We start from the raw sequence: 57,671 nt of genomic DNA on the forward strand, positions 1-57,671 counted from the left end.
AAACGTTTCCAAGCGTTAGAAGACCGTTGGAGTTACTGGCGTAATAACAGCCAAATTTATCAACTTGATATTGCCTCTGGTGTGATTCGACAGCTCACAGACAATAAAATCTCAAGCAATTTTGCTGACAATAATAGCAAAAATAATACCTTACTGTTTACACGCCACCCAGTTGACTATGCTCAACCAGCACATGGCTTAACTCAGTTATTTGAGCTGAATATCAACACCCTAACTGAAACCTTAATGGGTGAGTTCAGAACCTTCAGTGGGGTAAAGTATGCTGATGACGGCATGTATATTGTTGCAGGGCCTCGTTTTATGGATGGCTTAGGCATGCAAAACCCTGACATTGAAGTTAACGATTACGATGGCCAGCTATATTGGCGTGACAATAAGGGCAATATCAGCGCATTAAGTAAAGATTTTGACCCTTCAATTGGTAGCATTACTAAGCTTGATAACGATGATTTAATTGTCAAGGTTACAGAAGGTGACCGTGCACCAGTGTATCTATTTGATAAAAGTAAAAAACGCTTTAAAAAGCTTGATACTAATATGGATATGACTACTCATATTGGCGCTGCAACGGCTAAATCTAACCCTATGTTAGTGTTTGCTGGCACCTCAGCAACTGTGCCGCAAAAAGCCTATAAAATGAAGTTAAACGGTAGCCCAAAAGTTATTTTTGATAGCCAAAAGCAAAGCTATGCCAATACCCGTTTAGGCAAAATTGAAGACTTTGACTTTACCAACAAGCATGGTCATAACATTGATGGTAGGGTGTATTTACCAGCCGATTTTGATGCCACTAAAAAGTACCCCGCACTCGTATATTATTATGGTGGTACTTCACCTGTAGGACGTCATTTCACGGGGCGTTGGCCATTTAACCTATGGGCTGCACAAGGCTATGTGGTGTATGTACTTCAACCCAATGGTGCAACTGGTTACGGGCAAGCATTTAGTGGTCGCCATGTAAATGCATGGGGTAAATACAGTGCTGAAGATATTATTGAAGGTACCCAAGCATTTTTAAAACAGTATGACTTTGTTGACCCTAAACGTGTGGGTAATATGGGGGCATCATATGGTGGTTTTATGACCATGTACTTGGCGACTCAAACCGATATTTTTGCCGCTTCAATGTCCCATGCTGGGATCAGTAATTTGTCTTCTTATTGGGGACATGGCTGGTGGGGTTATGGTTACTCTGGTGTGGCAAGTCGTGGCAGTTTCCCATGGAATAACCCAGAACTTTATGTCGACCAAAGCCCGTTATATCAAGCTGACAAAATCACAACGCCATTATTACTGATTCATGGCAATGCTGACACGAATGTTCCAGTAGGTGAAAGCCATTATATGTACACGGCATTGAAGTTGTTAGATAAAGAGGTCGAGCTGGTAGAGTTTAACGACCAAGACCACCATATTAATGGCCACAATGCGCGTTTTGACTGGTGGGACACCACCATTGCATGGTTCGATTTACATTTAAAAGACCAACCACAGTGGTGGAATAGCCTTTACCCTGAAACCAAAAAATAAACCGAGTTAGTCAGCTTAGTTACTCATAAAAACAGCCTCAATAGAGGCTGTTTTTTGTAACAGAGTTATTTGTTGTATTTTATAAATAAAAGCGACTTTTAACTCACTAGCCTTAACTTACTCTAATTTGATGTTTTAGCCTCAACAATAAACTCGTTGATCACTTCAATTAAAGGCTTTTTGATTTTTGCGACTTGTTTCGAGTGCGGACTCCATAATGCCAAAGGTATTTTTATCGCTTGTTGCATTTGTTCGACTTTAAGTTCAGTTAAATGAGTGCTGACGTAATCAGAGTTGACCATCATTCTGGGTAAAAAAGACCAGCCTAAATCTAACTGGACAAATTTCATCATTAATGCAAGTTGGTCAATGACTTCATGGTCTGAACAAAAAATTACTTTTTCGCCCATATCATCTTCAATTAACGAGCTTAATACAAACTGTTTTGACGCCTGTAATTCTTTAAGTACTTTAGATTTAGGTAGGGTAGCTATATGGCTATTTTTGCTGACAAAGGGGGCAAATGACATATAGTCTAGAAAGGTAAAGTCAATACTATTCAGTCCTTTGCTATCATGCACATTCACAATGCCAAAGTGAATGCTACCATCTTGTATGCCGGTTTTAATTTGACTTTTGGTACGAATAAAACAATTTACCCGCATATTGGGAAACTCTTGTTTTAATCGTGTTCTAATCGCGCCTAAAACCTGATGTGGGATAAAGCTACAATAGGCTAGGTTAATGGATTCTAACTCCCCAAAAGACAAACTTAATGCCACTTTGTCGAACGTCTTAGCTTGCTCTAGAGCTTGCTTTGCATAGTGATATAATAGTTCGCCTTCTTCGGTTGGTTCAACTGAGCGACCTACTCTTTCAAATAAAATAACCGCTAACTGATCTTCTAGATTATTAATCACTTGACCAATAGTGGTGCGGTGTTTATCTAATTTCACTGCGGCTTTACTAAACGCTCCTTGTTCATAAACTGTCACAAATGCCAACAATTGCTCGAGACTAAAATTCATATCAATAAACCCTTTTATAGCAAAGCGATAGTGCAGATTAATAATTTTTATTATGACATATGCCTGTGGCGTTTTGTAGTTTTGATGGGTTATATCCATCAAACACGATTCTGAAATGGCAATATTTCTCGGTATATTTCAGCTAATTCGTAAATTAACTCAATTTAAGAGAGAAAACCATGTTAACCATGCCACATGAAATAGCGATAGGCGATCTCTATTTTCCACCACTATTGCTGGTGGTAATTTTCTCATACCTTGTTTCTACCGGTATTATTTTTATTGCTGGAAAGCTTGGTCTATTGCGTTACGTTGCGGTACCAGTATTAGTTGAATTGAGCTTAGTGGTGCTGATATCCGGCTTAATTAGTCAATTTATTCATTTTGTTTAAGGGAACCACCATGAAATATTTTATTACTGCTTTTTTTGTGGTGTGTGCCGTTGCTGTAGGCTATCACCAGTATCAAACTTATCAACAGGCGCCTTGGACTCGTGATGGTCAAGTTCGCGCGCACATTATTCAAATTACCCCGCGTGTTACGGGGCAAATTGTGGAAATGAATGTAGATGATGATTGCCGAGTTGAGCAAGGTGATGTGTTATTTCAAATTGACTCAAAACCTTATGAAGCCGATTTGAAAAAAGCTCAAGCGGGAGAGCGTCAAGCTGCAGCAATGGTTGAGAAAGCTAAAAATGAATATAAGCGTCAGTCTAATTTAGAAAGAGCGACACCTGGTGCAGTGCCTGAACTAACCTTAAACAACTTAGCTAATGCCGTGGATATGGCTAAAGCCGATTTAGCATTGGCGCAGGCACAAGTTGATACGGCTGAAATGAACTTGTCTTACACCACCGTTATAGCACCAACAAGTGGCTTTATTACTAACTTAAACTACCGTATTGGTTCACAGGTTGTGGCAAACGCACCTGTTGTGGCATTAATTGATGAAAGTAGCTTTTGGATTGAAGGTTTTTTCAAAGAAACTGATTTAAACGGTGTTGATGTAGATGATGAAGTGACTGTTCAATTGATGAAAGCAGATCAGCCGTTATCAGGCACTGTAACTAGCATTGGTTTTGGTATTTCAAAAAGTGATGGCAGCACAGGTAACGCTTTATTACCTAATGTAAACCCAAGTTTTGAGTGGATTCGTTTGGCGCAGCGTATACCGGTAAAAGTGAAATTAGACAATGTGCCGGCAGGTTTGCAGTTACGTGTAGGCATGACAGCATCTGTGCAAGTATTCAAATAAATACAGGGTTATAGATAACACCTATTCAGCCTGAGGCGACACTATGTTTGATTACAAGCTAAAAAATGCCATTAAAGTGGCCATTACAGTCAGTATTTCATTGTTCTTGGCGTTATGGTTTCAATGGGATAAACCCTATTGGGCAGCCATTACCGCCATCGTATTGTGCGCTAACGGGGTTTATGGTCAAGCATTAAGGCAAGGGCGAAATCGCGTGTTAGGTACTCTTGGCGGTGTAGCTTATGCGTTGTTTTTGGTGAGCTTTTTTTCACAATCAATGACCTTGTTTATCTTGTTTTTACTGCTGTTTTTGTCAGTGTGTGTTTATTTTGCAAGTGATACAGAATATGGGTATGCCTTTAATATCGCGGCGGTAGTGTGCGCCATTGTGTCAGCTATCGGTGGTTTTGATGGCGAAACAACCTTTCATTTATTAACCATGCGCATTCAAGAAACTGCGCTAGGTGTGGTGGTGTATTCGGTTGTGTTTGGACTTGTTTGGCCGGTCACGACTGAGCAAGCATTTTTTGAGGTGGTTGATAATACTTTTGAGGCTTTTGAAACCTCCATTAGTAAGGTTTTTAAAGCGCTAGAAAACAACAACCCTTATAGTATTGAGTGGAATACGTTAAACCAACGTGCCGCTATTACGCAGATGAACGACTTATTGGCAATGCCTCATTCGGGCAGTGCAAACTTGCAGCATCAGGCAAAATATTGGCAATTAGTTGTTAGTAGCTTTACTTTATTGCAGCAGCAAGTGGATGAGCTTAAGCAAAAACTACAAGCGGATTCAGCAAGTGATGAGCAAGGTATTAATTATCATCAAGATATTTCCCCAATATTAGAGACTTTAGCGGCGTTAAAAATGGCAATTAACGCGCCGAAACAGGAACAAGCTGCAAGCAAAGCAAAGTTATTGCTACTGTGTGAGTCAATAAAGCCTGAGCCAATAGTCGAGCGCAGCACAATTCGTAATATGAAGTTTAAGCGTGTTTTTCGTATGTTAGCAATAATTTCAACTTGTTTTGCTATGTGGATTTACTTACCCATTCCTAGCCATGGCATGTTCCCAATGCTAGCGACTATTTTTGCCTGTGTATTGGTGAACTTGCCTGACAACATGGCAAAACATGGGCTATGGGGCGTGATGATATGGGGACCAATATTTATTGCGCAATATACATTAATCATGCCTCACTTTACCGAGCTATGGCAGCTATTGAGCTTATATGCGGTAAATATTGTGATTATTTGGACTTTATTTAGTAATGCTCGAATGGGGATTCAACGGATTTTAGGGGGTAACTTAATGATGGTATTAACCATGAATGCCCTAAAACCTGCCCCTGTTTTTGATGTGTCATTGTCGCTGAATATGCTGGCTTGGGTGATAGTTTGTATTGGTGTGGTGCAAATTTACACTCAATTTTTCAATCAGGTGTTTGCAGAAAAATAAATAATGGGGTCAGAGTTAATTTTTGAAATCCCTCTTAAATAATGCTTCGTTGCTGGCAATATGGTGCTGCCACTTTCTGAAAGTGCGGTCTAGAAGATCATTGGCCGCTTTTTCAAATTCAGGGTGCTGGTTAACGCCATAGTAGATGGGAGAAGTGAAGATGAATACTTCTATTGCTACGTAACTTAAATTTAAAGTTGATAATGAACTTTCAAAAACGGCATATTGTTGCTCGGTTGAAAAACCACCGTCTAGGTACATAAATAGTAAACATAACTGTTGGTCTACTCTAGGGTAATGACAGTTTTTCAAGTAGCTTTTAATATGAGAGTTAAGAGCCACAGCATAGCTTTTATCTCCTTGCTGTTTTTTTATCGCAGCATATAAAAAAGGATCAATATCAAGCTCAATTAATGCTTGTTTAACCTTTTGTTTGAATTCATGGGCATCTACGTCAGCTAAGTCATTTAGCTGTTGGTATTTTTCTGGTTTGCCTAACAATAAACCCTGATATGCCACGGTACTTGTGCGAATTTCATCGCTAAGCGGTAATTGTTGTAACTTGCTTAATTGTTGTTTATTTAAGGCTTGTTGATTTTTAAAACGCTCCATTAACAGCAGAAAATTATAGCTATACTTTGCTATTTCAGGTGAATGGACTAAGCCATTTTCTAAAGAGTCTAACGCTTTATCTATGTCACCATATAGAAGGTTCAACTCTGCTTTAATGAGGAAACTGTAATCTGGCGGGCTAGACTTGTGATTGAAACTGTTCGCATAAGCTGCGCTTGTGGGAAGATCATGTTGGAGGCCGTATAAAATATCTAATTGATAATACAATCCTGTACTTGCATGTTCTGGGAACGTTTTTATATATAGAGTTATAAGGTTTTCTGATGCCTGAAAAGAGCCTTGTGAGGTATATAAGGTTATCAAGTTTACGTAATTAATTTCACTTTTAGGGTTCGTTTTTAATATCTTCTCCCTCTCTTTAATCACTTGTTGGGTATTTTCCACGCTCAGCAAATATAAGTTCTGTATCAATGGTTCATTGGGGGCTCCTTGGTAAGCTTTCAGGTAAAGCTTTTTGGCATTAGATTTATTGTTAAGCTCTGCATGACTCGCCATAACCATAAATTTAAAAGGGAAATTGGGGGCAATTAACAATTCCCAAAATAAGCGCTCCCTTTCCGCTTGCTGTTCATCTAAAGAGAATCCTCCTCGGCTATTGGCTAGGGCGTACACCATATAAAGCTGTGCTTTAGCTAAATAAAACTGATCATCTAATGTGATGGCTTGTTGCAATAATTCTGCAGCTTGTTGGATTGACTCAGGAGTGCGCTGATATGATAACTCACGTCCTTCTAAAAATAATTCATAGGCTTCAGAATTAGTCGTCATACCTGCTTCATGGTTAACTTGCTCTGGTAGCAAATTGAGTTTTAAGGCTTGAGTAATGGCATAAGTCAATTCATCTTGTACGGTAAAAATACCGTCTAAGGTGCGATCATAGGTTTGTGACCATATATGCTTGCCAGACTCAACCTCAATTAGCTGGGCGGTAATGCGTAATTGGTCTTTATCTTTGCGAACACTGCCTTCAAGCACATAGTTAACATCCAGTATTCGGCCTATTTCACGAATATCTGTTTTAGAGCCTTTAAAACTAAATGAAGAGGTACGGGCAATGACCACCAGTTGGTTTAAACGTGCTAGTGAGTTCAAGATTTCCTCTGATATGCCATCTCCAAAATAGCCTTGCGACTTATCTGAGCTCATATCTTCAAAGGGCAGTACGGCAATAGAGCGCTCTAAATTGTCATTAGCACTGGCAACAAACCATTTCTCATAGGATATAAAGCTAAGCGCGAATAGCAGCGCAATGGCCAAAAAATAATTGATTTTAGTGCCTGTATGGTGGCGAATAGACTCTGTTTCATCTACTTCATGGGAGTATTTTAGCCCATCAGGGGTTAATTCAAACGCCCAAGCAAATATGCAGGCAACAGGAAAACCCATCACCAGTACTACGGTGAAAATTGTGCTAAATAAGGTGGGTAGGTGAAGTGCAGGGGAAATAACCGCAACAACTTGTAAGATGATCCAACTGGTCACCAGATAAACGCTTGCCACTTTAAAGACATTACGCCGTTTTAGCTCGCTAAAAAATGACATGCATCCAGCTCGTTACTCCTATATGTATTAACCATAGTCAAAGAGCTTGGTTTGCGCAATTTTTAGGCGAAGTGTGTTGTTATAGCGTGCCTAGTTGGAGAGGCCATATTTAAAAATTAACTCTGACCCCATTTATTGTTATCGCTCTCATGGCTGTTGGTATATATCTGCAATGTATCATGTCCTGTAAAGCACTTTCACCACATGCCAGCCAAATTTGGTTTTAACTAAATGCGGGGTGATTAATTCGCCAGTAAAGCAGACTTTGTCGAACTGAGGCACCATTTGGCCTTTCTTGAATTCTCCTAAACTGCCGCCTTTTTTACCTGATGGACAGCTTGAGTGCTTTTTAGCAAGCACATCAAATTTCGCGCCTTTATTAAGTTGCGCAATAATGTCTTCGGCTAACTCTTTATGTTTAACAAGAATGTGTAATGCAGAGGCGGTTTTAGCCATAACTGAAGTCTCTATGATTTGCGGTAAATAAACGTCATTATATCAATTCGCATTGGTCAGTGACCAATGAATTTTGGCTCAGGTTTATCATGCTTTAACGATAATAATTTAAGTGAGATTTATGAAAACGATTATCGAGTACTTTCGACTCATTTTATTTGTTTGTGGCGTCCTTATTGGAGTGCAGTTTCCGGCGTTTATTGATCAATATGGTCAACGTTTAGAGGCGCATTTATTGGAGTCTCAATTAAGTTTGCAAGCTTTTCAACGTGACGCAGATAAGTTTTTTGCTGGTGATATTCATCGACTTATTAGCCATTATCAACGCAGTGTTGATGAAGTGGTGCAGGCTGGCGGTAATAACATTCAAACGATTTATGATAGAACCGAGCAACTGCAGGCGGCTCTTCAGCAGTTTAAGCAATCTGAGTTATCGAGTATTCAGCATGTACTGATAACTCCGGTGGATAATATTCGAACTGAAACTTGGCAAGGTTTTACCCATATGGTGGTGTTAGATACATATGCCATTTTGATGGGACTGGTATTAGGGTTATTTATCGCCCTATTAACTGAATCTTGTTTAGTGTGTGTGGGGCGAGGGTGTCGTTACTGTTTTCACTTAGGAAAAAAACCACATAAACCCGCCTAATAACCTTGTTGCTTATCGGTATTTAAATGGCTTAAATCAAGTTATGCTGGGCTTCAACTTTATTCATTATTTAAGGATTTATCATGTTCAAGCAAGGACAAAATCTACCTGCAGGGACACTGAGCCAACTCACTAAAGACGGCATGGTTAATCATAATGTGGCGGAGCTGTTTGCCGGAAAAAAAGTGGTGCTATTTGCCGTACCCGGTGCTTTTACACCCACCTGTTCAGAAGCGCATTTACCAGGGTTTGTGGTGCAAGCTGATGAGCTAAAAGCAAAAGGTGTAGACATGATTGCGTGTGTGTCAGTAAACGATGCTTTTGTAATGAAAGCATGGGGTGAGGCGCAAAATGCTAGCGAGTTATTAATGTTAGCCGATGGTGATGCCAGCTTCACTAAAGCGTTGGGGCTAGAAATGGACACTGCTGGTTTTGGTGGTTTGCGCTCACAACGTTATGCGATGGTGATTGATAATGGTGTGGTAACGGTGTTGAATGTTGAGGCGCCAAAATCATTTGAGGTGAGTACTGCAGAAGCCATTTTAGCGGCGTTATAATTCATTTGATTTAACCTGCTTGCCTTATTGGAAGGCTACTTGGCATCCATTGTTAAGGTAAGCAGGTGTTATAAATGAGCAGGTTACTTTTTAGGTAACATCACTTTTGCAATTAAGCCCCCCTGCGGGCGGTTGGTTAATTTAACCCGCCCGTGGTGTCTATCAATAATACGTTTAATAATCGCAAGTCCTAAGCCTGAGCCTACACTGCCTCGTGCGCTATCGCCTTGAGTAAAGGGCTCAAACAAACTCTCAATATCCGCTTCATTTATTCCTGGGCCGTTGTCTTCTACTGTAAAGCCGACAAAATGACCTTGTTGAAACGAACTGATTTTGACCCAGCCATTACCGTATCGGAAAGCATTTTCTACTAGGTTACTCAGCACTCGCTTTATGGCGACAGGATGAATGGGGATCTGTGGGCACTCAGTTAGAGCAAGCTCAAGCTTATCGCTACGATGACTTTCCTGTTGGCTGAGATCTTGAATCAATTGATTGAGTTGGAATAGCTCTCGTTCAACATCTTCATCATTGCGAATATAAGCAATAAATTGGTTGATGATAGCATCCATGTCTTCAATATCACTGACAATGCCTTCTTTAAGATATTGATCATCTTCTACCATCATTTCAGATGCTAACCGAATGCGGGTGAGTGGGGTACGTAAATCGTGTGATATTCCCGCCATTAATAGAGCTCTGTCTTGTTCAAGCTGTTTCATACTCTGTGCCATCTGATTAAAGGCGTGAGTTACTTCAACAATTTCAGTTGAGCCACTAAGGGGTAAAGGGTCAGGAAACTTCCCTTTTGAAACCGAAACAGCGGCTTTCTGTAATCTTTTTAATGGCTTGTTTTGTTTACGAGCAAATAACCAACCGCCAGCGACACTGAGGGCACCAATAACCAGTAGATATAACGTCAGCGGAGAAAGGTCTGATTCATTAATGCCATTTAAAGGGACTTTTATCCATAAAGAAGGTGCTTGTGGTGGGCTTATCCACACATCGAGGGTTTCGCCTTGTGAAAATCTTACCTCTGCATCACCACCTAAGTACTCTGACATTTGATCAGATAAAAACCCATAATAGGTAGCCGTATCTAGCCCAGCTTCACGGGCTTGTTTTAAGTTATAAATGGTCATGCCATTGTGGCTAACTTTAGCGTTTAGGGCATCAACCATTGATAAATGTTCGCGGCCAACGTCAACACCATCAACAAACAAAATATTAATTTGTCGTGCGATCAGTTGATTGATTTGTTCATAACTGGGCTTAATAAAATAAACCGCCACCGACCAATATGACACCAATTGATTAATCAGCAGTAAACTACCAATTAATACAACGGTTTGGCTAAAGGCGTTTCGTGGTAGCAAATGTTGCCACCATTTAAGCTTTAATTTTGCAGGCTTTGACACAGGTTATTTTCTTGCCGAACCATCAGGCACAAACACATAACCTAGGCCCCAAACAGTTTGGATATACCTTGGGTTGGCGGCATCGTTTTCAATTAAGCGGCGAAGTCGTGATACTTGTACGTCAATTGAACGCTCTAATGCTGAGTAGTCACGCCCTCTGGCAAGGTTCATTAGCTTGTCGCGTGATAACGGCTCTCTTGGGTGTGTGACTAATACTTTTAATACGGCAAACTCGCCACTGGTTAATGCAATACTCTCATCACCATGAAACATTTCACGAGTGGCTAAATTAAGGGCGAAATCACCAAATTCAATTAACTCTTCTTGTTGTGCTGGCGCGCCTGGTACTTCCGCAGTTTGTCGGCGCATAACCGCTTTAATTCGGGCAAGCAGTTCTCTGGGGTTAAACGGCTTAGGCAGGTAATCATCAGCGCCAAGCTCTAGGCCAATAATACGGTCAACTTCGTCGCCTTTTGCGGTTAGCATAACAATGGGTATGGCATTTTCTTGTTGGCGTAATCGGCGGCAAATTGATAAGCCATCTTCACCTGGCAGCATTAAATCGAGTACTAATAAATGAAAGTTCTCACGCTCAAGTAATCTGTCCATTTGTTCAGCATTTGCGGCACTGCGAACTTGATAACCTTGTTCCATTAAATAGCGCTCTAGCAGCGAACGCAGTCGCATGTCATCATCAACAACGATAATTTTTGATGTTTCTTGGCCCATGAGAATGTCCTTCACTATTAACAAGTTGGTTTGGCGATATGACTCAATATAACCAGTTTATGCGTTAGCTAATAGAGTCTGAAATGTAAGTTTAGTCAGCCCTTCTGATTATAAGACAGAATATGAGTTTAATGATATTGATTTTACAAGGTTTTCAGCTTTGTATCTGGGATGATGTAAATTGTAACAATTCGCGTTGATAAATGATTTGCAACACTTTTTCATTTTATATTGGCGGATAGGTTAGCCTGCAGGTGAGTGATAAATCATGTTTTTTGGGGTTGTTTTAGTCAGGTTAGCGCTGTAAACCGTGGTATATTGTGGCCATTATCTTTTGACCAATAATGCATTCAATATTCAGTATGAAAACGGCAATTGTTACCCGCGAAGGGTTTGAAAAACTTAAACAAGAACTTGATTTTTTATGGCGTACAGAACGTCCTGAAATTACTAAAAAAGTCGCTTGGGCGGCAAGTTTGGGTGATAGAAGTGAAAATGCTGATTATCAATATAATAAACGGCGTTTGCGTGAAATTGATCGCAGAGTACGTTATTTACGCAAGTCGATTGAAAATGTAAAAGTTGTCGATTATTCGCCTGAGCAAGAGGGCAAGGTATTTTTTGGTGCCTGGGTAGAAATAGAAAATGAAGATGGCCAACAATTGACCTTTAGAATAGTGGGCTACGATGAAATTTTTGGCCGTAAAGATTACATTTCTATCGATTCTCCTATGGCGCGAGCTTTATTGAAAAAACAAGTGGATGATGAGGCGGTTGTGGGTACCCCTGAAGGTGAAAAGGTGTGGTATATCAATGATATTTTTTACCATAAAAAGGCTTGATTAAGCACTGTAGGCGTTAATTGAAGCTTGTTGGATATACTGCTCAAATATATCAATAGGCAAGGGCTTGCTATATCGATAACCCTGATAATGCTCGCAACCCATTTGAATGAGTGCGTGTTGCTGCTCTAAGGTTTCTACACCTTCTGCAATCACATTAACCCCCAAGCTATTGGCCATAGCGATAATCATTTTTACAATAGACTGATCGCTATTATTGGTGGTCAGTTCGTCCACAAAAGAACGATCTATCTTTAATTGATATAAAGGCAGTTTTTTCAAATATTGCAGTGACGAGTATCCTGTACCAAAATCATCCAGTGAAAATAGTATGCCGAGTGCATTTAGACTGTGCATTTGTTTAATAGTACCGTTGATGTCATCTAACAATAGTGATTCAGTAAGCTCCATTTTGAGCTTTTGAGGGGCAATATGATATCGATGAATGATCTCGCGGCACTGTTCAACAAATTGAGCTTGTTTAAATTGCTTTGAACTCACATTGATCGATAGTGTTAAATTTTTGGTGTGGCTATTTTTTTGCCATTGGTCCAGTTGTTCGCAAGCACTATTTAATATCCAGTAGCCTAACTCAACAATAAGTCCCGACTCTTCCATTTGGGGAATAAACTCAATAGGGGTAATTATCCCTTTTGTTGGGTGCCGCCAACGTAATAATGCTTCTGCTCCTGTGGGCTGCATTTGATGATTTATTTGCACTTGATAGAAAAGCTCAAACTGCTGCTCTTTAACTGCTTGATGTAATTCTGACTCTAGCTTCATCCTCTGGCTTATTTCAGCTTGCATTTGTGGATTAAAAAAGCGCACCGTATTGCGGCCAGCCTGTTTTGCTTGATACATGGCAATATCGGCACGTTTCATTAATTCTGATGTGGTTACGGTTTGCTCGCCAAACAAGGTAACGCCAATACTGGTCGTACATTTGAATTCAATGGCGTTTAAATGAAAAGGTGTTTGTAGCTTAAGTAATATTTGGCCACAAATGCGGTTTACCTCATCTGTAGCGGCTTGTTTGTCGGCACTGAGTCCTTCTAAAATAATAACAAATTCATCACCACCAATGCGAGCAAGGGTATCTTCTTTTCTCACGCAACTTTCTAGTCGCTCAGCCATTGAAGTAAGTAGTAAATCGCCCATATCATGCCCGTGGGTATCGTTTAGCATTTTAAAATGATCAATGTCTAAAAACAGCAAAGCATTATTAAGATACTGGTGGTTACTCAAGGCGATGACTCGCCTTAATCTGTCCAGCAATAACCGCCGATTAGGTAAATTGGTGAGTTGATCATAAAAGGCAAGTTGTTGGATTTTTTGCTCTGACTTTTTACGCAGGGTTATGTCATTAATGGTGATGATATAGTTGGTAATTTGATGCTCATTTTTTACCGCATCTAAATATAAATAGGCTGGAAAACAATGGCCATCTTTATGTTTTTGCCAAACTTCGCCTTCCCAAGCATCTTGGTCTGCAATATTTGGCCACACTTCACGATAAAACTGTTCGTCATAGTTTTCTGGGCATAATATTGAAGGATGCTTGCCGATTAACTCTTCAGCATCATAGCCGGTGATGTCGGTAAACGATGTATTAACTTGCAAAATATTCTCTTTGGCATCTGTGATTAAAATACCTTCTTGAGAGTCAAACACTTTAGCTGCAAGTAATAGTTTTTGCTCCACTTGCTTGCGTTCAGTAATGTTGGTAATGCCGGTAATGTAACCTGTCACATTTTTACGCTCATCAAATGAAGGCACATATTGAACCAGTAAACTTTGACCAAACAAATTAATATCATAACTAACCGTTTCGCCACTCAGAACTTTGATGATATGGGGTTTTAATTCACGGTAAACGGCTTTACCGACAATTTCTTGCACCTTGCGGCCTATAATCGCTTCTGGCGTTAAATCAAAAAGCTTTGCATAGGGTTGGCTGGCATATATATAACGTCCATTTTTATCGCAACTGGCAATGTAAAAGGGAGAGTTATCAGTAATAAATTGTAACTGTTGCTGTTGTTCAATGAGCTTAAGCTCGGTTTGTTTGTAAAGGGTAATATCTTGGGAGAAACCAGAGAGCGAGATACTGTTATCTAGCGGATTAATGATTCGTTTGCCGCGACAGTGTATCCAACGTACTTGGCCATCACTTGGGCGCGTAATGGTGTATTGAACACGATGCTCTTTTCCGGTTTTAATGCAGTTTTGTAATGATTGGTGGAATGCTTCGTGAAATTGAAGGTGCATTAATGACAACAATGTACTGAGGTTGGTTTCATCGTGCTGGTTAAGCCCATACAATTGATACATTTGTGGGTCGCAAATGGCCTCGCCTGTTTCAATGTCTAAATCCCAATAGCCGACCTCTGAAAAGGTTAATGCTTCTTCAAGTCGATGTTCACTTTTTTCTAATGCGCGGGTTATTGCATTGTTTTTACGGCTTTGCTCAATTAAATAAAGGGTGTTTTCAGCAAAAGCGGCATACAGTGACAGCGTGACATTAATGAGCTGTCTTGAGGCACCTTGAAAGTGTTGTTTTGCCTGTGCCTTTGCTTGTTCTAGTGTGGCGCCTTTTTGTAGCGCTTGAACCTGAATTGCAAGGTCAAAGTCATTTTCTAAAATATGTGCAGCCAACCAGTTGGTAAGAAAAGTAATCAGGCTTTTGAGTAGTTCATCTGTTGGCGTTGTTTCAAATTCGGCTTTTAATTGAGCCAGTTTGCTGGTGAAGCGTTGATGTTCTTTTTGGTGGCTGTCGGCATTAGTGTGATTAGGTAAAAAGGCTTGCCAAAGCTTTTCTTCGGTTTCAAAGTGATATTTTGTGTAGGCAATAAGCTCGTTTATAACGGTGATGAGTTCATTTTTATCGCAGTTTAGAATCGCCTGATTGGTAAGCTTATTTAGAATAATAACCAAATTCTGGTGCTGGAAATCGATGTCATCAATACCACAGCAAAAATTCGTGTTCCATGGGAAAATGTTAATTTGCTCACTCAACAGGCTATCCTTAATATTGCCAAACTCCGTTGTACAATATTAAGTATAGACATTTTTTTGAAAGTGCCATTTTGTTGGCGATTTTTTATTAGCACTCGCTAAACTTTGTGGGGTAATGTCACTGCCTACCCATATTTTTACTGGCTTTACGTTGCTGTTTTCTTTGTTTTTCAAGTTGTTCCATAGCCGTAAGGGTTTTGTGGGCTTTATTCACTAGTGCATTAGCGTGCTCAGAACTGTGTTGCTGTATTTCATTGGCTAAATTCACCGATAATGACAACACCAATTGCTCTGCTTGAGAAAGATCTTTGTGTTCAGCTTCTTTAACAAACAACAAGATAAAGCATTGAAATAGAGCGTCAAATGCTTGTTCGATATTGATTTTATAATCGTTATCTTGTGGCTTTTCAGGCAACTCAATCATGGCTGAAATTAAATTGCATACCGTTGCTGAGCTGGTTGCTCCAACAAAAAGTGAATTAAGCTCGGTTTGCTGTGATAAAAAAATATTAAGCTGATTGGCATACTCGGCTTTGTGCCACTGCTCATTTACAGAGCGAATAACAGTCATTTGCCTCTCCTGTTATTTAAATAATCGCATCGGCATTGGGATAACATTTAAGGTGCTAGCGAGTACGGTTTCAAAGTCTTTTGCTAACAACACTAAGCCTCTATAAAAATCTGTTTCAGCATGTTCTGCAGCCAGCTCAAGGCAGCGGCCTGACCATGGCAACATGTGTTGCTGTAATAAAATAATTAATGCTTCTTTTGCCACACTACCTTCTGGTGCATTGGTTTGTTGAGCGTCAATTATTTGTGCCAATAGCTGATCAATTACCGCATAAAATAGTGCAATGTGGTCAACTGGCTGGTTGTATTTTAAGTCAAAACTCACTCCGATGCTTTTATAAAACTGCATCAAGGTAATGGTCGATTCATCATTTAAAATACCTTGCTCGCCTAAATAAACTGAGCCCCAAGGCATAGCTTTAGGTTCGCCTGGTCCAAAAAATAACTGACCATAGTCGAGTTTAAGATTAGTAAGCTGTTCCGTGTCCCATTGAGCGATGAACTGGGTTAAATACTGTTTTCCTTGTTGGTTTGCTGCTGAGTCGGTAAATGCCGGCCAGTTTTGAGCAAGGTCGTTTTCAATAAACAGAGCAAGGGTGTCAGCCGTTGGGTAATTAACCAAGCTATGGTGCAATATTCTCGCTGCTGCTTGTAATTCACTCAGGTCAATTGCTGTATTTAAATGGGTCATGGAATGTTCCTATGAGAAAAAGGGCGCCTCAGTAAAGGCGCCTTTAACAATTATACTTCTGCGTAATTTAAGATTTCACCTTGACGACCACCATGCTTATTCGCTTTGATGATCAAGTTTGGAGAAGTAATGCTTTCTGACGGTAGTGGCGCAATATGACCATCACCATTGCCGTACTTCTCTCTAAGGTTATCCATTGTGTCAAAGTCGAGTGCACGAAGTGGGCACGAACCAACACAAATAGGCAGTTTGCCTTCAGCTAAACGGTCGAAACAGCCGTCACATTTGGTCATTACCTTACGTTGAGTATCTAATTGTGGCGCGTCATAAGGACAGGCTTTAGCACAGCTGCTACAACCAATACATAGATCAGTTGCCACATGAACAAGGCCATCTTCACGACGTTTGTGCATTGCACCTGTTGGACAGGCTTTAACACATACTGGCTCATTACAATGGTTACAGCCAATTGAAGCGTAGTAGGTAAACACGCTTTGCTCAAAGCTGCCATCACCATTGGTAGACCAGGTTCCGCCACCGTATTCATACACACGACGCCAGTTTACACCTTCAATTTGAGGTACGCCTTGCTCTACCGAGTCGTTACCTTTGCGAATCACTTCGCCTTGTCTGTCTTTACATGAAACATGACACGCTTTACAACCAGTGCACTTGGTGGTGTCTAAATAAAAACCATATTGGGTTTGTTCAGTCATTGTTGTTTACTCCATCAAGCTTTAGCGATTTGCACACGGTTTGTATGTTGTGGGTTACCTTTTGCGAACGGGCTAGGTTGGTAACGGGTTAAGGTATTAATACAGCCACCAATATCAACTACGTGACCAGATGGCCCCATACGTCCAGTCGGGTCTGGTTGATACCATGCACCTTGTCCTAAGGCTAATACGCCTGGCGCAACACGAGGTGTTACACGCACAGGTAATTCAATGGTGCCACGTTTGCTCCATACTTGAACTTTAGTGCCTTGAGTTAAGCCTTCTTTGCCCGCATCCATTGGGTTCATCCATACCGCATCTTCAACAGCTTCACGTAACCAAGGTACGTTATGATAGCTAGAGTGAGTACGGCCTTTGGTGTGGTATCCCACTAATTGGTAAGGGTAGTCTTCAGAAGTATCTTCATCGTCATAGCCTTCCCATGTTGCTTGATACATAGGTAAGCCAGAAATGTAGTCACCTTTAATGGTGTCATCAAATTCCCATTCAGCACCTTTTTGCGCCATTTTTAATGAGAACAGCTCAATTTTACCTGATGGGGTATTAACTGGGTTGCCACCATTAATGTAGCTGTCTAATGCCACTACTGGTGTGCCATTGAATGCACGGAATACACCTTGCTCTTGTGCTTCTTCATAGGTTGCAGGTAATGGTGGTTGTGCATTGGCGTTGTTAGCATTAGTACGGGTTTTTTCGTATAATTCTGCTAACCAACCAGCTTCATCTTTACCTTCGGTGTATTCTCCGCCTTTACCCATTTTGTCTGCAATTAATGCACACATGTCGTACATTGATTTACATTCCCATAATGGGTCAATGGCCGCTTTCATGGCGACTAAGTAGCCCATAATGCCTGAAGCGTAGCTGTCGTTGACTAGGTCATTTGACTCTAACCATGAGGTGTCTGGTAGTAAAATGTCAGCAAATTTAGCCGATGGTGTCATCCAGCAGTCACAAGAAACAATTAGCTCACACTTAGTGTCGTCTTCAAGTATTTTTGATATGCCGTTTGAGTCAGAGTGTTGGTTAACTAACGCATTTGAGTTAATGGCAAAAATGGCTTTTAAGTCTGCACCTAGTGGTGTGTCTAAATCTTCAGTGCCGCGAATACCATCTTTACGTGCCGTCATTTCGTGACCACGCTCAATAGCATCTGGGAAAGTAAAGAATGAGATAGACTCTTTAACTGGGTTGCTTAAACCAGACATACCACTGTTACTTAAGCTGCCTTGGCTTGGTAGCGCGCCGTTACTTACACCTGGCTGGCCCACTTTACCTGTTAAGAATGACAACATGTAACATGAACGCATAGCTTGCTCACCGTTTGCATGACGGTTAACACCTGCACCTGTAATGATAAATGGTGCGCGCGCATTCATGATTTTGCTGGCAAGATTTTTGATGTTGCTTTCTGAAACACCACAAATTTTTGCTGCCCATTCAGGTGTTCTAGCACCTTCATTAACAAACTTACCTTGGCCAAGAATATAGTCTTGATAGTTTTCATCTGGGTTGATGTAAGGCACATAAGCCAGTTTTTGTTCATCACCAGATTGTTCAAACTCTGCTTTTAGGTTAGCTAATGACTGACGGTCGTAACCCACACAGTATTTGTCTAAGAATGATTTAGAGTGAGTATCTACCCAACCTGAGCTGATCATTTCATAGGCAATACCTTCTGCTAATGCTGCGTCAGTGCCAGGGCGAATTGGATACCAAGTATCTTCTTTACCTGTCATTGAGTCAGTGTAGCGAGGGTCAATCATGATCACTTCAAGTTCTGGGTTATTTTTAATGGCTTGCAGATAATCATATCCTTCACCTGAACCCGACTGGCGCATTTCACTTGGGTTATAACCTAAGCCAATAAATAAATCACTGTCTTGTAATGCTAATAAGTTTGAGCCAGAAGTACTGCCAAAACCTGTTGCCGCAGCAGCTTCATTTTGCTGTGCCCAAGAGTAGTTACCATAAATATTTAAGAAACCGCCATTGAGGTTTAATACACGGTTAAAACAGTTAGAGCTTGAGAAGCCGTAGTAAGCGCCTGTACCGTAAAGTTTTAGAATTGACTTATTGCCATATTCGTTGGCAATACGTTGTAATTCACTTGCAATAGTTGATGCCGCTTCATCCCAAGAAATGGGGACAAACTTACCTTCACCACGCTTACCAACACGTCTCATTGGGGTTTTTAAACGATCAGGTGCATAAGTACGTTGTCTTAACGAGCGACCACGAGCACAAGCGCGTATTTGGTGGTTATCACCGTATTCGTCAGTGGTTTCGTTATCAGCTTCAACGCGGGTGATCACCCCGTCACTGCTAAATACTTTAACAGGGCAGTTAGAGCCACAGTTTACTAAACATGCTGACCATGTATGGGTTTCTTCCACTGGCGGTACTTCAGGGACTTTATTTGGCTCATCAGAGCTGGTTTTACAGCCGGTAATGGTAGCGGCACAACTTAGTGCGGCACTGGCTTTTAAAAAACTTCTACGTTCCATTCATTTATCCTCAGTAACTAAACGATGCGTTTAACGCAACTTGTAGGTAAACGACAACATCACTTGGTGTGCGTTATAGTTATGGTTGATATCACCCAGGGTAATCATCCCCGGAATGTCATTAACCCCTACGTTGGCTGCATCGGTGTCGAAATAGCGTTCATAGCGGTAAGTAATTTTGAGTGCCATTTGTTCGTTCATGGCGTAGTCGGCATACAGGCTGGCACTGTGGTTATAGCTAAAGTAGTCGCCATAAGGGCTGGTGCCATCAGTAATGACATAGGTGTCACTTACCGAGTTGCTGAATAGGTAGTCAACGCCTAATGTCAGCTTGTCTTGCATTAAGCCGCTGTAGCTTGCGCCTAGGCCTAAGTTGACAAATTCATCTTCAATGTCGGCTGCCCAGTCAGGGCGTGCAAAGCCTTGGCTACCCACTTGGTTAGAGTTAATCCATTGCTGGCCGGCAAATACGTAGCCATCAATATGCTGATTGAAAGCCATGTTCAGGTTAATGTCGTAGCCATAATCTTCTGATTCAGTGAGGCCGATTTGGGTGTCGTCATACTCGTCTTTGGCGTAACGGGTAGTGACATCGAGGCTTAACCAGTTTGTTGGCGTGTGGTTCATTCGCAGCTCAACAGCGTTACGGGTACGGTCGGCTAAGTAGTACTTGCGCATTAAGCTGTTGTCTTCTGATGAGGTCAGGTCGTTGGCCTCATACTCAGAGCCAGAGCGGTTGGCATGCTGTGCTTTGATGTTGAAGTTAAAGTTGTCGAATGCACGGACATTAAACTTCATCCATAGGCTGTCGTCGTGGGTTTGTTCACGGTCGCTATAAGTGCGTTCAACTTCTTTACGGTCATAACCTGCTTGTAGGCGATAACCACTGGCGATGCGATAACTGGCGTTCACTTTGTAAGTATTACGCTCAATGTCTTGTGGCACGTTTTGTCTAAAGGCGCCGGTTAAGCTATTGAAGTTGTATTGAGCAAACTCAGCACTTGAGCTTTGATTGTCTCGTTTGCTGTAGTCGACACTACCCCCCAGACGTAACCGGTTGGTTAGCATAGAGGTCAGGGCGTAACGTGCATCTAAGGTGTCCACTTGGCCGTCCCAGCTTTGTAATGGGTTGCCGGTCATTTGAATCAGGTTGTCATCTTGAATCATGCGTCCGGTGACAATGCGACCGTTCATGAAGGTGCGATTGATATTGTACTGACCTGACAATGACACTTGATGAGCTTGGTTATCAGGCGTTGCCGAGTACACATCGTTAGCATAAGGCAAGCTTAAGTGGTCGATGTGGTTCTCATACACGCTGCCAAAGTAACTTAGCTCGGTAAGCCAGTTTTGGCCTGAAAAGTGAATGCCGGCATCAAACTGTTTGGTGGTGGCATCAATAGGCTGCCCAAAGTTAATGGGGCTGGGTGACACTAAGCTGCTTGATTTGGTGCCGGTTTTAGCTTCTTGGCTGTAGTTAACAAAGGCGCCATAAAAGTCTTGGCCATAGTCAAACCCTAAACCGACTTTTTCACGGCGCAGGCCTAAATCAAATACGTTAAGGGTATCTGATGGTGTGAGCATGCCGTTGTTGTGCCACAGTGGGCTTTCAACATCACCGGCTTGATAGGTTTTAATGGCGTCGTAGTCGAGGTTAAATTGGTATAAGCCTGCTTTGCCGCCTGATAAGCGGGCAAAGCCATTATCCATTCCCAGTTGGTGGGCTTGAATTTGTGCTTGATAACCTGAGTCACCTTGGTATTTCACATCACCACTGACCGCACCAATGCCGCCATCTTTGCCTGTGCCTAAGGCATTGCCCGCATGCACATCGCTGACATCGTTATAGCCTGCACTAACAGAGACTTCACCTGTATAGCCTGTGGTGTTGGTGCAGCGTTTACATTCATAGCGTTCTGTATTAACAGACTCAGTATTGGCTTGATTGACACCAAAGTTGGCCGCCATAGCTGGTGTTGCGGCGACAGCCATCGCTAAGGTGATCATATTACGTTTAAATGACATTGTGTTGCTCTCCATTAGCGTTGTAGCAGGCTGCCAGATGGGTGGTTAGACCCGTGAATTTGGCCGTGACAGTTCAAACAGCTTTTACCGCCACCGAATGCATCCATACCTGGCTCTGGTACTACACGAGAGGCGTGACCGTCAGGGGCATGACATTGCTGACACAGTTGTGGTGCGCGGCTATCGAGTAGGTTGTCGTTAACACTGCCGTGTGGGTTATGACAGCTACTGCAATCTTCAGTGACAGGGGCATGCTCCCATAGGAATGGGCCACGTTTTTCAGCGTGACAGCTGTAACAGGTGTCGTTAACGGTAGGCTTAACCAGTGCGCTTTCGCTCATTGAACCGTGTGGTGCATGACAGTCAATACAGGTCATTTGGTCCCACTTCATTGGGTGAGAAGAGCGCTTGTTCATGTCGGCTTTTTCTTTGGTGTGACATGAAGTGCAGGTGTCGTTAACAGACAGTTTGTCTAGAGCAGGGTCTTTGGCTGCATGAATAGTATGGCAGTCAGCACAGGCTACTTCTTCAAGGTTATGGGTGCTGGTATGCCATGCCATTTGCTCAGGGTCGTTATGACAACCTTGGCAGACGGTGTTTTGTGTTTGTGGGCTTAGTTTGCTGTCTTTACCAAAGGCAATCATGGGTTCTTTGCCGCCTTTGTTGTGAGTACCTTGTGGGCCGTGGCAGGCTTCACACTGTAGGCCAGCCATAGGAGACTCGCTGTTGGTGATTTTGCCGTGTGCGCCATCAAACAGAGCCATGACATCGTCGTTTTTGCGGTGACACATAAGGCAGCTGTCAGCGCCTTTAGGTGAGTATTGGCCTTGTTCAAACTTTTCTACCAACTGAGCTTCAAGTTGGTCGCTGTTGAGGTTATCCCATGGCGTAGCATGCGCCATGGTGGTGAGGCTTAATATTGAAATAACACCTATGGCTAAGGTGCGAAATATCGATTTCATAGTGAGTGGCCTTTGAGTGTGTCGCAATTAAAAACGATTCTGAAAAATTGCTGGTAGTACGATGGGGTTACTTTAAAGGCAAAAAAAACTGATATAAGTCATAACCTTTAATTTTATAAGGTTAATCAGGTTTTGAACTTTTTAGTGAGATTACGCACAAAAATTTCGAGAATGATTCTCAATTTGTCTTTATGAGTGTTTTTTATTTTTTATTTAAAAACAATGGGTTGCATTTATCTTCATGATGTTTTGCGTCTTATGGATATTGAGTGGTGTTTCACACTTGTTACTATACCTAATAGTGGGTAGTGATTTGTTGGCGAATTTGATTGCAAAATTTGTGCGATAGTTAACATTCCAGTTTTGTGGTGTGTTTTGTTGATGATGCTGGTATGTATGTTAATTGTGATGTTTGTGGTGATATTTGGTTATCTATAGTGCAGTTTTCAACCGTTTTTGACCTAAATCATATTGATTAATACTGAATTAGATAACACTACTATAACAAGTGTGGTTTTTTTTATTTAATATAAGTTGGCTGATGTTATTAACAAACTGCTTAGTTTCCTAACTATGTCACTAATTGATCATCTTCCTTAAGCTTTAACTAATGATTGTGGTATCTTTAAAGCAATTTTAATTAGCTTAGATATTCATTTTTATGCTTTCAATTTCTCAGGTTATTGCTAACGAACTTCAGGTGCGCGAACAACAGGTCGACGCTGTAATTGCTTTACTAAATGATGGTGCGACAGTGCCATTTATTGCGCGGTATCGTAAAGAAGCCACCGGCGGGTTAGATGACACTCAATTACGTAACCTTCACTCCAGACTGACTTACTTGACTGAAATGCATGATAGAAGGCAAGTGATTTTGTCTAGCATTGAAGCCCAAGGTAAATTAACCCCTGCATTAACCCATGCAATAAACGAAGCTGACAGCAAAACCCGTCTTGAAGATTTATATCTGCCATATAAGCCTAAAAGAAGAACCAAAGGGCAAATTGCAATTGAAGCAGGCATTGAGCCGCTAGTTGATCATCTGCTAAATAACAGAAGTGCAGATATTGAAGCAGAGGCTAATGCTTTCATTAATGCAGCCGCTGGTTTTGCAGACACTAAAGCGGTATTAGATGGTGCGCGGTTTATTTTAATGGAGCGTTTTGCTGAAGATGCTGAGTTATTGCTAAAGATCAGAAGGCATTTATCGTCTCAAGCCATTTTAGAAAGCCGTCTTGTAAAGGGTAAAGAAAAAGAAGGCGCCAAGTATCGCGATTACTTTGAGCATAATGAAAATATAACTAAAGTTCCGTCACACCGTGCATTAGCAATGCTTCGCGGCCGCAATGAAGGCGTATTAAGTTTAAACCTTAATGCCGACCCAAACCCTGAAGCGGCAGAGACTAGCTATTGTGAAGTGATTATTGCCGAGCACTTTAATTTAACTTTAACGGATTCCAGTGTTGATCAATGGTTAAAGCTGGTCGTTAAGTCTACTTGGCGAATTAAAATTGCCCTGCAGATGGAAACCGAATTTATTGCCAAGATGCGTGAAAGTGCTGAAGAAGAGGCTATTAAAGTGTTCGCCCGTAATTTGGGTGACTTGTTAATGGCCGCTCCAGCAGGCGCAAAAACAACGATGGGACTCGACCCGGGCATTCGCACTGGAGTAAAAGTCGCCATTGTTGATAACACGGGCAAATTAGTGGCCCATACCACCATATTCCCTCACGCACCACAAAATTTATGGGATAAGTCTTTAAAAACATTGTCTAATTTAGTCGGAATGCATAAGGTTGATATCATTGCGGTAGGCAATGGTACAGGCTCGCGTGAAACCGATAAATTAGCCGCTGAGTTAATTAGCCTTGTTAAAGAGTCTCGCCCTAATTTAACTAAAGTGATGGTCAGTGAAGCTGGGGCATCAGTGTATTCAGCCTCTGAATTTGCCGCCAATGAGTTTCCTGATCTTGATGTTTCAATTCGTGGCGCGGTATCTATTGCGAGGCGATTACAAGACCCGCTTGCTGAATTAGTAAAAATTGAGCCTAAAGCCATTGGGGTGGGGCAATATCAACATGATGTTAGCCAAAGCCAATTATCACAGTCATTAGAGGCGGTTGTTGAAGATTGTGTAAACAGCGTGGGGGTTGATTTAAATATGGCCTCAACTCCGTTGTTGTCACAAGTGGCAGGATTAAACAAAACATTGGCTAAAAACATTGTTGATTATCGCGATGAGAATGGGCAATTTACTAACCGCAAACAATTGCTTAAAGTGTCGCGCCTTGGGCCGAAAGCTTATGAGCAAGCGGCAGGTTTCTTACGTATTCGCCAGGGTGATAATCCTTTAGACAGCTCAGCGGTTCACCCTGAAGCCTATGAATTAGTGGAAACCATTGCCCGTAAAACTCAGCTAGATATCAATAAGTTGATTGGTGATTCTGAGGTGCTTAGCCGTATTAATCCGCAAGACTTTATAACCGAGAGCTTTGGTTTGCCAACGGTGACAGATATTTTAGCTGAGCTAGATAAACCCGGCCGAGATCCTCGTGGCGAATTCAAAACCGCTAAGTTTCAAGACGGTGTAGAAGAGCTTAAAGATCTAAAATTAGCCATGGTGTTAGAAGGGGTTGTTACCAACGTCACTAACTTTGGTGCCTTTGTTGATGTTGGTGTTCATCAAGATGGTTTGGTGCATATCTCATCATTAACCGATAAGTTTGTTAGCGACCCACATACCATTGTTAAAGCAGGCGATGTGGTAAAAGTTAAAGTGATGGAAGTGGATATTGAGCGTCGTCGTATTGCATTAAGCATGCGTTTAGACGAAGAAATTAATCCGGCTAATCAGAAGTCTGCTGCGGGTAATGGAAAGCCTTTCGCTGGCAACAAATCCTCTAAATCCAATTATAAAGGCAATAAGCCTGTGCAAAATAAAGCCCCTGCAAATGCTGCAATGGGTAACGCTTTTGCCGATGCTTTTGCTAAATTGAAGAAATAATCGTTACCCGTTAATTAGGGGCACCGTTTAAAAGCGCTTTATCAGTGATTGATAAGCGCTTTTTTATTGGCTGTTTTTCAATATGGTAGCGTGCTTGTGTCGAAAGTGGAGCGTGCTTAAACGTAAGCAGAAAAGCTTGGGCTTGGCGTTGGGTTATTATGTTGGCCATAAAATTGACCAACATGTTCTCTAACCTGTTGAAAATAAGCCGCATTCACCTCACTTTCATCACTGGCTTTCTCGATGTCTGTTTTAGATTGTTGAGCCGGCGTTGTAAGGTGTTTGATACGAATGTCTCTGCGTTGAAGCGTTGGTGTATCGTTGGCCACAACATTGACCAGTTGGCTAACTGCTGATTTTGGAGCCAATAATTGCTGCACAATAGCTTGTCTTTGAGCATCAGAATGCTGCTGTTGTTGTTTCTGTTCTACAATTTGATAAGCCGGTGCGCGTTCATTTTGTGGATTAAATGCCCGCTCATGATGTGCACTTGTTGGTTGCTGTGGTGGAATCACCGGTGGACGCTGCTGATTATCTGCGCGCGCAAGATCGGTGGCAACATTACTGGTTGCTAACGGTATTTGCGGATAGTGCGAGTTGATCAACATAGTGCTTAACTCTCCAACTAAATAATGCTAACTTGAAGTTCTCTGGAAACGTTTAAATTATAGTCAAATCAGGTTGGTTGTTAAAGTATTAACCGACAATCTTGTTCAGCCAAGGCTTGATTTGTTCAATAAATAGACTTGAATGTGAAATAAATGGTGCATGTGAGGCTTTTTGTAAAATAATATCGGTGGTTTTTTGGTCGGCATTTAACATTTTAAGCGTGCGTTTAGGTACTAACCCGTCTAGTCGCCCCCATATTCTTAACCAAGGCAACTCAATTTCAGCCAGTTGATGGCGAAGGTCAATATTTGCCAACATATCTAGTCCTTGCTGTAAGCTTTGTTGCTCCGGTAAGGGTTTGGCAAGCACCAAGGACTTAATTACTTGAATGTCTGACTTAGCTGATTCGCTGCCCATAGCTTGAATCGCTAAAAATCGCTCTATGGTTTTAGGGAGATTATTATTCAGTTGTTCCGAAAATTGAGACAATACTTGTGGGGCAATACCCGGCCAAGGTTGAGGTTGTTCATTAGGTTGAGCCATAAAACATGGTGAAGATGCCACGGTAATTAAACCTTTAGCTTTTTGTGGAAAGTTAATCGCTAGTTGTGTGGCAACCAAGCCTCCAAGAGACCAGCCTAACCATATGGCGTTGTCGGGCAAGCGTTGTGCTAATGCATTAACCCAATCGTGAATATCACCCTCAATCGGGTCACTGTGGCCAAATCCGGGTAAATCAACATAATGTACGGTATAGTCGTTTAACGCGTGTTTGATGGGTTCAAAAACTGCACTATTTACCCCCCAACCATGAAGTAATACCACATCATGGCCTTGGCCAATCGTTTCTATATGGAGTGTAGAACCGCTCAAATCGATAACCTCTATTTAAAGGATTGAATAGTGAAATTATTAGCTGCCATTAATGAAAAATTCGTCACCGCAAACCACTATGTTAAACGGTGTATTGGCCCATCTTTAAGTCACCTGAATGTTGTTTTAGCGCGATTAACAACACGGGTTTGCAGCAGTTTACCTAACCGTTGCATGCTGTGCCAACAAAGGATTGAACAAGGTGGTTACTTGGCGCTATTGTCTGAGACTAGGCTCACTGGAGTTTGCCAGTATTGCTTGGCCAGTGGCCTATATCATACCGAAGTCTGTTTAGGTTGTGGTAGGGCGTTATTATTTTTACAACCATATTGTGGAACCTGCTTAACAACGTTACCTATCAAGGTTGTTGCGCCATGCAGTTACCATCATGGGTTGGGTAAGCTCGTTAGTGCTATTAAATATCAGCATCAAATGGCGGCACTATCAGCGTTAACTCAGCAATTGGCCTTGCGAATTCAACAACTGGTTAAGCACGGTTTAATAGAATATCCGCAAGTTATTATTCCAGTGCCGTTACACCCAAATCGGCTACAGCAACGCGGATTTAATCAAGCATGGTTAATTGCGAAAGAGTTGAGCCGTATTTTAAGCCTACCTATGGATGATACTTTAGTTATTCGCCGAATTGATACCGTGCCTCAAGCAGGGTTAGATGGCAGTAAACGACGAAAAAACTGTCAAGGGGCGTTTGAGGTGCTCAGTGACTTAAAGTCCGCTGTGTCTGCTAAATCGACCCGATACTCACATGTTGCCATTGTTGATGATGTGGTCACTAGTGGCACAACCGTCAATGAAATTGCGCACTTACTGCGTCAGCAGAGTATAGCAAGCCAAGTTTGGTGCTTGGCAAGAGCAGAAGCCCCTAAATTGAGATGCTAATTTAGGGGGTTATAACCCTGCGGGTATAAAAAATAACGCATTTGAGTAGGCTTTTTCACTGCCTAACCAAATATTTCTGAACATCAAGTTATCAGTGAACCCCACAATAGCGCCTTGCTTTTTTCGCTCTGCAATCATGGCCGGTTGATTAGCAAAAGCACGTTGATACTCTTGCGCCATGTAGCCACTTGATAATAAACGGTCTTGATAAGACGCTGCAGTGGTAAATGGGGTATTAATATTTTCAAATGCTAATGGCTTATTTTTTAAAACCGCTAACTGTTTAGGTAAGCCAAAACTTAATGGATGTGAGATGTCTAAATTGACATTCACAATCGCGCCGCCAATGTGTTGTTTGGCTTTAAATGCCGCTTGGTCGCTAAATTTGAGGCCGTCAGTATTGAACAATTTTTTATAATAACGTGGGGTTTGTAGCGATTCATCTAATACATTTCGCTTGCTGAGCCAGTTTAATGCGCCTTTTTGAGCAATAATCACCCCACCATTTTGTACAAATTGCCCAAGTCGTCTGGCACTGACTTCATTCATGTTATTGAAACTGCCTTCGGTCATGAAGATATGACTGTAGCGCGAAAGTTCAATACTATTAATCCGTTCACTATTTACTAAGCTAGTTGCAATAGATAACTTATTATCGAGGAAATACCACAGTTCACCCACTTCAAATGGGTCAGTACCGTAGCCGCTAATGATCATTGGATTGATAGGCTTAATGGTCACAAAGTCGTCTGAGCCTAAATCCATACCGCTAACACTTGCTGATGAAGCAACACTAACGACTTCAAGTTGCCAATCTTTAGTGGCTTTCCATACTGCCTGCCTGACTTCTTCAATGGTTTTATGGGTCTGCTTTAACGGAATTTGCAGGCTGCCAGCCACAAAGTTTTGCGGTTTGCTCTGTTGGTTGTTGACTACAAAATCTTGCTTGGCAAACTTTACTTGCACCCCTTGTTGGGTGAGCTGATGCACTAAACCACTGGCTTGTGATTGTTGCCAGTTAATCAGCAGTGCTACGGTGTTTTCAGGCCAAGGTGGTGTTAGGTTATTGGACAAATTGATATGATGATATTGCATTGGACTTTCGGTCAGTAAGTCAATATCAGGGGTAACATTTGGCACCACATCAAGACTGAAAGCCGCGGCAATATCCCAAGTTGATACATCGTAAAATGTAGGGTCGGTAAATTCGGTGCGTTTATCAAATAATGCAGTTAATAACGCTGACTGAGCTTGAGTATCTGCCACAAAAAAGCTGTCTATAGGGCGGTACTCTTGCCCCGAATGAAATAAAGACTTAGTGAGGTAATGCACTTTAATCTGATGCTGTGTGAGCAAGTTAATCAGCTCATCACGTCGTACAGGGTCGTTATAAGCTCTGATTAATCGTCCTTTTGAACGGGCTTGGTTGTCTGTTTTAGCGTGGCTGAAAAAGTTATTTTGGTATTCTATTAAGTCAGACTTTAACGCTAATGCGCCTTGAACACTGGAAATTGAAGTGGCAAATTGATTGGCAATAGCCGTTTGAAAATTAATAACACCATTACTTGAAGCCTGTGCCTGTCCTCTGGCGCTGGCTTGTTCAAATAGCACCCCCACAGAGCCATTAATGTCAGGGTAGGTTGAGCCTTTTCCATAAAAGAAATCATCAAATAATTGACCGCTAAAATAAACTTGCTTGGCTTCATCTAAGGCTTGACGATGAAACTGAGCCAGTTTCTCAGAGAGCACTTGATTGGCTTTAGGCGTTAAAGGGTAAACACGTTCTGCCACTCCTGGTTGAAAAAAGTAGCTTTGGTTATGCCACATTTCATGAAAGTCACCTACATAATGGGGCTGCCACTTATGGAAAAATGCCACGCGTCCTTGGGACTCTTTATGTCTTAAAAACAACCAATCACGATTTAAATCTGCAAAGTAATGATTACCACGGCCTGTGGGCCAGTCTTGCACGTGTTCACGGTGTTGATCATCAGTGACAACCACTTGCCCTTTATGGTTATTGGCCCAAGTCGAGAACCTGTCGAACCCATCAGGGTTTTGGCTAGGGGTAATTAATACCACGGCTTGTTGTAGTAATTCACGTACCCAAGGTTCATTGCTGGCGGCAAGATAATAACTAAAGGCTAAAGCCGCATGAGCGCCACTGGCTTCGTCGCCATGAATAGAGTAAGCCAGCCAAATGATCAGTGGCCCTTGTTGTGATTCACCTTGTTTTACAAGACTTCTTTGTTGCAGGATTTTAGTTAAATTACGTTGGTTATCTTCAGAGGTGATTACCGCGGTAAGTTGCTGACGAGCCTCATGGCTCATGCCTGCATTGTCTAAAGAAACTTTATTACTTTGTTTAGCGAGCTCATTCAAATAAAAATTAATTTGGTCATGGCGCAAGTGCCACTCACCTAATGGATAGCCCAAAAAGGCCTCTGGAGAAGTCATGTTTTGATCTAACTGTATGTTTCTCATCGCAGACTCAAGTTTACTCGGGGATGCTTGTGCTACCAGAGACACGCTGAAAATACTGCAGAATAAACAAAGCCAAAATACGCGCAAAAAAGTCATCGAAATAAATATCTATAATAAAAGCCTGAATGGCATAACCTTAATGCCAAATGCCGCTAAGTGCCAACAAAAGCATGTGATTTATCGCATTAATTGGCGAACAAAAGTGGACACAGGACTACAAACAAAATGAAACAGAGAGTATCATAGGCCTAATTCTTACTAATTTACTCAGGTATCCCCTGACGGAGCAGGTTTTATGATTACCATTTCCGAAGCAGCTCAGGCGCATTTCGTTAAATTATTAGCTGATCAAGCCGAAGGCACTCATATTCGTGTGTTCGTTATCAGTCCAGGTACCGCTCAGGCAGAATGCGGTGTGTCTTATTGTCCACCAGATGCGGTTGAAACCGATGATGTAGAATTACCATTTAATGGTTTTAGCGCAATGGTTGATGAAAAAAGTGCCCCATTTCTTGAAGATGCCACCATTGACTATGTGACAGATCAATTAGGTTCTCAACTGACGTTAAAAGCCCCTAACGCAAAAATGCGTAAAGTAGCAGATGACGCACCACTGAAAGAGCGTATTGAATACGTTATTCAGTCTGAAATTAACCCACAGCTTGCTAGCCACGGTGGCAACATCATGTTAGTGGGAATTTCTGATGACGGCGTAGCAGTACTGCAGTTTGGCGGTGGTTGTAACGGTTGTTCACAAGTCGATATCACGCTAAAAGATGGTATTGAAAAGCAGTTACTTGATTTATTCCCTAACGAATTAACCGGTGTTCGTGACGTGACAGATCATCAACATGGTGCGCATTCATACGCATAATGGAATGATTTACTGAGAAAAACGCGCCTAAGATGGCGCGTTTTTTTTGGGATGAAATAGTTAATTAACCACGTTTTTTAAAAGTTCTGCGGTAAAAGGTCACCGCACTAAAGATTAAAATAACAGTAGCGACCAGCGAAACCACGGTAATCAACAGCACGTATTTTAATGGCATGTTGAGCGCGTCATGTAAGGGTCTAACAAAACTGGCAATTTGTCCTGAAAGCGGTCTATCGCTATGTTTTAGCGCTGATTCAATGGTGCCTTGCTGGAAATTCATGGTAATTCTGTCAGCTTGTCTTAGCCATACATCAGCGTGTTCATCGAATCGAATTTGGTAATTCAATTCTGCCGGTTGATCTGTTTGTCCCGGTCGTTGGCGTGGCTTGCTGATGGAGACAAGATCAGCTTGTGGCCATAAGTCTTGAGCCGTTTGAAGTTGGCTGCTCCAACTGTTGGCTTGGCTTTTAGGGTATGTTATTTCAACCGCTTGAGCTGGTTGCTTTAAATATCCTGTCCATAAGCTTTTATAAGTGATTAAAAATCCGCTTAAACATAAGATAAATAAAGGGATTGAGATAAATAACCCTAATTGAATATGGCTTTTAACTAAACTACTTGAGCGGGTGTTTTTTGGAATACTTTGCTTTAATCTAAAGCCATTACGTACTCGCCACCATAAGTAAATACCTACTAATGTGATTAACCCGCCTAACAATGATGCCCAAGCATTTGTGTATTTACCAAAGTCACCCATTAGAAAATTGCGGTGTAACCAGAAAACCGTGCTGTAAACCGGCTTATCTTTAAATGCACTGCTAGACAACTCGTTTAAGTCGTTGTCGAAGGCGATGGATTTTCCCCTAGTGGCTGCTTCAATATACGGGGTATATTCAGTCGGAAAGCGAACCGTGCTCATTTCAGGGTAGCGTTCAAAAAGTGTTTCAGTAACTTGTGCTTTTTGTTCAATGCTAAGGGGAACGTATTGTTGTCCTTTATTATCTATCCGACTAAGGATATCCGCAGCACCTAAATAAACTCCTGTGGTTAATACAATCAACATGGTGATGCTGATGAAAAATCCCACCCAATTATGAAACCACTTTAATGTCGCGACTACGTTCATAAACTTCTTCTCAGTTAGTATTGCAATAGCGTTGAATTTCCACATTGCAATGATTACGCCTCACAGAAGGTGAGGGTTATTAATTTTTGAGAATAGTAATCAATATCGTTTGTATCATCAATTAAAGAAGTGTAAAGATGGTTATTATGCTGAAAAATGTTTCATCGATTGCTTAATTTAGTTAGAGCATATTTACGTTCTCATGTTTATACCAAGGCGTTGTTGGTTTGTGTTCATTCGGTTATCTGTTTTGTTTACTCCTGTTGCAAATACATAAGGTTCGAGTCGAGTTGGATGATGTGGATCACATAATTTTATTGAGGTGCAAAAAACGCTATCAAACACCATTAGTGCTAATGATAATTACTCGTATTATCGATTGCGTTAAGCGGTCGAACATTAAAAATAATGCATTTAGGGTGAAGAATGATGAAAGCATCTCCAATAGCGATAGCAGTGTTAAGCAGCTTGATGGCCACAGTGACCATAGCCCAAGAAGGTGAGCAACAAACACAACCAGCTAACTTTTTAGGAGAAGACTTCGCGTTGAATATTGAACGTATTCAGATAACGGGAATGAATTTTAATAACTACAAGTCAGGGGCAGCCTCAGGAGCTATGCGTGGTGATATTGATTTAATGGATACACCGCAGTCTGTGAATGTCATTCCTGACTTTATTACCGATGAACAATTGGCGACAAATTTATCTGAAGTGTTAGTGAATGATTCTAGCGTCACTGGCGGCAGTGAAAAATGGAATCGCCAAGTGTTTAATATTCGTGGTTTCGAATTAGACTCAGGCAGTGGCTTTTTAATTAATGGACATCAGCAGTTTTCTCATTACGTACAACCCATTGAAACCCTACAGCAAGTTGAAGTGCTAAAAGGCCCATCAAGTATGTTATACGGTCAATCAGGCCCTGGTGGTTTGATTAATATGGTCACTAAAAAGCCGACTTATGACAACTTATTTGAACTGGCAGTTGATACTGATGAGCACGGTTCAACGCGTTTTCAATTGGATGCAGGTGGCAGCTTAAATGATGCTCAAACCATTCGTTATCGTACCGTGTTAGTTAAGCAAGACAGCCAATACTGGCGTGAATACCAAGATGAAAACGGTAGCCAAAGCCAAGAACGCGACCGCTTTTTAGGTTATTTGAACTTAGAGTTTGATCTGCACGACGATGTTATGTTGTCGGTTAAATATGATTACACCGATGACTTAACCGGAATTGACCGTGGTGGTTGGTTAGATGACAACGGTGATTTGATTGGTGATCGTGAAGACATTTGGGATATGCCTTGGGCATTCACCGATAACAATGTGCAAAATATTGGTGCAGATTTAACTTGGTATATGTCTAATGAGTGGACAATGAAAACAGGTTATAACCATCAAAGCTTTACTCGTCAACGTCTTGATTCGTCTCCTTCATTTACGCCAGGTTCAAACCCTATAGAAGACGGCTATTACATTAGCCCATTTGACCGCCATGATGACTGGCAGCATAAAACGGCTTATATGGACTTTACCGGTGAAATTTCTGCCTTGGGTATGGATCATCAATTATTAATTGGTGCCAACATTCTTGATTATTACTATGGTCAGCAGCGTCATGATGGTGAAAAAAATCAGCTTGTTATGCCAGGGCAACCCCTACCAAAACCTGATTTAGACTACAGTATGGGGAGTGTTAATACCGAAACTAGCTATAAACATTATGGCTTTTATATTCAAGATTTAATGACCATTAATGATAATTGGCAAGTGCTTGCGGGCCTACGTTATGACCAACAGCATAAAGATGAAGCCGGTGGCGACAGCGATGCAGTGTCACCTAAATTGGGGGTAATTTACTCACCAACGGATAACGGCAGTATTTATGTTAATTACTCAAAAAGCTTTAACCCACAGTCAATGGTGACCAGTGATAATGATGTTAATGAAGGCATGAATTTAGACCCTGAATATGGCGAACAATTTGAAATAGGTACCAAGTGGGAACTTTATGACGGCGGGCTATTATTAACCGGAGCTGTATTTGATACCACATTAACCAATGTGGCTGTTCAAGAGAGGTTAGAGCAACCCGTTGATGATAAAGAATATATTACTACTCAAAGCGGCAAGCAGCATCATCGTGGTTTTGAACTTGGCGCCCAAGGTGAATTAATCGACAACGTGTTTATTACCACCTCAATGATGTATCTAGATGCTAAATATATTACCAGTACTGAAGATACTGCACAGTTAGATGGTAAAACGCCGGTTGATGCCCCTAAGTGGTCAGCAAATGTATGGACACGTTATGAAGTAAACGATGACTTAGCGTTAAACTTTGGCGCAGTTTATGTGGGTGAGCGTTTTGCCAATACCCAAAACACCATTGTAAAAGATGACTATATTCGTTTTGATTTTGGTGCCGCTTATGGCTTTAGCGTGAAAGACACTGACATGAGTATTCGTTTTAACATTAGAAACTTATTCGACGCAGATTACTTAGATGGTGGTACTGAAACCGATGTCACTGTGGGTGAGGGGCGTAACTTTAGCTTAGCGTTTCAAGCTAAGTTTTAATTCAACATTTAGATAAAACAACAATGCCGCCACTTAATAAAGGGCGGCATTTTTACTTACTGGTGGTTAGTCGGCTTGATGTTCGAAAGTACGGCCTGAATATTGGCTTTGCTGAGCTTGATTGTTTTGAGCCTGACCATTTTGACGACGAAACATGTCAGCGTAAGGGGCTTGAGGCTCGCGGTTTACATTACCGTATCCCTGATAAGCATCTTTAGCTTGGCCTTGTGCTGTATAAAATGATTTGATCATTTTAGACGCTAAAATTTTGCGTCCAAAAAATTGCATGGTAATGAAGCTTAGTAAACCAAACAATAGTAAAAAAGGTAATAAAACCAATGAGACAAAACTAAATGCCACAAAAGCAATTAATGCCACGACAGGGTTCATCCCGTTAAATCGACTTTTAAATTGATTAGGATTAAATGATTGGTTAAATCTCATGTTGGCTCCAAATGCGAATCGCCTAAAACAATAATGAAGCTGAAGTGTGCATCAAGCAGACATAATATGTCACGTTAATCCTGATTAATGTTCGCTGATTAATGTTCACGGAACAGTGCTTCTTGATGAGTTAACCATTAAAAGCCGCTAACGTTTTGGGAATGTTTTTTATCACCATATCCCTTACCCACATATGACCGGGTTCTTGGTCATTTCGCTCGTGCCACAGCAGCACATAAGCCATGGGCATAAATTCAAATGGCAGTGGAATTTCAGTTAAACAATATAAACTTTGCGCATGCTGAGCAAAGCTAGATGGCAAGGTAAAGATTAAATCTGAATGAGCACAAATACTGGATGCCCCATAAAAATCAGGCACAGTGGCAGAAATATTTCTGTGCTGGTTTTGGCTTGCTAGAAAGTAATCCAGCGCCCACCAGTCATTCCCCTCACAACGTACCTGCACATGGTTCATTGATAAATAAGCCGCCATGTCCCATTGGTTGTTGTCAATGGAGGCTAAAATTGGGTGGTCTTGGCGCACTAAGCACACTTGTTTATCACTAAATAAGGTTTGGTATTTTAAGCCATCAGCCAGATCACCCACTTTAAATTGTGCATGCGGGTGGGTGTCTCGACCGGCGATACCAAAATCAATTTGACCTGTTTGCAAGTCGTTAATCGATTTTTCAGTCCAGCCATAGGTATCTAATTTTAAATTGGGGGCTTGTTGTAACAATGAGCCAATAAAATAAGGTATGAGGGTTTCGTAGGCGCTTTCTACCATGGCAAAAGCAAAGTGACGCTGGCTTGTTTGCGGCGAAAAGCTGGGGGGCAGCGTGAGCTGATATAAATTTTGTAGCGCCTGAGGTAAGTCTTTGCCTAAGGCAAGCGCGTGAGCCGTGGGTTTAAGCCCATGAGCCGTACGCTGAAATAATGGGTCATCTAAGGTGTCCCTTAATCTATTTAAACTTTTGCTCAACGCCGACTGACTCAAATGCAGTCGGTTAGCGGCGCGGGTTACGCTTTGTTCTTCAAGTAGCACCTGTAGAGTAACTAAAAGGTTTAAATCAATGCGAGAAAGGTTATCTAAATTCATAGTGATATTCCTTAGAGGAAATTTAGTATCAATTTTATATCATTTCTTGTCATACCACGAATGTTATAAAATATTGCTATCACTCAGGCCTGATGGGCTATGCAGTCACTTTTAATAATTATCGAGAAATTTGATGCAACGTAATTTATTACCCTTATTAATGTTTATGGTGGTGTTAAGCCCTTTAGCCATTGATATTTATTTACCTTCAATGCCAACAATGGCGGCAGAATACGCGGTATCTGACAACCAAGTACAATCGACATTAATGTTGTTTTTGTTTGCCATGGGATTAGGGCAAATATTAATAGGCCCATTAGCTGACCGTTTTGGCCGTAGACCTATTGCCTTGTTCGGTATTGTTTTATACGGATTAAGCAGTTTATTAGGAGCATTTGCGGTGCAGTTTGAAGTACTGCAATTAGCTAGGGTGTTACAAGGGCTGGCTGCTTGTTCAACCTCAATTGTGGTCTTTAGTGCAGTGCGAGATTGTTATAACAACAAACAAAGCATGACCATGTACAGTTATCTCAACGGCATGATTTGTGTAATACCCGCTCTTGCGCCTACGTTAGGTGGCTTGTTAGCCCTACAATTTGGCTGGCGTTCAACCTTTATATTTATGGCACTATACGCCATTTTAGTGTTGTTAATAGTGGGGATGAAGTTTCCTGAAACCCGCCCAATGAACACCGACTCAACGGGTAAATTATATCGTTGGGGGCGTTATCAACCGGTGATCACCAATGGTCACTTTATGTTTTATGCATTGACATGCATGACCGCAATGGCCTCAATAGTGTGTTATGTGTCCTATTCGCCTATTTGGTTAATTGGCAAGCTTGGGGTATCTGAACTTACCTTTAGTGGTTTGTTTGGCTTAAATGCATTAGTGAATATTGTGGCGTGTTTTACGGCACCAATATTAGTGAAGCGAATAGGTAATCGCCCAGGCGTAATAGTGGCACTGAGCTTTATGGTAGCCGCGGCATTATTAGAAGTGTTAATGCACGTGGTTGGCCCGCAAACAGGCTTGGGTGCTGCAATGGCCTTTATGATGCCAATGATGTTGCTATGTATCGGCTTTGCTATATTACTCGGGCCTGCGACCAGTATGGCACTAGCAGGGTTTGGTGAGCGAGCAGGTACAGCTACAGCGGTGTTAGGTTGTATTCAAATGAGCGGGGCATCTTTATTGGCGGCACTGATTCAGTTAACAGATATTCCAGCGCCTTATGCCATTGCACTTATTATGGGAGGCTGTTGTAGTGTGTTGTTAGTGATAATGTCTATTAAAGGATTAAATCACTGGCATCAAGAGCAACATGCTTAATCGCTAATCATAGAAAAAGCCACTGCGAATAGCGTATTCACAGTGGCTTTTTTGTTGTTTGGAGTAGTTGCGTTGAAACAAAGATTAAAATTTCATTGCTATCGCCTAGGTTTACTATATTGAGTAGTATGCTTCACTTGTTAAACTTTATTCTATTCACGTGTAATTCAAAAAGATGCTCCAAAAATGACTAGACAGTATTGTAATCAATGTCACTTTCCTCAAACCAGTTGTGTTTGTAGCGCTGTTGCTCCCGTGAGATCTAAAACTGAGGTGATTGTGATGCAGCACCCCAGTGAAGTGAACCATGCTAAAAATAGCGTGAGATTAATGCCCTTGGTATTAGCCAATATGCAAATTGTTGTGGGCGAAACAGCGGCAGATTTTACTGAGTTACGTCAATATTTAGCCCAAGCCAATAAACCTGTTTATATTATTTACCCAAGCGAAACCAGCCAAACCGTGCAACAAAGTGGTGCACAGGCTGATGCGATTATTGTGTTATTAGATGGCACTTGGCGAAAAGCATACAGAATGTTGCAGTTAAACCCATGGCTGCAGCAGTATCCAGCGTTACATTTAGAAGTTGAGCATGCTTCACAATATGTGATTCGAAAAGCAAAACGAGCGGACAGTTTATCAACCCTTGAAGCGGCGGCTTTTATGCTATCATCGTTAGACAAACAGTTAGACACGTCACCTTTATTGAATGTTTTTGATGCTATGGTGAACTTGCGATTACAAGCGATGCCTGCGGCGGTTCGCCAAAGGTATTCTCTACAGTCTAAGGATGAATAATGAAATTATTTATGTCTACATTAAGTTTTTTATGCCTGATCATAGGCATATTAGTGTCAGGAATAGTGATTGCTGCTGACGTGATTAGTGCCGCTGATCCTGAAAAGCCGCGTCGCAAAATGTCACTTCAGCAACAAGCTGAACAAGGCCGCATAGACTCTAAAAAGCTTGAGCAATCTCAGCTTGAAAAAGCCCGTGCCGCAGCAAACGGTACCGCAGAACGTGAGCAAGAAATATTAGCCCGTCAGCAGCATGGCGAATGGCAACAACAGCAACGCGACAAAGCCAAAGCTCAGTTTGATGAACGCGCTGAACGTGAAGCTAAATACTTACAGCAAGCCAAAGAAGCAGCTGCCAAAGAGCGACAAATTAGTGAAGATGAGTAAGTAAAAATAAGTACAGTTGAGGTGATAGGGCTGAACAAACTATCGCTACTTTGCCCCTTTAACTGCTCCTTTCACTGTGTTTGTGAAGTTCAATTTAAATAAAGAGCCTTTATGTCTAAGCGCCCACCGCAACCTCCTGTTTCTAACACTTCAACAGCAACTGATTTAACTGATAATTGCCCCGACACTTGCCCTTTGTGCGAATCAACTAGGTTGGGCTTTTTTCATCAAGATAAAAACCGGCCCTATTTTCAATGTCAGCAATGCCAATTAGTGACGGTACCGAAAGCGTTTTATTTAGATGAAGTAGCAGAAAAAGCCTTTTACGACTTACATGACAATACCGTTGCCGATGAAGGATACAAACGGTTTTTATCACGCACGTTAACCCCTGTGCTTGAGCGAGTTAATAGCGAGGCTAAAGGGTTGGACTTTGGTTGTGGCGAAGGCGGTGTATTAAGCCAAATGGCCGCTGAGGCCGGGGTGAGTGTCAGCAACTATGATTTATTTTATTTTCCAGATACAGGACAGCTTAAACAACAGTACGACTTTATCACTATGACAGAGGTGATAGAGCATATTGCCGATGCCAAGGGTGTTTTACAGCAATTAAAACAACTGCTTAATGATAATGGCTTGATTGCCATTATGACTAAGCGTGTGCGTGATCATGCTAGCTTTATCAATTGGCATTACAAGCATGACCCTACTCATATCAACTTTTATAGTGAAGCCACATTTCAATGGATTGCTGTTCAGTATCAATGGCAACTTGAGGTGGTGGACAATGATGTGGTGATTTTCAGCCAACAAGCCCAAGGCTCTGATACTGCATAGCATCTCGATTAAACATATGGCTCATCGCAAAGTTGCACTGCAAATCAGTGGCTCAAATTATTGAGCGTGCGGTGCATTGCAAACAAATCGATACAATTGTTTGTGATAGGTTGGTGGTTATTAATTAACAAGTCGATTAAATCAAGGTAGGTTATTGGGCTTAAGTGACCTATGTTGCAGTCGACTCAACAATAATGACCTCAACACGACATAACGCTAAATAAATTTCATTTATTATTGAAGGAGCAAAAGATGAAATGGACGCGATCAGCGTTAATATTTCTGCTGGCTATTTTCAGCACTCAAGGTGCTAAGGCAACAACAGCAGAAGATGTTAATAGCTTCACGCTAGACAATGGCATGAAAATCATGGTGTTAGAAGATAGTTCTATTCCTAACGCCAACATGTATCTTTTTTGGAAAGTGGGTTCTCGTAATGAGGTTCCCGGTATCACCGGTATTTCGCACTTTTTTGAACACATGATGTTTAATGGCTCAAAAAAATATGGTCCCAAAATGTTTGACCGCACAATGGAAGCGGCTGGTGGGGCAAACAATGCTTATACCACCGAAGATATGACAGTGTACACCGACTGGTTTCCTGCAACTGCGCTAGAAACCATTTTTGATCTAGAAGCCGACCGCATTGCCAACTTAGACATTGACCCTGATATGGTGGAAAGTGAGCGTGGTGTGGTGCAATCAGAGCGTACCACCGGACTTGAAAACTCTAACTGGCGCAGCTTACAAGAAGCGTTAAAAGGGGGGGCTTTTTCAGCGCATCCTTATAGTTGGTCTGTGATTGGTTATGAGTCAGATATTGCAGCGTGGACATTAGAAGATTTACAGCAGTACCACAAAACCTATTACGCCCCTAACAACGCTGTTGTGGTGATAGTGGGCGATGTTAAATTGGCTGAAGTAAAACGTTTAGCCAATACCTATTTTGCGCCTATTCCTGCACAAGCCCCGCCTAAAGCAGTTCGCACCGTTGAGCCGTTACAAAAAGGCGAGCGTCGCGTATTTGTGAAAAAAGAATCTGTTAGTACGCCAAATGTGATGCTGGCTTATCATATTCCTGCTACCAGCCATGCTGACTATTATGCGCTCGATTTGCTGGCAGATATATTAAGCCAAGGCAACAGTTCGCGTTTTTACCAAGGTTTAGTCGACAAACAGTTAGCTACAGCAGCAGAAACTTATGTCCCCATGTCTTTCGACCCGAATTTATTTTACATCTTAGGTGTGGCGAATCAGGGGGTGGATGCCTCTACATTAGAGCTAGCATTGCTTGAGCAAATTAACCAAGTGGCATTACAAGGTGTGACAGCTCAAGAGCTTGAAAAAGTTAAAAATATCAAGCTAATGAATTTTTACCGCCAAATGGAAACCATCAACGGTAAAGCCAACACTTTAGGCACTTATGAAATGTACTTTGGCAGTTATGAAAAGCTTTTTAGTGCACCAGAACGCTATAACCAAGTGACTCCGGAAGATATTCAGCGTGTGGCACAAACCTATTTAATTCGTGCAAACCGAACGGTTGGAGTACTAGCTGCAGTGGAGGAAAGCGACCAATGAATCGTCCCCTAAATTTATTCAAAACCACCTTTGCTGCCGCCACTATAGCGGGTGCATTAGTGCTAGGTGGCTGCGCCTCAACAGAGTCTTCAACAGTGGTACAAACGGGTAGCTTTACCTTGCCAGAGTATCAAACGTTAATATTGTCTAACGGCCTCAAGGTTAACTTAATGGTGCAAAAAGAAGTGCCGTTAATCACCTTTAATGCGGTTGTTAGAGCTGGCTCGGTGAATGATACGGCTTCAGGCTTAGCACATGTGACAGCCCAAGGGCTGATGTTAGGTGCGGGTGGCCAGTCTAAGTCCGATATTGAACAAACCCTCGACTTTATGGGCGCCAGTATTTCAACTTCGGCCTCAAAAGAGGGCAGCTACGTAGATGCGCTATTAATGAGTAAAGACCTTGATAAGGTGTTACCTATTTTTAAAAACGTATTGATGGCACCAGACTTTGATTTGGCTGAATTTAACAAGCTGCAACAGCGTGAAGTCGTGGGGTTAGCGCAGCAAAAAGAAAGCCCCAGAGCGGTAATTAGTCGCTACTTTAATAAGTTAGTGTTTGCTAAGCACCCTTATGCCAATCCAACCTCGGGTAATAGCGAGTCTGTTGCTAATATTAGCGTGGAGCAGTTGCGGGCGTTTCATAAAGGGTTTTATCAACCCAATAATGTTGCCATTAGCGTAGTGGGTGATTTTGACCCGCAGCAGATGCAGGCTAAATTAGAGCAAACCTTTGGTCAGTGGCAAAATTCTGAGGCTGTGGTGCAAACCCCATTAGCGGAAGGATTGCCTCAGCTGACTCAATCTCAAGTGTTATTAGTGGACAAGCCTGACGCAATAGAAACTACCTTTGTTATTGGTGGTATGGGGATTCCTTTCGACAACCCAGACTATGTTGGCTTAACCGTAGTTAACACGATTTTAGGTGGCCGTTTTACCTCTTGGTTAAATGATGAGTTACGGGTTAATGCCGGGCTTACCTACGGTGCGCGCTCTAGTTTTGTGCCCTACTCGCAATCAGGGGTGTTTTACATTAGCACCTTCACTAAAGCTGAAACCACTAAAGAGGCCATTGATTTAGCGTTGAAAACTTACGCAAGGTTGTGGCAAAAAGGCGTTGATCAAGCTACCTTAGATTCGGCAAAAGCTTATGTTAAAGGGCAGTTCCCACCTAAGTATGAAACTGCAGACCAATTGGCTGGGTTAATGTCTAATATGCATTTATATGGTTTTGGCAACGACTATATAAACCAGTTTCAAGCTAAAGTAGACAGCTTAACCTTGGCCGAGACTCAGCGTTTGATTAAGCAGTATTTTCCGCAGCAAAACCTTCAATACGTGTTGATTGGTAACGCTGAAAAAATTGCCGATGTCGCCAAGCAGTATGGTGAAGTGACCAAGATAGATATTAAAGAGAGTGGTTTTGGGAAATAATCGCATTAACCTGCCGTAACTGCATTGATGTATATAACATAAAGCCCTACTGATTCGATTCAGTAGGGCTTTTTTTACAGAAGTATTATGCTGATATACTGGTATATATTAATGAAGACGCGTAACAAGAATATGATGATGTTAAGCCAAAAAAGTTATGTCTATTTAAAACTGCTGATCAGTTTATTATTACTGACTAACCTCAACGCTTATGCCAATACGGGTAAAGGGCAGCTTAGTCAACTTTGCCCGTTAATTACGGGGCAATGGCAAGGCAGTGCGGCTAATCCAAGTGGTAATGTTAAGTCAGTAGAGACTGCAATTATGTGCTCGGCTGATCAACGAAACTTGTATATTAGTGTGAGTAAAGGTGCGCGCTTCAATAACAGTGAAACATGGTGGTTTAGATTGCGAGGTCAAGCCTTAGAGCTGATTTATTCAGACGGTATTAATGCCGATATCAACCAAAGCTTAACCCTTTATCAACAGGGTGACGGGTTTACTTTTTTGGGGAAAGGACAAATACAACAGCGACCTGCGCTAGTGCGTTTGTCATTTGACCCTATTGATTCCGCTGACAACAAACGTTGGTTATGGCAGCAAAGTGCCCATTATTTAGATGATGACAGTGATAGTTATCAAGTGATTAGAGCTATTGAACTTAACCCTTTGAATTAATTAAATTAGTTAATTAAAGTAATAAACCGCAAATCCTAGCCAGCTTAATGCCAGTAACAGTAATAACGCCCAAGCGACTGGGGTCATCATACTTTGCTCTGCGTATTCGGGCTCTTGCCCTGATGCTAACTCATCGTGCTGATTTTGTTTTGATTTAACCTGTTGCTTACGGGCTTTGTCTTTCTGTCTTGCTTGCGCTTTTTGTTGCTTCTTATATTCAGCAATGCCTTTTTCTATGCCAGCGGCAATGAGCTTAGTTTGCTCTTTGGTTTGGCCTGGCTTTTGTGTCGCTTTAGCCATAGCCATTGCTTTTTGTTGGGTTTCAGTAGAAATGGCAGACTTTTTCATTACACCGCACCTTCAAAGTCTAGCTGGCGCCACGCCTCGTAGCTGATGATAGCCACAGAGTTAGATAGGTTTAAACTACGGCTATTGGCTGTCATGGGAATACGCAGTCTTTGTTCCAGTGGCGTTGCATTAATAATATCCATAGGTAAACCACGGGTTTCAGGGCCAAATAACAGCACATCATCTTTAGCAAATTGTATCTGAGTATGAGGTCGGCTCCCTTTTGTTGTGCACGCCATAATACGTTTACCCGCCATTGCCGCGGCAAAGCTAGGGTAATCTTTGTGACGAGTCACATTGGTTAAGTCAGCATAGTCTAAACCTGCGCGACGGAGCTTTTTTTCTTCCAAATCAAACCCTAAAGGCTCAATTAGATGTAAATGCGCGCCATTGTTAGCACATAGACGAATAATATTTCCCGTATTCGGGGCGATTTCTGGCTCGTAAAGGGCAATATGAAACATGTTAACCTACCTCAAAAAATATCGAGGCATTATAGCTGATGTAATTAATTGCAACATTAACAATGTGACTTTATTACCGCCACTAGGGTGATTTTAGATAAGTTTAGTGGGACTGAAACCGCGAATGATTTCCTTGTATCATTTTAAAGCCGGCTTGTTTTAGTTGCGATAGAACCTGTTCGCTTTGGGGGCATTGTTGGTTCACCCATACCCCAACAGGAAAGCGTCTATAGGTTAATGCAGAGGCTTGTAGTTGAGAAATATCATAACCCAAATTGTCTGCTGCAAACTCAATGGCTTTAGCGTCCCCATAAAGGTAATCCACACGCTGTTTAAACAATAGCTGTACTCCTTGAGGAATGGTCTCCATTTGGAAAAAAGTCGCCCCTTCTGCAGTAAACTCTTTTATGACTCCTTCCGGGGTTTGCATTCTTAATTGGGCAATGGTTTTACCTTTTAATTGCTTACCCATAAAGGCATCTGGCTGGGTTAATCTAAAAAGTTTAAGTTCAATAAACTCTTCTTGTAAAGGGATTAAAATATGTGATGTGGTTGGGATAATGGGTGGGTATAAACTTAAACACCAGCGTTCACTTTCGACGGTTTTATGAGCTCTGGCTGCAGATAAAAAGTTGGCTTGAATATCAATAGAGGTCGACTCAGCAAAAACACGATATAGGGTAGATAGAATATAATTGTTGCTTTCTGATTGTTGAGAAATATAAGGAGGGTATTCAAACGCAATAACCTGAACCGGCTGCTCAGAGGCCATGGTAGGCGCAATCATGGTAGCCCAAATGATCAAGCTGGCTGCAACACGTCGATAATGACTAATGTTCATTTTTAACTCGATGAACATGAATGTCCTTTTTCCACTCCGCCAATATTAATAACTGAAGCATAGCAGTTTGTACAAAAGGGGAACTAATTATTTAGGAATTCTCATGTTAATAATTAACCCATGGGGCGTTGCATTAAAGGCTTTTAATTCGCCTTTGTGTACTTGAATAGCAGCTTGAGTAATGGCTAGCCCCAACCCCCAGCCTCCTGAGTTACGGTCTCGGGCATCGTCTGGACGATAAAAAGGCCTGAAAATAGCTTGTAACTCTTTGTCTTCTATGCCTTTCCCATCGTCTTTTATTTCAATGACAATTGCAGATTTTTCTTCAGTCGCCTGAATAATAATGTGTTTGTGAGCGTACCGAATAGCGTTGCGTAATACGTTTTCAACGGCTCGGCAAAGTGGCTTAGGGTGATGGGTAAATTTAATGCTGTCGTCGATATCAATCTGTAAGCATTTTTGTTGCTGCTCTGCTTCAAACTCGGCATCGTCTAATACTTGGCTGAGGGTTTCATTGAGCTCTGTGTAAACTTGTTTTTCATTGGCGTTTAAGGTCACTCTTGATAATGTTAGTAACTCACCAATAAGCTCATCTAGCTGATTAGCTTCATATTCAATTCGTGATAACTCAGTATTTTGTTGGCCTTTTTTGCGCGCTAACGCTAATGCGAGTTTTAATCGGGTAAGGGGGGTGCGAAGCTCATGAGAAATATCTCCCATTAAGCGCTGTTGGTTGGTGACCATAGCTTCAATAGAGTCTGCCATAGTGTTGAATGTTTGCGCTAATTGGCCCATTTCGTCGGTTCGGTTGAGGGTGGCTTTGTCAACCCGATTAGATAAATCTCCCTTGGCTAAGGCGTTAGCACTTTTCTTTAGGTTATTAAGTGGTTTACCTAAATACCACGCTAAAAATCCACACAATAACCCCGATAACAAAATCGCAATGAGGGTGACTAACAATTTATTTTCGGCAAAAAAGAAAAACCAAGGCCTTGGGTGGTTTGCCGGCATACGCCCATACACCTGATAAACTTGTTGTTTTATAGTGAAGTTGATGGGACCAAACAACAATTCATCCTTTAATTGGTGGCTGATAGGTTGCGGAGAGTCCTCTGCAAGTAACATAAATTCTCGCAGCGAACGGGGAACCTTACGGGTATTGATAACCTGTCCATCGGTATTGGTGAGGTAAATTTTTAAGGGCTTATTTCGATCAGAATATTTACGATGTATCTTATGTAAGTGATTTGAATCTAAAAGCTCTGGTTTATTTTTAATATCTTTGACTACGGTTTGTAATACCGTTTGCAAATGAGCGTTGAGTGGTGCTTTGTTGTGGTCTTTTAACATTATTGGTAGCGTTAGTACGATAGCAATAGTTAAAGAACTACACAGCCAAAAGCCAATCAGTAATTTAAAAAAGAGTCGATTAAATAGGTTACTTATACGCATTAAGGGATCCAAATATAGCCTTTGCCTCTAAGGGTTTTAACGCGTGCGCGGCCATCAGCTCTTTCAGGGAGTTTTTTACGTAAATTAGATAAGTGCATGTCTAAACTGCGGTCAAATGGCATCAGTTTTTTACCCAATACACTTTCGCTTAAACTCTCTTTGGTGACAAGTTCGCCAGGTGTAGATAACATATTAAATAATAAGCTAAATTCAGTTGAAGTTAGTATGACCAGCTGATCGTTGCAGTAGACCTCTTGGCGAGTAGCGTCGATGGTTAAGTCAGCTACTTTTAAGATATCTTGTGGGGATTGCTGAGTTTCAACAGGGGTTGCTCGACGTAAAATCGCCCGAATACGTGCGATCAGTTCACGGTCGTTGAAAGGTTTAGGCAAATAGTCATCTGCTCCAATTTCTAAACCGATAACTCTATCAATTTCATCGCCTCTGGCCGTTAGCATTAATACTGGCGTTTGTTTACGTTTGCGGATGCCTTTGAGCACCTCAAATCCCCCCAGCTTGGGGAGCATAACGTCGAGTAAAATGAGGTCGTAATTTGTTTGAGTGGCTTTATCTAACCCTTCTTGACCATCATAAGCTTGGCTGACCGTAAAGCCTTCCATTTCCAAAAGCTGGGTCAGTAACTCTGATAATCCGACATCGTCATCAATAAGTAATATTCGATTCATTTCAGCCCTCTGTGTCTATTTTTTTACTTTAACGTATCAGAGGGCTAGTTGAAATCATCATTGCACAGCTTTACATTGCTGTCTGTTATTGGTTTTTGAGTTTTACCGCCCGAATTTGATTAATTTTCACCACAATAAAGGTTAATAAAATGGCGCCGATTATCAGCCCTATGGATAAAACAGGGTCTTGTAATGCCATTGGATTGATCACTAGCATAGAACCTAACCCCAGCATCATAATGCCTGACATGAGTTTCAGTTTTTCGCCTTCTTTTTCAGTCAGTTTACGCTTACCTAGAGTGAGTGAAAACACGATAACAATCGTGGCTAACGGAATAACATAAATGACATTGTAGGCTACCAAATACAGGTATGTTTGCATTTCATCTAAGTTTGAAATAGACAGCACTGAAGTGTAGATCATAGGGAAGCCTGCAGTACAAAGTAGCTCATACGCATTGGCTAATATTGCCAACACTGATGAGCCGACTATCATAGTGGGTAATGAACTGGCTTTTGACAGTTTACCCATGCGTTTGATTAAACTACCACGGTTTTCTACCGACATTGATAAGCTGACATCGCCTCTACCAAAGCAATAATCTTTAATGTTTATCACCGCGGCGATTAAGGCTAGTACCCCTGCGCAGGTAATGATAACCCCACCGTCACCACCGCCTAATAGTTGGAATAAATTCAGCCAAGCGCTCATAAAAATGAAATAGATAAAACCAGAGAAAAACACAAAAATGCCGCCCACTAATAACATGCGTTTGCGACTGCCAGCATTAACCATAATGCTGAGTAAAAACAGTAAGACAAAGAAGGCGCAAGGGTTAAAGGCATCAACTCCTGCTAATACCACTGTAAGTAGTGGAAGTGACATCTTTTCTGGGTGAACTGCGCCAATGATAGGTAAATCGACCGGTTGAACCGCTTGGGTATCAAGCTCACTTGTGGTGTCAGCACCATTGGCCGCCATGCTACAAGTGCTTGCTGCATCAGCGCTTGTTTCATCGGTGCTATCGCCACAAGTGCCAAATAAGGGCGTATTGGCTTCATCTAAAGTAAGAAAATCTTGTAGTTGTTGGCTAATGACTTGTGAGTCTACTGTACCACCATGTTGTTGATAGCAATTCATTAAGCGCTCAACAATAAACTGCCCTGTTACTTGATGACTGTTGTACCCCACAATGGCTTCACCACAAATAGCAATATAAGGCACCGACTTAGGTTCAACGCCAGTGAGCTTACCCATTGCCATTAATTTATCAACATTACCTGTTTCGCTTATCAAGTAGTCGTCAACGGTCACCCAATCTAACCTGTCGTTTAATGCATCAATAAAGGGATGGGCTTTTTTGCAATGGGGGCAGGTTTGTGACCAAAAAAAGTGTAATTTAACCTGTGGGGTCTCAGTACTATGGCTTATCCATGTCATGTCATCTGACGGAGTGGCGTTAACGGTTGTGCTTGAAATGCCAAGCAATAAACTCATCAAGGCACAAAGTAGCATGATGCATAGTCGGAGGTGTTTCATAGTAGTCCTTAATACAACTCAATAATAAAGATTGTAAGCATTAAAGAAAACCTTGTAACGGTAAGGTTGGCTTATTGTTAACTCGATCTCGTAAAAATGTAAGTTGATGAAAATTTTGTTATTCAGATCACTTAACCACCGTTTTTTTACAAATTTACATAGCTTTACTCACTCAACATCCAACTTGACATTGCATTGGGTAAACTGGGTTCCATGTTGTGAAATATCTTTTACTGCAGTGACAAACTTACAGGCTATAAAGATGTTAGCCATTATTAACGAGGAAATACTTATGAAAGCATCAAGTTCATTTAAAGCGGGTTTAGTGGCTCTGATTGCCAGCTCAGCGTTATTAGTTGGCCCACTTCATGCCGAAACAGCGTCATCTGAAACGGATAGCGGTGCCAAGGTTGAGAAACAGCATGAAGGTAAAAAACATCATCGAGGTCATAAAAAAAGTAGCATGCACAAAATGCTACGTAAACTTGACTTAAGCGATGCGCAAAAAGCGCAAGTGAAGACCATAGTTGAAAAATATAAGGCACAACGTCCTGAAAAACCTTCTAAGGAAGAGCGTACTGCTCATAAAGCTGAAATGGTTAGCTTATTAACGGCTGCCAGCTTTGATGAAGTAACAGCACAACAGATGATCAGCCAAAAGCAAGTTCGCGAAGCTGAAAAAATGCTGCAACATATGAAAATGCAGAATGAAATTTATCAGCTGTTAACTCCTGAGCAGCAAGCTAAATTTACAGAACGTTTAGAACAAGGCCGTACACGCCGTTAATTAGTTTTGTTGTTTGCTTCACCTTAAGTAAAACTCTCCCCCCAGAGCAACAGGCCGCTAAGTCTCCCCCTTAGCGGTTTGTTGCTTTTTGTCACACTTCTTCATCTAATAGAGCATTGAAATGTAAACATGGTCGAAGCATTTAGGCTTTTATTGCTATGATTCATATTCGCATCTGTAGCAATAAAACTGAGCAATTAGGCAATGAGCACAAACGATAATTATGATTTTTGGGTAAAATTAGCCAGTAGAGCGTCTGTGGTAACAGCATTATGCTTAATTGTGATTAAGCTGATAGCGTGGATGTATTCAGGCTCTGCAAGTATGCTAGCGTCTTTAACCGACTCTTTTGCTGATGCACTGGCGTCAATCGTTAATTTTATCGCTATTCGCTATGCTATTGTTCCAGCAGATAAAGACCATCGTTATGGCCATGGTAAGGCAGAGCCTTTAGCCGCACTTGCTCAATCTGGGTTTATTTTAGGTTCTGCCTGTTTATTGTTGTTTTATGGAGCTGAAAAGCTATTTAATCCAACTCCGGTAACCAATGCCTCACTGGGTGTAGTGGTATCGATTATTGCGATTGTGATGACCCTAGCTTTATTAATGCTACAGAAAAAAGCATTGGCAAAAACCAACAGTACAGTGGTTGAGGCAGATTCACTGCATTATAAGTCTGATTTATTTTTAAACTCGGCGGTATTATTGGCGCTGGTTTTAGCCAGTTATGGCTGGTGGTGGGCTGATGGCTTATTTGCTGTTTTAATTGCACTTTATATTGGTCGAGAGGCTTTTGATTTAGGCTATCGCTCGGTACAAAGTTTATTAGACCGCGAGCTTGACCAGCCAACTCGTGAAAAAATTAAAGCTATTGCATTAGCCGATGAGCATGTGAAAGGTATTCATGATTTACGGACTCGGCAGTCTGGTAAAACAACTTTTATTCAAATGCATATTGAATTAGATGGTCAGCAACCGTTATTCGATGCCCATAAAATTACGGATAACACTGAGCGGCGTATTAGGCAGTCATTTGAAGATGCCGAAGTGATTATTCATCAAGATCCTATTTAACCTAAATTCGGGCTATTTAACCTGTGCCCAATAATGAGTAATGCATTGGCACATTTGTTTAACGCTCACTTATTTAAAGCTACTCCATTGATAGCTCTTTTAATTTGCGGGTAAGGGTATTTCTCCCCCAGCCTAGGCGTTTGGCCGCTTCTTGTTTATGGCCTTGAGTGTGCTTTAAGGCAGTTTCAAGCAAAATACGCTCAAAAGCTGGCTGCACTTCTGTGAGTAAATCATTTTCCCCAGCGCTGAGTTTTTCGTCAATCCAGCTCGTTAATGCAGATTGCCAGTCACCATGGGCAATATTGGATTGGCTGGCAGCAACAGGATCTTTTAATAATTCTGGCGGTAAATCTTGCGGTAAAATTTCTTGCCCTGAAGCCATAACCGTTAGCCAACGACAGGTATTTTCCAGTTGCCTAACATTACCTGGCCAAGGGAGCTGAGATAATTTTGTGGCGGTTTCTTTCGTTAATACTTTGGGTTCTACACCAATTTCTTTTGCTGCAGACGTTAAAAAGTGGGTCGCCAGTTGCGGAATATCTTCACGGCGTTGTGATAATGGCGGCAGATGAACCCGAATGACGTTAAGACGGTGGAATAAATCTTCACGAAAGTCACCTTTTTGAACTAACAGTTCCAAGTTTTGATGGGTTGCGGCAATTATCCGCACATCCACTTGCACCGCTTGATGGCCTCCGACTCGATAAAACTGACCATCTGAAAGCACCCGCAATAACCGGGTTTGAACGTCCAATGGCATATCGCCAATTTCATCTAAAAATAGAGTTCCACCATTGGCTTGTTCAAATCGACCTTGGCGAACATTGGCTGCGCCGGTAAAAGCGCCTTTTTCATGGCCAAATAGTTCTGACTCGATTAAGTCTTTTGGAATTGCAGCCATGTTGAGTGCAATGAAAGGGTTGTCTTTTCGCGGACTATGTTTGTGTAATGCTCCTGCTACTAGCTCTTTACCTGTACCTGATTGACCATTGATTAATACACTAATTGACGAGCGTGATAATCGGCCTATAGCTCGGAAAACCTCTTGCATTGAAGGTGCTTCACCAATAATTTCAGGGGTTTTTACTTCGGTTTCCGTTAATTGGATTGGCACTTGTTCAGTGGCATGAGTGAGCGCGCGTTCAACTAAAGCAATCGCTTCGTCGATATCAAACGGCTTTGGTAAATACTCGAACGCTCCCGCCTGATAGGCACTTACTGCACTGTCTAAATCAGAGTGTGCGGTCATAATAATGACCGGAATATGGGGGTAATGCAGTTGGAGTCTGTCGAGTAGGGTTAATCCATCTGTGCCCGGCATTCTAATATCTGACACAATGACTTGAGGTTGTGAAAGTTCTAAAGCCTGCCAAAGCGACTCGGCTGCTGCAAAGCTTGCACAGGTGAGCTTTGCACCTGATAGCGCTTTCTCTAGCACCCAACGAATTGAGCTGTCGTCATCCAGTATCCATACTTGTTCGCTTACTGTCATCTTGCTACCTCATGCTGCCTGTAGGTCTATCATTATTGTAATGGCAGAGTAATAATAAATTCGGTTTGACCGGGCGCAGACTTACAGTCAATACGCCCGCCATGTAATCTTGCAATGTTATGAGCAATAGAAAGGCCTAGCCCAGATCCCTCTTCGCGGCCCGTTACCATTGGATAAAATAAAGTGTCTAATAGGTCTGCAGGAATACCCGGCCCGTTATCAATAATTGATAATGCCAACACGACTTTATAGCGTTGGGTTCCTATGGTGACTTGGTGTTGGGTTCGGGTTCGAATTAAAATTTTTCCGCCAGATTTTTCCAATGCTTGAATGGCATTTTGAACAATATTTAACACTGCCTGCTGTAGTTGATCAGCATCCATTAAAATGTCGGGTATAGATGGGTCGTAGTCGCGGGTTAAATGGATGTTTTCGGGTAAAGCCATTTCCACTAACTTCAACACTTTTTGTACCACTTGATGGATATTATGTTCCGTATGCTGTGTCGGCCGTTGAGGGCCTAGCAACCGGTCAACTAAGCTTCTTAATCTATCTGCTTGTTCAATAATTAAATGGGTGAACTCTTTTAATTCAGCAGATTCAAGCTCTCGAGATAGCAGCTGTGCTGCTCCTCTAAGGCCGCCCAGCGGGTTTTTAATTTCGTGTGCTAAATTTCGTACCAGAAATTGTGCCGCTTCCTGTTGAGCATCCATGTTCAATTGCTGGTGAATTCTACGTTGCTGGTCAACTTGTCTAAGCTCGAGAATACTCAAGTTTTGTTGGTCTTCAATCGGAATAAGGGTTAAATCAACTGTGTGGTGCTGACCATCTAATGTTATCAGCGGGGCGGTATTCACTGTGATCCCTTGATTGGATGCAACTGCATCACGGAGGATATGCTCTTCTACTCCAAGTTGTTGATATAAATCGGTTAAGCGTAGTTCTAGCAATTTGTGGTTGGCAACGGCTAATAGTTGTTCTGCCGCTGCGTTGGCAAAGCAAGGCTTAAGGTTAGCGTCAATTACTAACACGGCCGTGACTAAATTATTAAGTAATTTTGTGGTGTCCATTTGCCATCCTGAATGAGGGGTTGCACCACTATGCTGCACCACTTTAGTGCAACAGGCAACCCGTATTCATCAAGCAAGTAAAATCTATTGTCAGAAACTAAAATTTTATAACCATATGTAAATAATAGGCTTTATTTTAATTTCCTCGAGGCGTTGGCCTCAAAATTACTGTTGCTTGATGAAGAAATATCTTTCTAGGAGGAGTTAATGCAAGGACTTTGCCGTTTTGATCCAAAGCCTTCACCACAATGGTGTGTTCACCGCGATTAATGCCTGAAAGTTTGAAGAGGGTAGATGTTTGTGGCTGAGCTTTTATTTCTCCGTCAACAAATAAAGCTAACAATACTCCCTTGGGTAACCTAGGAGCTACACCAACGGTGACATCTATTTTCCCTTCGTTACTACGAATGGTTTCTTCATGAATAGGTGAAACGATGGTTAATTCTAGCGTAGGTTGCTCTTTAGGCTTTTCTTGGGCGGGAGAATTGCGTTTAAGGGTATTTAATTCAGCAGTATTTTGTGTATTTTGGTTAATTTCAACTAACTCAGCATTTTCTTTGGGCTCGTCGGTGTAATGAACCTTTCCATTTTCATCTACCCAACGGTAAACCGCAGCATTACTGGCGATACTAATACAAAGTAGGCTGAATAATAAAAAGAGTCTCATTTAGGTTCCTTTCCAACGGGTGATTACACTTATATTAGACTGTTTTTTAACAAAAAGAAGGCTAATCTATCGAGTTATTATGATGACTAAGCTCAAGTTATTTATTTACAGGATATTTTTATAAGTTCTCAAAGCATAAAAATGGCTATCGGGTTAGAAATAGCCTTAACATAAGACAGACTAGCTCGGTTTGCGTTGAGGTCTGAGTTTTAGCAAGGCAAGACTTCAATTGTTGTCGAACAGTGGCAACATGACTTCCTCTAGTATGTGCTATTTTATCAGGTTGCATACCTTGTGTGAGTAGTTCACATACTTGTGATTCAGCAGGCGTGAGACCAAAATGGCTTTGAATGATAGCGATATCTAATCTGAGCTTGGATGCTGAGGGCTTAAAGTTCATGATTACACTCGGGTGTTCAATTATCCCACAGCTGGTCATTTCTCTATAAAGCCATGGTTTAACTGTGATTTTATATAACTCAGAACCTATGTAGCTGTAAAATGGCGCCGATAAGGTTTGGTTATATTCTATTGAGTGTAAACATTCACTAATTCTAATACGTAAAGCATTTTTAAGACCTTGATTGGTCAATAATAATTTATTTTTTTTGATAGAAAGCTCTTTAGTATGAAAGATCAGTTGCTCAAAAAGGTCATTATGGAAAATAACAGTATCTTTGCCTTTGCATATTAAAATCGGATGTTCTGAGGCATATAAAACAGACTCTAAGTTTAGAATTTGCTGCTGTTGTTTTTCAATAAGGTGCAATAACGAAATACTGTGTTGAATGTGCGGTAGTAGTGCATTGGCATGTTGGATTTCCTGATCATCATAACGCTCAAACTCTTTTGGCCTCATAATGCCTATCTGAGTGATTAAGTCACTATTTTTATCACATAACAGCGCACCAATTCCGAACCTAATTTGAGCGGGTTTGGCAAAGTCATGATAGATCTCTGAATGTGTAAACTGGTTTTCATCACAAATATAGTGGTTGGCATGAAAGTAGTTTAGACGGTTGTTAAATAACCCTTGGGTCCATAGGTCAACTTCAAAAAAATGTTGTTGATATCGCTCAAAATAATGAGAGTCAAAACCGATGTCATAAAATGAGTGTGGTTGGATATCTGCTTTGGTGCGGATAGCCATAAAACCGCAGGTAGAATTTAAATCATGTTTGATGTGATTCAATACTTCTGGCCAACTTTGAGCGGTATTGACTGTGCTATATATTTTTTCAATAGCACCTTTATGGTTGCTAGGTTGCACTGTTGAATCCTTTCTATATTACCTTTCTATATTACCTTCCTATAGTAACTTTAGTCTAAACCTCTATTTTGGCCATTTTTTATGCGTTTTATATCGTTAAATTGAGTCAGGCTATATACCATTTGGTAGATGATTTGGATGGCCATTTATCGTTAACTTTCTCAGGTAAAGTAATCGTCATTTTTAAGGAATAGAAAATGGATAAAAAAATAATCACTTTGCTGGTGGCCAGTAGTTTCTTAACAGCATGTAATAGTTCAGATGATGACCCTGTAGTTGTTGAGCCTGAAAATCAAGCCCCAACAGTTGTTGTGGCTGAAACAAATACTATTGTTGAAAAAAATACGGCGACACTAGCGGTGAGTGCCAGTGACAGTGATGGCAGTATTGCCTCCTATTCATGGGAACAACTCAGTGGGCCGACATTAGCCATAAGCGGTGCAGATACCAATACGATTTCATTTGATGCGCCATCAGTTGCTGTCGATACCCCTATCAGTTTCAAAGTAACCGTAGCTGATAATGATGGTGAGAAAGCCTCAATCAACATTGAGTCGACGATTGAGCGTATAGAGACTGATTATCTATTAGCAGGTCAAGTTGTCGGGGATATGTTTATGGGCAAGGAGTTGAAAGCGTCTGTAGCAACCGATACTGCGACAACGACCATTAATGAAGATGGCAGTTTTAGCCTTAATTTGCTTGTCGATGATGATATTCCTTCAACAAAGCTAGTCAAAATAGCGACTCAAGAAACCAGCGGAATTAACTTAACTCTATTGCTACCAGCATTAAGTGCATTAGGTGACACGACAGTCGCCCCAGCAAGGTCAGTCAAAGCAATTGGAATCAATAGCACTAGCACCAGTGTAAAACAATTAGCGGATTTGTTTGATGCAGAGTCTTTATCTGTTTCGGCCGTTTCTACGGCGTTATATAGCTTAATTCTTGCGTCAAATGAAGGGGTAGAGCCCGACAATATGAATGAAATTGAATTGATTGAAAGTCAACTCAATCCTCAAGATATCGTGCTCAGCGCCGCTGTGGTTAAAATATTGCTTGAAAGCGACAGCATAGCATTACCTGATGGTGTTGATGATATTATTGATTTGATTTCTGATGACGAGGCGTTAGATAGCTTTGTTGCCACGGTAGCTGAAACTGACCCTGATCTGATAGAGAATGAAATGGATGCAGTTATCGCGGATCCTAATTTAACTCCACCGGTTGATAGCAGCTCAATCGCTGAAGTGTATTATCAAACGGAACCTGTTGCGCCGACATTTTTAGCTCGTTCAGGCAGTCGTTATCAATTTGATGCGGATGGAACTGGAAAACTTGCAGATTCCTATGGTGTAAGCGAATTTGATTGGGAGATCATTGAGGGTGATATTCAGATTTTATATACCAATACAGTTAACTCATTATCTTATGTTTCGCCAGGTAGTATAGATGTGCTATCTCAAGAGGATATTGATAGATTATATGCGGCTGAATATTATCAAGTTGAAGTGATAGTGAGTAAAGTTAGTCAAAATTTAACACGCTTAACGACGGGCTCAGCATTAGATAGTTATTTTGTTGATACCGTCACTCGTTATGAAGTGACACCTATTATGCTAGAGTCTGGCACAATTACAGCCATGTGGGAGTCTGAAGGTGAAGCGGACTATCTTATGCGTAAGTCTACCAGTGAAGAGGCTCAATTTAAGTCGGCTGAACTTTCAGGGATGTTAGCATTAGGTGTATATAACGCTGAGTCTAGACACAATGTCTTGTTTGAACGCTTAGATTTTGAGACCGATGGGACTGGGGTCAGTGTTGATAATCAACTGAGTTATACATGGAGTGTCACTGATGGGGTGTTGTCTTTGACGTTTGAAGATTTTACCCAAACTTTTACTATTATTGATGTAGTGGGTGAGGATTACTCGACTTATTCAGAAGTGAAAAATAATGCAGGTGAATTAATTGCGGTCACATTTGGTGTCGCCACTTTCATTGCTGAAGATGTGTCATTTGATGAAACCAACAGTATCACAGGGGCTGATCGCTATTGGCAAACAACGGTTAATCAGTGGACGGCTGACTCATGGGATGAGGAACGCTTAAGATATTGTTCAGGAGAGTCTAATGGTTCCTCTTGCGAAAATGGCAGTGTTTTCTTTGGTTTTCAAACATTAAGTGATAATACCGGCACCCGTTACAATTATGCTGAGGGGATGCCGCCTTCATTAATCAATTATTCTGGGAACCCTTTAAATTGGTCAATTACATCTAATAATCGAGTCATTAAGTTTGACCATGTTA

The 57,671-nt window shown here is 41.5% G+C and carries 49 protein-coding genes (2 of these 49 only partly in view); 21 read left to right on the plus strand and 28 right to left on the minus strand.

Translation table 11 applies throughout. From position 1 onward, the window contains the following. Positions 1–1,551: the 3' portion of an alpha/beta hydrolase family protein gene (locus tag L2672_RS09005; protein WP_248995510.1), read on the plus strand. The gene continues 903 nt to the left of window position 1, outside the view; the window shows 1,551 of its 2,454 coding nt (coding positions 904–2,454); its start codon lies beyond the left edge, outside the window; it ends in the stop codon at positions 1,549–1,551. 122 nt (positions 1,552–1,673) lie between these two features. Here L2672_RS09005 and L2672_RS09010 read toward each other — a convergent pair whose 3' ends face one another. Continuing rightward, a complete protein-coding gene (locus L2672_RS09010; protein ID WP_248995511.1) occupies positions 1,674–2,579 on the minus strand; it encodes a LysR family transcriptional regulator in 906 nt (301 codons plus the stop codon). Positions 2,580–2,758: 179 nt separating this feature from the next. Between L2672_RS09010 and L2672_RS09015 the strand changes: the two genes are divergently transcribed. Genes L2672_RS09015 through L2672_RS09025 form a run of 3 tightly spaced genes read left to right on the plus strand, consistent with a single transcriptional unit; the run spans position 2,759 to position 5,292 of the window. Continuing rightward, positions 2,759–2,971, plus strand: coding sequence for a DUF1656 domain-containing protein (locus tag L2672_RS09015; protein ID WP_248995512.1), 213 nt, complete (start codon positions 2,759–2,761; stop codon positions 2,969–2,971). Positions 2,972–2,981: 10 nt separating this feature from the next. Next, positions 2,982–3,833 carry an HlyD family secretion protein gene (locus tag L2672_RS09020; protein WP_248995513.1) on the plus strand — a complete coding sequence of 284 codons (852 nt, stop codon included), beginning with the start codon at positions 2,982–2,984 and terminating at the stop codon, positions 3,831–3,833. Between the two features lie 43 nt (positions 3,834–3,876). Beyond that, a complete protein-coding gene (locus tag L2672_RS09025) occupies positions 3,877–5,292 on the plus strand; it encodes an FUSC family protein (RefSeq protein ID WP_248995514.1) in 1,416 nt (471 codons plus the stop codon). Between the two features lie 15 nt (positions 5,293–5,307). Here L2672_RS09025 and L2672_RS09030 read toward each other — a convergent pair whose 3' ends face one another. Further along, complete coding sequence (locus L2672_RS09030) at positions 5,308–7,467, minus strand: hypothetical protein (RefSeq protein WP_248995515.1); 2,160 nt, start codon at positions 7,465–7,467, stop codon at positions 5,308–5,310. A gap of 177 nt (positions 7,468–7,644) precedes the next feature. Further along, positions 7,645–7,923, minus strand: a complete 279-nt coding sequence (gene ppiC, locus L2672_RS09035; protein ID WP_248995516.1) for a peptidylprolyl isomerase PpiC — start codon at positions 7,921–7,923, stop codon at positions 7,645–7,647. Between the two features lie 121 nt (positions 7,924–8,044). On the opposite strand from ppiC, the gene L2672_RS09040 reads away from it, so the two are divergent. Next, complete coding sequence (locus tag L2672_RS09040; protein ID WP_248995517.1) at positions 8,045–8,575, plus strand: DUF2937 family protein; 531 nt, start codon at positions 8,045–8,047, stop codon at positions 8,573–8,575. Between the two features lie 83 nt (positions 8,576–8,658). Further along, positions 8,659–9,132, plus strand: coding sequence for a peroxiredoxin (locus L2672_RS09045; protein WP_248995518.1), 474 nt, complete (start codon positions 8,659–8,661; stop codon positions 9,130–9,132). An 83-nt stretch (positions 9,133–9,215) separates the two neighbouring features. Here L2672_RS09045 and envZ read toward each other — a convergent pair whose 3' ends face one another. Then, positions 9,216–10,550: a two-component system sensor histidine kinase EnvZ gene (gene envZ / locus L2672_RS09050; protein ID WP_248995519.1), complete on the minus strand. Its 1,335-nt coding sequence runs from the start codon at positions 10,548–10,550 to the stop codon at positions 9,216–9,218. Between the two features lie 3 nt (positions 10,551–10,553). Beyond that, a complete protein-coding gene (gene ompR, locus L2672_RS09055; RefSeq protein WP_248995520.1) occupies positions 10,554–11,279 on the minus strand; it encodes an osmolarity response regulator transcription factor OmpR in 726 nt (241 codons plus the stop codon). Between the two features lie 362 nt (positions 11,280–11,641). On the opposite strand from ompR, the gene greB reads away from it, so the two are divergent. Then, positions 11,642–12,121 (plus strand): transcription elongation factor GreB, encoded by a 480-nt coding sequence (gene greB / locus L2672_RS09060; RefSeq protein ID WP_248995597.1) that lies wholly within the window; start codon positions 11,642–11,644, stop codon positions 12,119–12,121. Here the strand turns inward: greB and L2672_RS09065 are convergent, their stop codons facing one another. The 7 genes from L2672_RS09065 to L2672_RS09095 all read right to left on the minus strand — a co-directional run bounded on the left by L2672_RS09065 (position 12,122) and on the right by L2672_RS09095 (position 22,568). Beyond that, positions 12,122–15,136 carry a bacteriohemerythrin gene (locus tag L2672_RS09065; protein ID WP_248995521.1) on the minus strand — a complete coding sequence of 1,005 codons (3,015 nt, stop codon included), beginning with the start codon at positions 15,134–15,136 and terminating at the stop codon, positions 12,122–12,124. Between the two features lie 118 nt (positions 15,137–15,254). Beyond that, entirely contained in the window at positions 15,255–15,707 is a 453-nt protein-coding gene (locus tag L2672_RS09070; protein WP_248995522.1) for a hypothetical protein, read from the minus strand. 12 nt (positions 15,708–15,719) lie between these two features. Then, entirely contained in the window at positions 15,720–16,397 is a 678-nt protein-coding gene (locus tag L2672_RS09075; RefSeq protein WP_248995523.1) for a TorD/DmsD family molecular chaperone, read from the minus strand. Between the two features lie 50 nt (positions 16,398–16,447). Beyond that, the gene (locus L2672_RS09080) at positions 16,448–17,113 is read right to left on the minus strand and encodes a DMSO/selenate family reductase complex B subunit (protein ID WP_248995524.1); all 666 of its coding nucleotides are present in this window, start codon (positions 17,111–17,113) and stop codon (positions 16,448–16,450) included. 14 nt (positions 17,114–17,127) lie between these two features. After that, positions 17,128–19,641, minus strand: coding sequence for a DMSO/selenate family reductase complex A subunit (locus L2672_RS09085; RefSeq protein WP_248995525.1), 2,514 nt, complete (start codon positions 19,639–19,641; stop codon positions 17,128–17,130). Positions 19,642–19,671: 30 nt separating this feature from the next. Further along, positions 19,672–21,666, minus strand: coding sequence for an MtrB/PioB family decaheme-associated outer membrane protein (locus L2672_RS09090; protein ID WP_248995526.1), 1,995 nt, complete (start codon positions 21,664–21,666; stop codon positions 19,672–19,674). 14 nt (positions 21,667–21,680) lie between these two features. Then, on the minus strand, positions 21,681–22,568 hold the full coding sequence (locus tag L2672_RS09095) for a DmsE family decaheme c-type cytochrome (protein WP_248995598.1): 888 nt from the start codon (positions 22,566–22,568) through the stop codon (positions 21,681–21,683). A 721-nt stretch (positions 22,569–23,289) separates the two neighbouring features. Here L2672_RS09095 and L2672_RS09100 point away from each other — a divergent pair. Next, a complete protein-coding gene (locus L2672_RS09100) occupies positions 23,290–25,632 on the plus strand; it encodes a Tex family protein (protein WP_248995527.1) in 2,343 nt (780 codons plus the stop codon). 116 nt (positions 25,633–25,748) lie between these two features. Here the strand turns inward: L2672_RS09100 and L2672_RS09105 are convergent, their stop codons facing one another. Both L2672_RS09105 and bioH read right to left on the minus strand, forming a co-directional pair. After that, positions 25,749–26,240, minus strand: coding sequence for a hypothetical protein (locus L2672_RS09105; protein WP_248995528.1), 492 nt, complete (start codon positions 26,238–26,240; stop codon positions 25,749–25,751). An 88-nt stretch (positions 26,241–26,328) separates the two neighbouring features. Next, on the minus strand, positions 26,329–27,114 hold the full coding sequence (gene bioH, locus L2672_RS09110; protein ID WP_248995529.1) for a pimeloyl-ACP methyl ester esterase BioH: 786 nt from the start codon (positions 27,112–27,114) through the stop codon (positions 26,329–26,331). Between the two features lie 30 nt (positions 27,115–27,144). Here bioH and L2672_RS09115 point away from each other — a divergent pair, with 30 nt between their 5' ends. Beyond that, positions 27,145–28,014, plus strand: a complete 870-nt coding sequence (locus tag L2672_RS09115; RefSeq protein WP_248995530.1) for a ComF family protein — start codon at positions 27,145–27,147, stop codon at positions 28,012–28,014. Positions 28,015–28,023: 9 nt separating this feature from the next. Here the strand turns inward: L2672_RS09115 and L2672_RS09120 are convergent, their stop codons facing one another. Continuing rightward, positions 28,024–30,498, minus strand: coding sequence for a M14 family zinc carboxypeptidase (locus L2672_RS09120; RefSeq protein WP_248995531.1), 2,475 nt, complete (start codon positions 30,496–30,498; stop codon positions 28,024–28,026). A gap of 295 nt (positions 30,499–30,793) precedes the next feature. Here L2672_RS09120 and nfuA point away from each other — a divergent pair, with 295 nt between their 5' ends. Then, positions 30,794–31,372 (plus strand): Fe-S biogenesis protein NfuA, encoded by a 579-nt coding sequence (gene nfuA, locus L2672_RS09125; RefSeq protein WP_248995532.1) that lies wholly within the window; start codon positions 30,794–30,796, stop codon positions 31,370–31,372. A 64-nt stretch (positions 31,373–31,436) separates the two neighbouring features. Here nfuA and L2672_RS09130 read toward each other — a convergent pair whose 3' ends face one another. Beyond that, entirely contained in the window at positions 31,437–32,543 is a 1,107-nt protein-coding gene (locus tag L2672_RS09130) for a PepSY-associated TM helix domain-containing protein (RefSeq protein WP_248995533.1), read from the minus strand. Between the two features lie 381 nt (positions 32,544–32,924). Between L2672_RS09130 and L2672_RS09135 the strand changes: the two genes are divergently transcribed. Continuing rightward, on the plus strand, positions 32,925–35,081 hold the full coding sequence (locus L2672_RS09135; protein WP_248995534.1) for a TonB-dependent siderophore receptor: 2,157 nt from the start codon (positions 32,925–32,927) through the stop codon (positions 35,079–35,081). 66 nt (positions 35,082–35,147) lie between these two features. On the opposite strand, the gene L2672_RS09140 is transcribed toward L2672_RS09135, so the two are convergent. Together L2672_RS09140 and L2672_RS09145 are read right to left on the minus strand one after the other, a co-directional pair. After that, a complete protein-coding gene (locus L2672_RS09140; RefSeq protein ID WP_248995535.1) occupies positions 35,148–35,525 on the minus strand; it encodes a hypothetical protein in 378 nt (125 codons plus the stop codon). Between the two features lie 130 nt (positions 35,526–35,655). Further along, complete coding sequence (locus tag L2672_RS09145; RefSeq protein ID WP_248995536.1) at positions 35,656–36,624, minus strand: LysR family transcriptional regulator; 969 nt, start codon at positions 36,622–36,624, stop codon at positions 35,656–35,658. A gap of 133 nt (positions 36,625–36,757) precedes the next feature. Between L2672_RS09145 and L2672_RS09150 the strand changes: the two genes are divergently transcribed. The 7 genes from L2672_RS09150 (at position 36,758) to L2672_RS09180 (ending at position 43,670) form a co-directional block, all read left to right on the plus strand. Beyond that, complete coding sequence (locus tag L2672_RS09150; protein WP_248995537.1) at positions 36,758–37,957, plus strand: multidrug effflux MFS transporter; 1,200 nt, start codon at positions 36,758–36,760, stop codon at positions 37,955–37,957. A gap of 186 nt (positions 37,958–38,143) precedes the next feature. Next, positions 38,144–38,755 (plus strand): tRNA-uridine aminocarboxypropyltransferase, encoded by a 612-nt coding sequence (locus L2672_RS09155; protein ID WP_248995538.1) that lies wholly within the window; start codon positions 38,144–38,146, stop codon positions 38,753–38,755. Continuing rightward, complete coding sequence (locus L2672_RS09160; protein ID WP_248995539.1) at positions 38,755–39,141, plus strand: hypothetical protein; 387 nt, start codon at positions 38,755–38,757, stop codon at positions 39,139–39,141. Before L2672_RS09155 ends, L2672_RS09160 begins: the two co-directional genes overlap by 1 nt. Positions 39,142–39,252: 111 nt before the next feature. Further along, entirely contained in the window at positions 39,253–39,978 is a 726-nt protein-coding gene (locus L2672_RS09165) for a class I SAM-dependent methyltransferase (RefSeq protein ID WP_248995540.1), read from the plus strand. Positions 39,979–40,230: 252 nt separating this feature from the next. After that, the gene (locus L2672_RS09170; protein ID WP_248995541.1) at positions 40,231–41,559 is read left to right on the plus strand and encodes a M16 family metallopeptidase; all 1,329 of its coding nucleotides are present in this window, start codon (positions 40,231–40,233) and stop codon (positions 41,557–41,559) included. Beyond that, positions 41,556–42,992 (plus strand): M16 family metallopeptidase, encoded by a 1,437-nt coding sequence (locus tag L2672_RS09175; RefSeq protein ID WP_248995542.1) that lies wholly within the window; start codon positions 41,556–41,558, stop codon positions 42,990–42,992. Before L2672_RS09170 ends, L2672_RS09175 begins: the two co-directional genes overlap by 4 nt. Before the next feature lie 111 nt (positions 42,993–43,103). Beyond that, entirely contained in the window at positions 43,104–43,670 is a 567-nt protein-coding gene (locus L2672_RS09180) for a hypothetical protein (RefSeq protein ID WP_248995543.1), read from the plus strand. A 9-nt stretch (positions 43,671–43,679) separates the two neighbouring features. On the opposite strand, the gene L2672_RS09185 is transcribed toward L2672_RS09180, so the two are convergent. The 6 genes from L2672_RS09185 to L2672_RS09210 form a co-directional block, all read right to left on the minus strand. Continuing rightward, positions 43,680–44,018 carry a DUF2956 family protein gene (locus L2672_RS09185; protein ID WP_248995544.1) on the minus strand — a complete coding sequence of 113 codons (339 nt, stop codon included), beginning with the start codon at positions 44,016–44,018 and terminating at the stop codon, positions 43,680–43,682. Further along, on the minus strand, positions 44,018–44,482 hold the full coding sequence (gene trmL, locus L2672_RS09190) for a tRNA (uridine(34)/cytosine(34)/5-carboxymethylaminomethyluridine(34)-2'-O)-methyltransferase TrmL (protein WP_248995545.1): 465 nt from the start codon (positions 44,480–44,482) through the stop codon (positions 44,018–44,020). Before trmL ends, L2672_RS09185 begins: the two co-directional genes overlap by 1 nt. 103 nt (positions 44,483–44,585) lie before the next feature. After that, complete coding sequence (locus tag L2672_RS09195) at positions 44,586–45,341, minus strand: hypothetical protein (RefSeq protein WP_248995546.1); 756 nt, start codon at positions 45,339–45,341, stop codon at positions 44,586–44,588. Between the two features lie 69 nt (positions 45,342–45,410). Next, positions 45,411–46,775: an ATP-binding protein gene (locus L2672_RS09200; RefSeq protein WP_248995547.1), complete on the minus strand. Its 1,365-nt coding sequence runs from the start codon at positions 46,773–46,775 to the stop codon at positions 45,411–45,413. Further along, positions 46,775–47,461, minus strand: a complete 687-nt coding sequence (locus L2672_RS09205) for a response regulator (protein ID WP_248995548.1) — start codon at positions 47,459–47,461, stop codon at positions 46,775–46,777. The genes L2672_RS09200 and L2672_RS09205 overlap by 1 nt, the downstream gene beginning before the upstream one ends. Before the next feature lie 85 nt (positions 47,462–47,546). Then, positions 47,547–49,001, minus strand: a complete 1,455-nt coding sequence (locus L2672_RS09210) for a cytochrome C biosynthesis protein (RefSeq protein WP_248995549.1) — start codon at positions 48,999–49,001, stop codon at positions 47,547–47,549. Positions 49,002–49,293: 292 nt separating this feature from the next. On the opposite strand from L2672_RS09210, the gene L2672_RS09215 reads away from it, so the two are divergent. Together L2672_RS09215 and fieF are read left to right on the plus strand one after the other, a co-directional pair. After that, positions 49,294–49,788, plus strand: a complete 495-nt coding sequence (locus tag L2672_RS09215; protein ID WP_248995550.1) for a Spy/CpxP family protein refolding chaperone — start codon at positions 49,294–49,296, stop codon at positions 49,786–49,788. A 204-nt stretch (positions 49,789–49,992) separates the two neighbouring features. Then, positions 49,993–50,862 carry a cation efflux pump FieF gene (fieF, locus tag L2672_RS09220; RefSeq protein WP_248995551.1) on the plus strand — a complete coding sequence of 290 codons (870 nt, stop codon included), beginning with the start codon at positions 49,993–49,995 and terminating at the stop codon, positions 50,860–50,862. A gap of 79 nt (positions 50,863–50,941) precedes the next feature. On the opposite strand, the gene glnG is transcribed toward fieF, so the two are convergent. From glnG to L2672_RS09240, 4 genes are all read right to left on the minus strand, one after another. Beyond that, positions 50,942–52,354, minus strand: a complete 1,413-nt coding sequence (gene glnG / locus L2672_RS09225; protein ID WP_248995552.1) for a nitrogen regulation protein NR(I) — start codon at positions 52,352–52,354, stop codon at positions 50,942–50,944. 32 nt (positions 52,355–52,386) lie between these two features. Beyond that, positions 52,387–53,424: a nitrogen regulation protein NR(II) gene (gene glnL, locus L2672_RS09230; protein ID WP_248995553.1), complete on the minus strand. Its 1,038-nt coding sequence runs from the start codon at positions 53,422–53,424 to the stop codon at positions 52,387–52,389. A 136-nt stretch (positions 53,425–53,560) separates the two neighbouring features. Then, complete coding sequence (locus L2672_RS09235) at positions 53,561–54,091, minus strand: DUF4124 domain-containing protein (RefSeq protein WP_248995554.1); 531 nt, start codon at positions 54,089–54,091, stop codon at positions 53,561–53,563. A gap of 145 nt (positions 54,092–54,236) precedes the next feature. Further along, positions 54,237–55,361 (minus strand): helix-turn-helix transcriptional regulator, encoded by a 1,125-nt coding sequence (locus L2672_RS09240; protein WP_248995555.1) that lies wholly within the window; start codon positions 55,359–55,361, stop codon positions 54,237–54,239. 197 nt (positions 55,362–55,558) lie between these two features. Here L2672_RS09240 and L2672_RS09245 point away from each other — a divergent pair, with 197 nt between their 5' ends. Continuing rightward, a protein-coding gene (locus L2672_RS09245; RefSeq protein ID WP_248995556.1) for a PKD domain-containing protein crosses the window boundary here: on the plus strand, positions 55,559–57,671 show its 5' portion. Its footprint extends 287 nt past the window's final position; 2,113 of the gene's 2,400 nt are visible here — the first part of the coding sequence; the start codon lies at positions 55,559–55,561; the stop codon falls past the right edge of the window.

This window comes from Shewanella gaetbuli (assembly GCF_023284065.1).
Classification (GTDB): domain Bacteria; phylum Pseudomonadota; class Gammaproteobacteria; order Enterobacterales; family Shewanellaceae; genus Shewanella; species Shewanella gaetbuli.

Excerpts from the sequence above, each read along its gene's own strand:
- L2672_RS09010 (WP_248995511.1), bottom strand. The coding sequence starts at position 2,579 with ATGAATTTTAGTCTCGAGCAATTGTTGGCATTTGTGACAGTTTATGAA.
- L2672_RS09015 (WP_248995512.1), top strand. The coding sequence starts at position 2,759 with ATGTTAACCATGCCACATGAAATAGCGATAGGCGATCTCTATTTTCCA.
- L2672_RS09020 (WP_248995513.1), top strand. The coding sequence starts at position 2,982 with ATGAAATATTTTATTACTGCTTTTTTTGTGGTGTGTGCCGTTGCTGTA.
- L2672_RS09025 (WP_248995514.1), top strand. The coding sequence starts at position 3,877 with ATGTTTGATTACAAGCTAAAAAATGCCATTAAAGTGGCCATTACAGTC.
- L2672_RS09030 (WP_248995515.1), bottom strand. The coding sequence starts at position 7,467 with ATGTCATTTTTTAGCGAGCTAAAACGGCGTAATGTCTTTAAAGTGGCA.
- ppiC (WP_248995516.1), bottom strand. The coding sequence starts at position 7,923 with ATGGCTAAAACCGCCTCTGCATTACACATTCTTGTTAAACATAAAGAG.
- L2672_RS09040 (WP_248995517.1), top strand. The coding sequence starts at position 8,045 with ATGAAAACGATTATCGAGTACTTTCGACTCATTTTATTTGTTTGTGGC.
- L2672_RS09045 (WP_248995518.1), top strand. The coding sequence starts at position 8,659 with ATGTTCAAGCAAGGACAAAATCTACCTGCAGGGACACTGAGCCAACTC.
- ompR (WP_248995520.1), bottom strand. The coding sequence starts at position 11,279 with ATGGGCCAAGAAACATCAAAAATTATCGTTGTTGATGATGACATGCGA.
- greB (WP_248995597.1), top strand. The coding sequence starts at position 11,642 with ATGAAAACGGCAATTGTTACCCGCGAAGGGTTTGAAAAACTTAAACAA.
- L2672_RS09070 (WP_248995522.1), bottom strand. The coding sequence starts at position 15,707 with ATGACTGTTATTCGCTCTGTAAATGAGCAGTGGCACAAAGCCGAGTAT.
- L2672_RS09075 (WP_248995523.1), bottom strand. The coding sequence starts at position 16,397 with ATGACCCATTTAAATACAGCAATTGACCTGAGTGAATTACAAGCAGCA.
- L2672_RS09080 (WP_248995524.1), bottom strand. The coding sequence starts at position 17,113 with ATGACTGAACAAACCCAATATGGTTTTTATTTAGACACCACCAAGTGC.
- L2672_RS09085 (WP_248995525.1), bottom strand. The coding sequence starts at position 19,641 with ATGGAACGTAGAAGTTTTTTAAAAGCCAGTGCCGCACTAAGTTGTGCC.
- L2672_RS09090 (WP_248995526.1), bottom strand. The coding sequence starts at position 21,666 with ATGTCATTTAAACGTAATATGATCACCTTAGCGATGGCTGTCGCCGCA.
- L2672_RS09095 (WP_248995598.1), bottom strand. The coding sequence starts at position 22,568 with ATGGCGCATGCTACGCCATGGGATAACCTCAACAGCGACCAACTTGAA.
- L2672_RS09100 (WP_248995527.1), top strand. The coding sequence starts at position 23,290 with ATGCTTTCAATTTCTCAGGTTATTGCTAACGAACTTCAGGTGCGCGAA.
- L2672_RS09105 (WP_248995528.1), bottom strand. The coding sequence starts at position 26,240 with ATGTTGATCAACTCGCACTATCCGCAAATACCGTTAGCAACCAGTAAT.
- L2672_RS09120 (WP_248995531.1), bottom strand. The coding sequence starts at position 30,498 with ATGAGAAACATACAGTTAGATCAAAACATGACTTCTCCAGAGGCCTTT.
- nfuA (WP_248995532.1), top strand. The coding sequence starts at position 30,794 with ATGATTACCATTTCCGAAGCAGCTCAGGCGCATTTCGTTAAATTATTA.
- L2672_RS09130 (WP_248995533.1), bottom strand. The coding sequence starts at position 32,543 with ATGTGGAAATTCAACGCTATTGCAATACTAACTGAGAAGAAGTTTATG.
- L2672_RS09135 (WP_248995534.1), top strand. The coding sequence starts at position 32,925 with ATGATGAAAGCATCTCCAATAGCGATAGCAGTGTTAAGCAGCTTGATG.
- L2672_RS09140 (WP_248995535.1), bottom strand. The coding sequence starts at position 35,525 with ATGAGATTTAACCAATCATTTAATCCTAATCAATTTAAAAGTCGATTT.
- L2672_RS09145 (WP_248995536.1), bottom strand. The coding sequence starts at position 36,624 with ATGAATTTAGATAACCTTTCTCGCATTGATTTAAACCTTTTAGTTACT.
- L2672_RS09150 (WP_248995537.1), top strand. The coding sequence starts at position 36,758 with ATGCAACGTAATTTATTACCCTTATTAATGTTTATGGTGGTGTTAAGC.
- L2672_RS09155 (WP_248995538.1), top strand. The coding sequence starts at position 38,144 with ATGACTAGACAGTATTGTAATCAATGTCACTTTCCTCAAACCAGTTGT.
- L2672_RS09160 (WP_248995539.1), top strand. The coding sequence starts at position 38,755 with ATGAAATTATTTATGTCTACATTAAGTTTTTTATGCCTGATCATAGGC.
- L2672_RS09165 (WP_248995540.1), top strand. The coding sequence starts at position 39,253 with ATGTCTAAGCGCCCACCGCAACCTCCTGTTTCTAACACTTCAACAGCA.
- L2672_RS09170 (WP_248995541.1), top strand. The coding sequence starts at position 40,231 with ATGAAATGGACGCGATCAGCGTTAATATTTCTGCTGGCTATTTTCAGC.
- L2672_RS09175 (WP_248995542.1), top strand. The coding sequence starts at position 41,556 with ATGAATCGTCCCCTAAATTTATTCAAAACCACCTTTGCTGCCGCCACT.
- L2672_RS09180 (WP_248995543.1), top strand. The coding sequence starts at position 43,104 with ATGAAGACGCGTAACAAGAATATGATGATGTTAAGCCAAAAAAGTTAT.
- L2672_RS09185 (WP_248995544.1), bottom strand. The coding sequence starts at position 44,018 with ATGAAAAAGTCTGCCATTTCTACTGAAACCCAACAAAAAGCAATGGCT.
- trmL (WP_248995545.1), bottom strand. The coding sequence starts at position 44,482 with ATGTTTCATATTGCCCTTTACGAGCCAGAAATCGCCCCGAATACGGGA.
- L2672_RS09195 (WP_248995546.1), bottom strand. The coding sequence starts at position 45,341 with ATGTTCATCGAGTTAAAAATGAACATTAGTCATTATCGACGTGTTGCA.
- L2672_RS09200 (WP_248995547.1), bottom strand. The coding sequence starts at position 46,775 with ATGCGTATAAGTAACCTATTTAATCGACTCTTTTTTAAATTACTGATT.
- L2672_RS09205 (WP_248995548.1), bottom strand. The coding sequence starts at position 47,461 with ATGAATCGAATATTACTTATTGATGACGATGTCGGATTATCAGAGTTA.
- L2672_RS09210 (WP_248995549.1), bottom strand. The coding sequence starts at position 49,001 with ATGAAACACCTCCGACTATGCATCATGCTACTTTGTGCCTTGATGAGT.
- L2672_RS09215 (WP_248995550.1), top strand. The coding sequence starts at position 49,294 with ATGAAAGCATCAAGTTCATTTAAAGCGGGTTTAGTGGCTCTGATTGCC.
- fieF (WP_248995551.1), top strand. The coding sequence starts at position 49,993 with ATGAGCACAAACGATAATTATGATTTTTGGGTAAAATTAGCCAGTAGA.
- glnG (WP_248995552.1), bottom strand. The coding sequence starts at position 52,354 with ATGACAGTAAGCGAACAAGTATGGATACTGGATGACGACAGCTCAATT.
- glnL (WP_248995553.1), bottom strand. The coding sequence starts at position 53,424 with ATGGACACCACAAAATTACTTAATAATTTAGTCACGGCCGTGTTAGTA.
- L2672_RS09235 (WP_248995554.1), bottom strand. The coding sequence starts at position 54,091 with ATGAGACTCTTTTTATTATTCAGCCTACTTTGTATTAGTATCGCCAGT.